Source organism: Clostridium sp. 19966 (assembly GCF_032335695.1).
GTDB lineage: Bacteria > Bacillota > Clostridia > Clostridiales > Clostridiaceae > JACTOJ01.
Genome location: NZ_JACTOJ010000025.1, coordinates 1 through 57,671, shown reverse-complemented (window position 1 = coordinate 57,671; position 57,671 = coordinate 1). Strand labels below are relative to the sequence as shown.

Here is a 57,671-nt window from a genome sequence, read left to right as displayed (position 1 = left end):
ATAGGAGTAGGAGCTTTATATGGACTTACTAACTGGAGAAAAGAGGCATATTTTTCAGGACTTCATGCTAAATATATAGAGGATAATTTTCCTCATATGGAGATTAATATGTCCATACCAAGAATAAGACCCCATGCTGGGAGCTTTACAGATATATATGATGTAAATGATAAAAATCTGGTTCAGATAATGGTGGCATCTAAACTTTTTATGCCAAGAGCTGGAATAAATATGACCACTAGGGAGAGTGCTGAACTTAGAGATAATTTGATACCTATTGGAGTAACCAAACTATCAGCAGGGGTTTCTGTAGAGATTGGTGGTCATACCAAAAAAGATAAAGGGGAAGGACAGTTTGAAATCGCGGATGGAAGAAGTGTAAAAGAAATAAAAAATATGCTTTCTAATAAAGGCTATTGTGCAATTATGAAGGATTGGCAGTGTGTAAAATGATCGGAAAAATATTTGCTATTACCAACAGAAAACTTTTAAAGAATAAAACTTTAGGGCAGATTATAGAAGAAAGTGTAGAGGGTGGAGCAGATGCAATAATTCTGAGAGAAAAGGATTTGCCGTCGGAAGCTTTATATGAGATTGCTCTTAAAGCTAAAATCATTACGGATAATAGAAGCCTATTGATAATCAATGGAAATTACGAAGTGGCTAATAGGGTAAAAGCTGATGGAATACAATTAAGCTATGAAGCTTTTATGAATTTTCAAGAAGCTTTTAATGGTTTAAAAGGAGTATCAATACATTCCTTAAAAGAAGCCGTAGCAGCAGAAAAAAAGGGAGCGGATTACGTTATAGCTGGCCATATATTTAATACTGCCTGCAAGCGGGGATTGGAAGGGAGAGGTATGGAATTCCTAGAAACCATATGCCATGCCTTAACGATACCAGTGATAGCTGTCGGAGGAATAAATTCTTATAATTTAAAAGAGGTATTAAATACAGGTGCACAGGGAGCCGCGTTCATGTCCTCGGTTATGGAAAATGAAAGGCCTTTGGAATATTTGAAAAGTTTGAGATTAGCTATCCTATAATTTTAATATAATACTTACAATTAATTATTTTAGAAGTATAATTAATTGTAAGTATTTTTGTTATGGAGGGAAAAATCAATGAATGAAACTCTGAAAACTATATTAAACAGAAGAAGTACAAGAAAGTACAAGGCTGAGAACATAAACGATGAAGAATTAAACTTAATTTTAGAGGCAGCTAAGTTTGCTCCTACAGGTATGAACAGACAACCTTGGCATTTTACCGCTGTTCAGAATAAGGAATTACTAGAGAAAATAAATGAAGGGGCTAAAGAAGCTATAGGAAAAGCTGATAATAAGGCATTTTCTGTATTCTACAATGCCCCTACTCTTATAATAGCCTCAGGTGATTTGGCAGTTCCTACTTCTAAAGAAGACTGTGTTTTAGCTCTTGAAAATATGTTTTTAGCAGCAGAATCTCTAAATATAGGTTCTTGCTGGATTTATTCCATTCAAGTTTTTCTTAATTCTCCAAAGGGCGAAAGCGTCAGAAAAGAGTTAGGAATTCCAAGCGGCTTCAGTGTATTTGGAACAGGCGCTTTTGGTTATAAAGCGGCAGAAGCTTCCCCAGCTCCAAGAAAAGAAAATACCGTTACTATAATAAAATAAGCTTAGTATAAACAGCAAGAAAAGGATAATACAATGAGCATAAATATAAAGAAACTAACGAATTATACTATAGATATATTTGCCATCATGTGTGAATGGTATAATGATGAGAAAATAAAACCTCTTATAACTCCTAGATTTTCTGAAAAGATGATTATGGATGCAGAGCCTGAGAGTCTCATGGAAGCAATTAAAAAAAATATGGATAAGATAACCTATATAGTGCGCGATGAAGATAAGGCCATTGGAGTATGCAGCATAATTTATAAATTCGGAGGACTCATCAATAAAGGCGAAAAGACCGCATGGATAAGCATCATAATAGGAGAGGGCACTTATCGTGGAAAAGGGATAGGTAGAATCGTTATGAAGCTTATTGAAGAGGAATGCGTAAATTTAGGCTTTAAATTTATTGAGCTTGGAGTATTTGATTTCAATGAGAAAGCTAAAAGGCTATATGAATATTCTGGATATAAGGAAATAGGCAGAAACGAAAAGGTTATTTATTATGATGGAGAATGGTTTGATGATATTCATATGCTTAAGAAAATATGAGGAGTTTTACTTATGTTTAAAGAAATGAGAAAAAGTCAAAGACAGCTGTCCAGTGAGGGCACTATAGAAATATTAAACACTGCAGATTTTGGATTCCTAGCTATAAATGGAGAGGAATATGCTTACGGAGTTCCTATAAATTATGTATATGAGAATGAAAAAATATATTTTCATTGCGCTGCAGAGGGACAAAAGTTAGATATGATAAAAAAGAATAATAAGGTTTCTTTTACTGCTGTAACCAAGCATGATATACTTGCAGATAAATTTAGCACTGACTATAGAAGCGCAATAGTTTTCGGAACTGCAGAGGAAGTGTGTGGAGAGGAAAAAATTGCTGCTCTCATGGCTTTCGTAAAGAAGTTTTCTTCTGATTATATGGAAGAAGGAAGAAAATATGTAGAAAAGGCTGCAGATAAGGCAAAGGTATATGGAATAAGAATTGATCACGTTACAGGCAAAGGAAGAATATAGCTAATTACAAAATAGGACGGTCAAGTACCGTCCTATTTCAGCCTCTCCATAACTATAAATTTGAAACCCTCGTCTATATCTTCATCACACTTTTTAAAACCTAGCTTTGAAAAAAGTCCAAGGGCTGGGAGATTTGCTTCTCCAGTTTCTATATATATTCTATTAAAATTTATAGTATTAAATATGTATTCAACAGCAGCGTTAACCGCTAAGGAAGCGATACCTTTTTCCCAATAACGCTTATCCCATATAGCTATGCCCATTTCACCTTGTTTTTTCGTTTTATCCATGCTGAAGAAATTTACGAAACCTATAAAATTATCTTCTTTATCTGTAATTATAAAATATAGATATTTTCTATCTTCAATATTAGCATTGAACTTTTCATTATCGAAGAGAGAACAATAATACTCACATTCTTTTAACAATTCCATACTGTTTTGCGGTAATGGTCTTGGATCGAATCTGTTTATTTCCTTATCTATTGAGCAAGAAAATAGAGGAACAATATCCTCAGCCTTTAAGGATCTTATAGTAATGTTATTATTTTCAAAGTATATCATATATTTCTCCTTAGCTAATTATTCCTGCCAAATTAGTTTTGCAAGAGGGAAAGGCTCCAACACTCTATCTAATATTCCTTGAACATAGGCTATTAATATACCATAGTTAACTATAGGAACATCAAATTCTTTAGCACTTTCAAGTCTGCTTCTCATGGCAGCAGCATTAAGCATACATCCTCCGCAGTGGACTATGAGAGCGTACTTTCTAACGTCTTCTGTAAAAGTAGCGCCTGAGCTGTATTCAAATTCAATCTGCTTTCCTGTCTTTTGTCTTATCCATCTAGGTATTTTTACAGTAGCAATATCATCAGATTGTCTATGATGAGTGCAGCCTTCTGCTATAAGTACCTTATCTCCGTCCTTAAGCTTATCTATAGCCTTTGCTCCTTTTACAAGCTCCACTAAATCTCCCTTGTATCTTGCAAAAAGTATAGAAAAGGAGGTAAGAGGTATATCCTTAGGGGTATCTGCAGCTACTTTAAGGAAAACCTGAGAATCCGTTATAACCAGACTAGGTTTTTTGCCTAAGTTTTCTAGGGTTTCTTTAAGCTCAAATTCCTTAGTAACTATAGCTATAGCATCACTTTCAAGTATGTCTCTTATGGTTTGCTGCTGAGGAAGAATCAGTCTTCCCTTAGGAGCAGCTTTATCTATAGGAGTAACCAGCACTACAAAGTCACCAGGTTTTATAAGGTCACCTACTATTTTAAATTTATCCTCATCCTCAGGAAGAAGTGCTATGATTTCTTTTTTCAAGGCATCAATACCTGCTTTAGTAGCGGCTGAAGCTTTAGCTACAGGTGACTTAAAAGTATCTTTTAGCCTTTGCAATTCTGCTTCTTCAAGAGCTCTAATATCGCATTTATTCAATACAACTATGCAGGGGATTTTCTTCTCTTTTATTCTGTTAAAGGTAGCTAAATCCTCCTCTGATACTCCTGCTTCACTGTCGATTATCAGAAGAGCTACATCAGTTTTATCCAGCACTTCAAAGGTTTTTTTCACTCTTAGCTCTCCTAGAGCACCTAAATCATCTATTCCAGCGGTATCGATGACCACGCAAGGTCCTATAGGAAGTATTTCTATAGATTTGTAAACGGGGTCTGTTGTGGTTCCTTTTACTTCAGAAACTATGGAAAGCTGTTGGTTTGTTATGGCATTTATTATGCTGGACTTACCAGCATTTCTTTTACCAAACAGGGCAATATGTACTCTAGAGCCCCTTGGTGTTTCATTTAAACTCATTTTATCACTCCTAAACTATTTGCCTGGTATACCGGGTTTGGTTATTTCGTATATATTTAATATTTTATCTACTTCTTCCTTTGATAATATATTCTCTTCCAGCACTATCTGTTTAACAGTCTTATTTTCTTTTAGTACTTTTTTTGCTATATAAGCAGCCTTATCATAACCAATATGATTTGTTAAGGCCGTAGCTAAAACAGTGGAGTTTTCAATATTTTCTATGCAGGCTTCTTTGTTTACTTCTATTCCTTGTATGCATTTTTCTCTAAAAATATTGCAGGTATCAGTAAGCAGCTCCAAGGATTCCAAAAGGCTTTCCGCAATCAGAGGCAGAAAAGCATTAAGCTCCAGCTGCCCTGAAGAGCTGGCAAGAGTTATGGCATAGTCATTGGATATAACTTTCATGGAAACCTGAGCTACCATTTCGCAGATCACAGGATTAACCTTTCCAGGCATTATGCTGGAGCCTGCTTGAACCTCTGGAAGAGATAATTCGCTAAGGCCCCCTCTTGGACCAGAAGCTAGCAGTCTTAGATCATTTGATATTTTCATAAGGTTAACTGCACAAGCTTTTAAAAGACCAGATACTTCAACAAATACATCAGTATTTTGAGTAATATCCATAGGAAATTCAGCTCTAGCAAGACCAAGCCCTGTGAGAGCCTGCAGCTCATCTGTAATCATAAATATATATTTTATTGGAGCATTCATGCCGGTGCCAATAGCAGTGCCGCCTATATTTATCTGCCTAAGTCTTTCTTCCACCTTATAAACTCTCCAGCGATCCCTTGCAATAGCTTGAGCATATGCACCAAAACCTTGCCCTGCTAACATTGGGAGAGCGTCCATAAGCTCTGTTCTGCCTAATTTTATTATATCACTAAACTCATTTTCTTTTCTTTGAAGCTCTTCCTGAAGTTCAGCAAGAGAAGAACTTAGCTTTCTTAGAAGCCTTATGGAAGCTATTCTCACAGCTGTAGGGTACACATCATTGGTGGATTGACACATATTGACGTGATTAAGAGGGTGCACTAAACTGTAATCACCTTTTTTGCCCCCCAGAAGCTCTATAGCTCTGTTAGCTATAACTTCATTCACGTTCATATTAGTAGAGGTACCTGCTCCGCCTTGAAGAGCACTTACAGTAAATTCATCATCAAATTTTCCTTCAATAACCTCTTCACTGGCTTTTATTATAGCTCCTGCAATGTCAGATGAAAGGCTTTTTAAGGTGAGATTGACTTTAGCGGCAGCCTTTTTAATAAGAGCTATTTCATGAACAAGAGCTAAATTTACAGATTTAGCTCCTAAAGCAAAATTGCCCAAAGCTCTTTTAGTATTAATACCATAATATTTATCTTCTTCAATGCTCATTTCTCCTAGAGCATCCTTTTCAATTCTATATTTCAAGGAAAAACCTCCTTAAGCTAATAACAAATTAAAAACCTACAAGTTACTTTACAACATGTAATTTGTACACATCTTTATTATAGCCAAAAAACTTTCCTAGGCATAGGAAAGTTTTTTATTGACGCAATAACTATTAATTTTTAACTATTACTTCTTACTTGAAATTTGTAAATTGGGAATTGAAATTTTATCACAAGTTTTATCTAGTTTCTCCACTCAAGATATTCATCGTAGGTCATAAGCTTATCTACAACGCCATCTTCAGTAATTTCTATTATTCTATTAGCTATTGTATCCACAAACTGATGGTCGTGGGAAGCAAATAGTATTATGCTCTTGTAATCTCTAAGTCCGTTATTTAAAGCAGTTATAGATTCAAGATCAAGATGGTTTGTAGGCTGATCTAAAATAAGTACGTTAGCTGAGCTAAGCATCATTTTTGAAAGCATACATCTAACCTTTTCTCCTCCAGATAAAACCTTAGCCTGCTTTAGAGCTTCTTCACCGGAGAATAACATTCTTCCAAGGAAGCCTCTTAAGTAGCTTTCAGATTTTTCTTCAGAGAACTGTCTAAGCCAATCTACTAGGCTTAAATCTACATCATTGAAGAATTCGCTGTTATCAGCAGGGAAGTAAGCATTAGTGATGGTTATTCCCCATTTATATTCTCCGCTGTCTGGTTCCATTTCTCCAGTAAGAATCTTAAATAAAGTAGTCTTAGCTATATCATTACCAAGAAAAGCAATCTTATCTCCCTTGGATACAGTGAAGCTTACATTATTTAATATTTTTTCCCCATCGATAGTCTTAGTTAAGCCATCCACTCTTAAAATATCATTTCCAACTTCTCTTTCAGGCTTAAAACCAACGAAAGGATATCTTCTGCTGGAAGGCTCTATATCCTCAACATTTATCTTGTCAAGAAGCTTCTTACGAGAAGTAGCCTGCTTGGATTTTGAAGCATTGGCACTGAAACGAGCTATGAATTCCTGAAGCTCTTTTATCTTCTCTTCCTTCTTCTTGTTCTGATCCTTTGCCATAGCAAGGGCTAATTGGCTGGATTCATACCAAAAGTCATAGTTTCCTACATAAAGCTTTATTTTTCCGAAGTCTACATCAGCCATATGAGTACAAACTTTGTTTAAGAAGTGTCTGTCATGGGATACAACTATAACTGTTCCTTCAAAATTTATAAGGAATTCTTCAAGCCAGTTTATAGATTTTATATCAAGACCGTTGGTAGGCTCGTCAAGGATAAGCACTCCTGGTTTTCCAAATAAAGCTTGAGCTAAAAGCACCTTAACCTTTTCAGCTTCAATAAGTTCTGACATGTTTTTTTCATGAAGCTCTGTGCCTATTCCAAGCCCCTGAAGCACTGAAGAAGCTTCAGATTCTGCTTCCCAGCCGTTTAAGTCTGCAAATTCACCTTCAAGCTCAGAAGCTCTTATTCCGTCCTCATCTGTGAAGTCAGGCTTTGCATATATTTCATCTTTTTCTTTCATGATTTCATATAGACGCTCGTTTCCCATGATAACAGTTTCTATAACTCTGTATTCATCATATTGGAAGTGGTCCTGCTTAAGTACGGAAAGTCTCACGCCAGAAGCTATGTTAATCTCTCCGGTGTTTGGTTCAATCTCTCCAGATAATATTTTTAAGAAGGTACTTTTTCCGGCTCCGTTAGCACCTATTACACCATAGCAGTTTCCAGGTGTAAACTTTAAATTTACGTCTTCAAAAAGTTTTCTTGCACCATATCTTAAGCCAACATTGGTTACAGTAATCACTAATAAATCATCCTTTCAATAAAGTTAAGGTACATATACAAATATTATGTCCGTAACATATATAATCTGTGTTAGTATAACATAAATTCCGATAATTTTCATCAACTATTTTGTTAAGATTCCACTAATTATTGCTGCTATTTATTGAATTTTCCTCTGCTTCAAGGTTATAAAAAAAGAAAGCTGGAAACTTTACCAGCTTTCTTTGAGAAATATTAATTCTTTGGAGTTTTACCTATAACTGCCTGAAGCTTTTTCTCTACCACATTACCTTGAGAATCTTCTACTCGAATAGTTATAATATCCCCCTGTTTTACCTTAACTGTATATTCAAAGTTATTGCTGCCCACTGCATCATCTGATTTATTCAATATACAATTTCCGTCAATGAACAGTTTATAGCTTCCAGAGGTATTAGTGAGTTCACCCTTAAGGGTTATTTTGCCGTTTGTGGTATAAACTTTATCATCTTTTATATAGGGTTTAATAAGCTTTATATCCGGCATTATAGAATTATAGAAAACTACATAGGAGTAGTTATATATTTCATTGCCAGAGCTATCTGATAATTCTACTTTTACTTTATTTTCACCTTGCTGAAGCTTCAGCTTATAGGTAAAGCTTGAGTCATCCTTTATAGGAACTACATTATCATTAATTTTTAGAATTTCATCTTTTCTATAAGCAATGCCGTTAATGGTGTAAATATCATTATCTGTATCGGCTTTAGAAATAGTCATTAAGGAAGTTAAATTATTAAAGCTGACACCATAATCAGAATCTTCGCTGCTGTTGATGTAAAGGATCGCAGAAGTTGAATTGCAAGGGTCTGAAGCTTTTAGGAAAAATTCATCACTCAGCTTTGTATCATAGTCAAAGGAACCATCCTTAGCTACAGGTACTTCCTCAGAGTTTATAGTAAAGGAACGAAGGTTATCTTCTTTTACTGTTCCCTTAATATTGATTCCCGTAGCATTTTTAGTTACAGAGGAAACGATAATAACAGGAGCAATTGAGTCGCAGTAAACTGTATAGCTTTCCTTGCTTAATATATTGCCAGTTTTGCCTTCAGCAGTAAAATCTATTACATTTTTACCTTGAGTCAATTGAAGTGTATAGCTAAAGGTTCCAGCTTCATCTGGCTTCAATTTAGCACCATTGATTGTTAAGGCTGCTACATCTTCAGAGGTACTACCAGCTATGGTTAAGTTATTTTGGTTGTACCACATGCCATCTGTTATATTATTTATTGAAAGAGGCTTTACTTTTCCAATTGGTACGATGGAAGTAGCATAAGCACTGTTTCCAGCCCCATCAAAGCATAAGAGCTCTAAGGTGTTTTTAGAGTTATCTATTAAATTTACCTCTGTGCTGTAAATTCCATTTCCTTCACTATTAATTTTTTCTCCTCTAATAGCTTGTCCATTAACAGCTATTTGGGTATTATCGTTATTTATTCCTGAAAGATTGTCTTCTGCCTTCCATTTTAATATATAATTTCCGTCAGCTGCTTTATTTTCAGAAATTATTTGTATAGTAGGCTTGGTTAAATCAAGCTTAAAGGGCATGGTTATTTCTTGAGCCTTTCCGCCAGAAGCTGGTATTACTGAAAGCTTCATATAGTATTTTCCCTCTGGAGCCAGTTTATACTCTCCTGTAGCCTTATCATAAAGCTTTCCATTCCAAGCAGCAGCTTTTAATACAGTACCAAAGCCCCAATGAAGTTCGTTATAAAGTAAGTCTTTCTTAATGGAGCTATCTATGGAAGTGGTTTGTATTACTCTTTTATTTTCATCTAGCACTTCAGTGGTTATTTGCTTTGCATTTCTGAACATATAAAGCCTTGGAAGTATTGCATCTATATATCCATCATCATTAGGAGAAAAGGCTATGTCATCTGGATTTATATTATATTGTTCTCCATAGGCAGTGTAATTGTAGGTGCCTCCAGAGGTAAATCGTCCATTGCTGTCTATATAACCTAGAGTGGTGCCTTCATTTAAAGCATCCTTTACTTCATGGCCTCTTTCCATGCTGTCATAGTAGGAAACATATTTTGACCAAAAGTCTGAAAGCTTAGAGTCCTTGTCCCAAGCAGGCTTATCAAAGGCTGCTATGCTGTCCCAGTCTCCATAAAATGCAATGTAGGGAACGTGCAGAGAAGGTTTTTGGCTATCCTTAGAGTTAAATTGTATAAAGCCTTCTACATAATTTTGCTTTTTAAGGCTATTGGGTAAAGAAATAGTTATCTTAACTTTAACCTCTCCGCCGGCATGGACCGTTATAGTATTTCTGCTAAAGCTCATTTTGGCTCCGTCTATATTTTTTTCGTGAACATCCTGTGTTACAGCATCACTTTCTTCAGTAAGTATTGAAGCATCACCTAGATTATAGGAAGCCTCTGAATTTCCATAATTTTTTAGCTTTAATTCGAAGCTAGTGCTTTTATCTATGTTTTTTAAAGCTATAGCTGCATTTCCATTAAGGTCTGTTATCGCCACAGAATTGTTTATTGCATCCTTTATTTGAAGCATTCCTGAGCCCTGTCTTCTTGGCGAATAGGGAACAGTAGGCTTATATTTGTCCATTTCTACTTTTGCAGTGTTTATTGATGAGGTCTTTATAAATTCTACCAAGTCTCTTCCTTTTAGAGAAGAATTTTTAGCTTTTAAGCCTTCTAATATTAAGGCTTCTCCACCAGAAACATTTGGAGTTGCCATGGAGGTTCCAGACATAATGGTATAGGCGTTATTATTTACAGTGGAATATATAGAACCACCAGGTGCAGTAATTTCAGGCTTGAAGCCAAATTCTGGAGTAGGACCCCAAGAGGAAAACTCAGACATCTCATTTGCAGTGCTGTTTAAGGCTTCCTTTAGTTCTCCCTTAAAAGTGATTTTTAAATTTTTGCCTATTAAATTTTTTAAGGTTTCTGCTGAAGAAGAAGGAATTACGCCGCAAAGCATATCAAAAGGTATGGTATAACCTAATTCTGCTTCGACTGTTTCGTCTCCAGGCTTATAGAATAAAACACCCACAGCACCTGCCGCCTTGGCAGCCTCAGCTTCTTTAACTCCAACATTTCTAACCTCACCATAAGGCTCATATATTTCATCCTCAGGATATTTTATTAAGGCTACTTTCCCGGATAGCTTTGCAGGATCTAGGTTGGATTTACCGTCACCACAGTCTACCACTTCATAACCCTTTTCATCCTTAAGCGTATCCTTAAAGTCCTTCCATAAAAAAGTATAGGGAATTAACGGGTTGCTTTGAGAACCATCATAGGTATATTCTAAAGCTCGCCAAGGTCTGTAACTATTATCATAGGAACCCACGGTTATAGCATCTGGTGAGGTAGCAGGACTTCCTATGGTTCCATTATCTATAGTACCTAATCTATTTCTTATTTTTGTATATTTAGGATTAGGAGGGTTAGCGTTGGAGGACATGCTGCTGTTACCTCCAGCTACCACCACAGCAACTCCATTATCTACAGCCTTTTTAATAGCCTTTTGTTCTGGGTCGTTTTCGTCCGTAAAACCAGCATCACTGCCAAGACTCATGTTTATAACATCTGCACCCATTATTACTGATTCTTCTATAGCAGCTATTATATCGTCACTAAAGGCTAAATTTGTTTGACTGTTATTAGTGAAAACCTTCATAGCAAGAAGCTGTGCTTCTGGAGCTACACCTTGTACAGCATTAAAGGAGTCTATATCCTTTGAATTACCATTTGCCGCAACTATTCCAGCAACATGCATGCCATGCATTTCAGTGCCAGGATTTGTATCTAATATATCTGTATTACAATCTGCAAAATTATAACCATAGGGAACCTTAGCTGTAAAGTATTTTCCAAGATCCTTTACATCTTCTGGCTTGATTTTAGCTTTCTCTGGGTTTGTTAGTTTCATATCCTTATGATTATAGTCTATTCCAGTATCAATTATAGAAACTACCATGCCTTCACCCTTAAAGCCTAGATCTTGCCAAGTGCTGTAGGCTTGAGTAAGTTCTTTTGCAAATTTCATGTCTGGATAATATTTTTTTGCTTCTGTTACTGCTTTTACACCACTTAAGTTCCGTATCTTATCAATGTCGTCTCTTTTTCCATTAATGCTAAAGCCATTAACCAGATAACCATAATTTTTAGTGACTTTATTTCCAGTTATGATTTGAGCAGCTTCAATGATTGATTTTTGTGAAGCCTTAACATCATTAACAGCAGCCTTTCGCTGAGATTTATTATTGTCTGGCTTAATCTTTTCTGAGGCCGGTTGACCATCTAGTTCTACAATCAATCTGATAGTCTCTTTTGAATTTGAAGTCTTTTCTTTGGATAAACCATCTCCTTCGGAGGCGTTGCCCGCATTACGATAAACATCTTTAGTTTTTGCAGCGGTTTCTTTAAAATTTTCATTAGTGCTTTCTACTAGCTTACTTAAGGCTATTTGCTTAAGTTTTTGTTCGCCAAGAGTAGAGGCGCTGACAGCTTTTACGGGAAAGCCATTAAATATAGTAAATAATGTGCAAAGCATCAGCGCCAAGGCTGTAATCTCTTTTCTTAATTTACGCAAGTATATCACCCCTCAATAAAAATAAGTATTTGAGAAATTGTATACTTTAAGGTTTGGCTATGTTTTAAAAGAATGTTGATAAAGGCATTTTTCGTAATGGCATGGTTTCTTTCAGAACCCATGGGATGAACTCTAAGGGCTGCTTTGTTATAATTGACTACCAATTTTAATGCGCCCTCCGTGGCGCTAAAATTGCTTTGCCCGTCCTGGGCAAAATTACGCCAATTATAAGTCGCAATCCCTAAGAGTTCCTAGAACTCAAACGATAATATCAACATTTTAAAACATAGCCTCCCGAACTGAAGGAAGTTTTAAATCAGTGTAAAAATCAACACTGATTTAAAACAGAACCTAAGGTTTAAATAGGATTAATACAAAAATATACAAATTCTTAGGATTAATGTATCATTAATCAGAAGGAATTTAGTCTCAATATTGTCACTAAAATGTAAAAAAGTTGTAAAAAATAAAGACTTATTTCAACCGCATTTTTACTTGGGTGAAATAAGTCTGTACAGCCTTATAAGAAAATTTATGTAAGTCAAAACATAATCTTTAATTAGGCTCTAGCTTCGAAGTAGTGATCTCCGCCATTAGATTTAGTTGCGCTTGATATAGCGTCTGCTGCTTGAGTATGCTGAGCCTTAGTTGCACTGGATATTACGTCAGCTTTTGTTACTTGTTTGCTGCTAATATTGTTTGAGTATGATGAATTAAGAACTGATGATATGTTCATTGGTATTTCCCCCTTTCCAAGTGTAATTTTCTATTAGTCAATTATATAGCTAGAAACTTAAAATTAACTGAGAAAATTGAATAAAATAGTCGAAAACAAGTAAAAGTGCTGCTGAGTATAAAATAATAGAAAATAGACACTACTATATATATTAAATTTAATAATTTCATTTGTAGGGGGAGTGGCTGTGCAGGAGAGAACAAATGTATATGATTCTGTAGATGAAAATCTAATGTTTGCTCAAGCTAAGCTGAAGAATATATCTGGTTTTAGCAAAGGCAAGTTTAAAACCTTTCAAGGGAAAGTAGAAATCGGCATAGCTTTTATAGAAAATATTTGTGATAAAGATCTAGTGAATAGTGAGGTTATTTATCCGCTTATACAGGGCGATTTTGAGGATTATTTCAGCGTATTAGCAGAAAAACTATATACTTCATCTATCAATTCAAAGAAAACAAATCAAATGCAAGATATAATAACAGAATTGCTAAAAGGAAATACAGCAGTTTTTTTTGAAAAAAGCAGCATAGCACTTATAATTCAAAGCAGAAAAATTGAAAAAAGAGCTATAGATAAACCAGAAAATGAAATAACTGTTTATGCTGCTAAGGAAGCCTTTGTAGAGGATATAGATACTAATATAAGCATGATAATCAGAAGACTTCCCATACAGGCACTTCAAACTTCTGAATTTACTGCGGGAAAATTATCCAATACAAATTTAAAGCTTCTATGGATTAAGGATTTAGCTAGCGATGAAGTGATTGGGGAAGTGAAAAAAAGGTTAAATAACGTAGATACGGACATGGTAGATGGTGCAAGCACGCTGATTGAATTTATACAAGATAAACCCAATGGTATATTTCCCACATGCAGGCTTACAGAGCGTCCAGATATGACTGCAAGAGCATTATCTGCAGGATATGCAGCTATAATCTGTGATAATAGTCCTTTTGCTCTCATAGTGCCAATGTCCTTTTGGGATAATTTTAAAACCATGGATGATTATTCGCAGTTTTCTTATGCCAGTTCCATGTTAAGAGTAATAAGAGTTTTAGCATTCTTTATATCCATTACCATATCACCACTTTACTTAGCTTTTGTTACCTATAATCACACTATTGTTCCGCCCTCTCTGGCTTTAAACATTTCTCAGGGAAGAGAGGGGGTACCTTTTCCTTCAATAATAGAATTAATGGCCATGACCATAGTAATTGATATAATCAGGGAAGCGGGGACACGTATGCCAGGTATAGTGGGATATTTCATAGGAACCTTAGGAGCTGTTATAATCGGTCAGGCAGCTGTAGCAGCTGGTTATGTTAGCGTATCCTTAATTATAGTGGTGGCATTTTCAGCTATAGCATCTTTTGCAATTTCCTCAACTACTCTAGTAAACACTTCAAGAATAATAAATTATATTTTAATATTGCTATCAGGTTTGATGGGTATATTTGGATTTTTTAATGGTATAGCTATTTTCCTATGGAGAATGGTAACCTTGGAATCCTTTGGAGTTCCTTATTTATATCCTATTTTACCAGTAGAATTTCAAGGCTGGAAGGATGTGTTTATAAGAGCTCCATTTAAAGCGTTAAAGTACAAATTAAGGCTTATTTCTAATAGAGGTTCAGGCAATGCCGGTGGGGAAAGCAAATGATAAAGTGTTTTTTATAAGAGGGTGAATTCAAGTGCAATATAATAAATTCACAAGAGAGCAGATTGTATTTATTACCTTTGCCAGCGGCTGCGGCAATATGGCTTTTAATTTCATTTGGGCGGTATATTTAACAGGCAGAGGAGCATGGGTGGCATTAGCTATGGGAATTCTAATAACAATCCCATTTAGCATGATGATTTTCAGCTTAAGTAAAAAGTACCCTGAAAATAATATATTTGATATCATAAGGATCAATTTTGGAACAATGGTATATACGATTGTTGTGACAATAAATGCGGCAATAAATATTATTTTAGCAGTAACTATCTTGAATTTTTTGACAGGGACGGTTAAAGTGTATTTTTTGCAGACGACACCAGTGTGGGTGATTATGCTGTTTGTTCTTGTTACAGCTTTATTATTTACAAATAATAAAATACTGCTTTTTGGAAGGACTATAGAGTTTCTTACCATATGGTATATAATAAATTATTTTGCAGGCTTTTCACTTGGTTTTGTAAAGGAATTTCAAATGAAAAATATTGTGCCCGTTTTTGATACTTCCATATTAAGATTCGGAGAAGCAGTATACTTCTCATTAGCTTCGGCCTCAGAAATACTGCTAACGGTTATAGTCATTATAGGTCATATGCCGCAAAAGGATGAAAACAGAAAAAGCGTGATAAAAGGGAGTGGGCTTTGGGCCTTTATATTAGCTTTAGCAGTGTTTATTATGCAAGGGATATCTGGTTATGAATTACTTTTGCGCACCTCATCTGTAGGAGTAGAAATATCTAGAGCTATTTATTTTGGGGATTTTTTCAGAGGGTTAGAATTATTTATATTGGCTACCTATCAGCTTATAACTACTTTAAGAATAGCGCTATATCTATATTCTGCTTGTATACCAATAAAAAAATTAATGAGAGAAAAATTCTATTTCGCAATATTGATCTTTATATCCATAATAATAATGATGCTTTCTATAAAGCTGAACTCCTACAACAAAGCCTTTTTTATGTCCATATTTATAGATTATTACGTTCTTTTACCCTTTATAATATTTGTTTTAATATTAGGTTTTTTGGGCTCCCACATTATGAAAAAGGGGTTTGGAAGTGATAATAAATGAAAAAAATATTGTGCATTATGCTTTTGATTTCTTTTGCTGTTTCTTTAACGGGCTGCTGGGATTACACAGAATATGAGGAAATGACCCAAATCTATTCCTTAGGAATTGATTTAAATAGAAAATCCAATGAAATTACTCTTACCTTGCAATACATACCAATTGTAAAATCTTCTGGAGAAAAATCTATGGATATAAATAGAGGAACAGTTTATTCAGCTTCTGGATTAACAATAGTGGATGCATTAAATAAGCTTCAGCAGGTTAGTCCTAATAAATTGTTTTTTGGATATCTTCAGGTTATATTAATCAGTGAAGATGCCGCGCAATGTATGATGAAAGATATAATTGAGCATATAGAACGTACTCCAAGTATTCGTAATTCTGTTGGAATAATAATCGTTTCTGGAAGTGCAGAGGGAACTATTGCTACCCGTGATCCTAATTCAGTGATATCCTCAGGTAAAAAAATCAGAATGCTTCTGAATTCTGCTAAAAATAATGGAAATACTTATTCTGTTACACTTCATGATTTTTTACAGATGATGACTAACGAAGGCATTGAAGCAGTAGCACCTGGAATAATAACCACGCCGCCTATTAGAGATTCTGGATCTGCTTTAGGAGGAGCTCAAAAGGATATAAGATTTGCTGTGGAAAAACAAGGAAATATAATGACAAATGGAGTAGCTGCATTTAAAAAGGATAAATTTGTTGGCTGGCTTAATGATAGGGAAACATTAGGGTTAAATTGGATATTGGGCAATACAATCAATGTCTACGAAGCTTCCAATACGGATGAAGCTGCTGCAAATGATGATATGAGTAAATTGCCGCTTAATGCAGATGTTAATAAAATGCTGTATTTTTATATAACTAATTCATCGAGTAAAATTAAGATAACAATCGAAGATAATAAACCAGCGGTATATTTAAAGGTGAAGGTTGAAGCTGCTTTAAGAAAATATTATAGTGATGCAGGAAATGAATATATAGATTCGTCTATAACTGACTCCATAGAAGAAAAACTTAAAAGAAACATATATGCAGATATTGCTGCAGCAATAAAAAGAGGGAAGATGGAATTAGGGGTGGATATCTTTCAGTTCGGTTTTAATTTCTACAGACAGCACCCCAGAGAGTGGCACAAGAATTATGAAGAATCTTGGGATAAAATATTCAAAAATACCCCTGTTAATGTAAATGTGGAAGTAAAAGTGATTAATACTGGATCAAATATAAAAAAATTTTTTATAAAATAAGAAAAGTTTTAAATAAGCAGAAGTTCACTTATTTAAAACTTATAGCTTGAAATTAATTAGCTGCTTTTTTAAAATTTAAAGCTGTAACAGCTACTATAAAAAAGAACAGGGTAAATAATATAAGCATGATAGAGGGCATTATTACAGAGTTTAAACTTGCTCCTCTGGATATTAAATCTTTCATTCCAACTAGAGCCCAGGTCTGAGGCACAAAGCTAGATATTTTTATCATAATGTCTGGCATTATATCTCTTGGCCACATGCAGCCTGCAAGTAAGGAAGTTGGCATAACTATTATAGTTGATAAGGTTGAAAGCTGACTTTTATTTTTTACAAAGGAAGTAAGAGAAATACCAAAGGCTACTACAGCCAATATGAAGGCTGAGAATAAAATTATAAGTGCAATTACAGAATTACCCCAGCTTACATTAAAGAAATTCTTGCTTATAATTATTAGAAGCCCTACTTGAATCCATCCTAATATAAAGTTTCCTAATATGAAGCCTCCAATTATATTATATTTTTTAGTTGGAGTAGATAGAATCCTTGACCAGGTCCCTATATCCTTTTCCTCCATCAGTGAGTTTGCGCCTCTAGTCACGAAGAACATTATAAACATTATGAGAAGTCCAATAGCTGTAATGGATAAAGCTTCAGAATTATCTTTAGTAGAGGTTACTTTGCTGCTTACATAGCCAGCACTGGAGGCTTTTATGCTGTCGAAGTAGGAGGCTTCTATTGAAGTCTTAGTGTCTGATGATTTTCCATCTGTTAACTTACCTGCTGATTTAAGAGCGTTTACTGCTGAGTTTGAGGCGGCGGAGCCCATCCTTATTTGCAGTAAATAATTTTTTACTATGGTATTTAATACTGTGGTATTGCCGTCCTCTTGAAGCTTTAGGGTTTCAACAGAAGGATTTTTTTCAACAGCTATATCTTCTGAAAAATTCTTTGGAATAACTATAGCGAAGGCACTTTTTCCTTCTTTTACAGAAGTTTTTGCATCATCATAATTTTTAATATATATATTAAAGGTACCGTCCTCCTTAAGAAGCTCTATCAATTTATTTGAGTAATTGCCATTATCATTATTTACGATACTCAAAGGATAGCGCACATCTTTACTGTCATTTGAGGCAAACCCTTGAGTAAAGATTAAAACGAATATTAAAGGAGCCACCAGCATCATTGCCATAGCACTTTTATCTTTGAGAGTTAGTTTTATTTTTAATAGGGCTATATCTAAAATCTTTTTCATGCTTAAAAACCTCCTAATTAAGCTTCAATTTTATTGTTCCGAAAGCAAGAAGCACAATGCCTATAGCGGTGAGCACCAACACTGAGTTCATAGAAGAGGCGGCAGTTCCTCCCTGCATTACATCTATATATCCTCTTAGAGCCCAATTGTTAGGGGCTATTTTAGATATTTTCTGCATGGTATCCGGCATAGTATATATAGGAAACATGCTTCCGCCTATGAAAGAAATAATCATCACAAAAGGAGAAGAAAAGGCCTCTACGGCTCTATTAGTTTTAAACAAGGTAGCTATGGTCATGGCGATACCGCAGGAAGCAATAAGCATGGCTGCAGATATTAATGCTATAGCAATTATTGAGTTACCCCAATTTACATTAAAAACAAATTTGGTAAACAATATGATAACTAGGACTTCAAAAACGCCTATCATAAATAGTCCTAGTATCTTGCCGGTTATTATGGTAGAACGCTTAGCGGTGCTTCCCATAAGCCTTAGGAGGGTTTTCTGTTCACGCTCTTCTATTATTGAAGAAGTACCCATCATGGCAACAAAAAGAATATACATGACTAGCATAGCTGCAGAATAATACTGCATAGCCGAAAGCGAATCGCTGCTTACAGAGCTTTCCTTAAAGTTAGAATCGGCACTATCTAAGCTTTTTAACAGCGTTGGTATAAGCATCGAACTATCCATACCTTGGGTCTTAAAAACGGGATAAGCTGCTTTTACGCCGCTGGTTATAGAAGAAGCCGCCTTAGTGTAGCTTGCTACGAGGCTTTCTACTATTTTTCCATCTAAGTCATCTCCTGGATCCTTGTATATCTCAAGATTTTCCTTCTTTCCAGTGTTTAATCCTTCAGAATAACCCTTAGGAATTTTTATCAGTACAGGAATTTCACCTTTTTTTACTTTACCTAATGCAGTATCGTAGGATATATTTTTTAGATTTATTATCTTTTTAATATCATTAGAATTCAGGAAGTCCTTAAATTGCTTAGCATAGCTTCCGCCATCCTCATCTACTAATGCTACATCGAAGGCTTTTATGCCGGCGCTGTCCTTATTAAACATTGACGATAATGCCATGCCTAATACGAAGATGAGTGTTAAGGGCATAATTACAAGCAACAAAATAGTACGTTTATCCTTTAGTGTGACTTTTAAATCTTTAAGAGCTATATCAATAATTTTCATGCTATCACCCCTAATCTCTTAATTCTCTTCCAGTGAGATTTAAAAAAACGCTCTCTAAGTTTGGTTCCCGAATCTTCATAGACAACACCTTAATTCCCGCTTTAGCTATTTCTGAAAGCACAGGAGTTATTATGGCTTGACTCTCAGTAGAATAAATATTAACAGTATTTTCTTTTACAGATACATTTTTTACCTTCTCAATTTTTTTAATATTTTCAGGCAGAGCAGGCATTACTGAGGAGAGCTCCAGCTGAATATTATCCATATCTATGACGCTTTTCTTTAAGGAATCTTTATCTCCCAGAGCCAGCAATTTTCCGTGATCAATTATGCCTATTCTGGAGCATAGATACTCCACTTCTTCCATATAGTGACTTGTATATATGATGGTCATGCCTTCTTTATTTAAGTTTTTCACGCTTTCTAATATGTGGTTTCTTGATTGAGGATCTATTCCAACTGTTGGTTCATCCATTATGAGAAGCTCTGGTCTATGAAGCAATGCGGCAGCTATATTTATTCTTCTTTTCATGCCGCCTGAGTAACTTTCTATCTTGTCATTCTTTCTGTCTTCAAGACCTACTATATTTAACACCTCAGAAACTCTTTTTTTCAGTTCGCTTACTCTGATATTGTACATTTTCCCCCAAAACTCTAAGTTTTCCTTAGCAGTTAGTGTAGGATATAAAGCTATTTCTTGAGGTACCAGACCTAGAAGCTTTTTAGCGCTAGAAGGATTTTTAATTGCGTCTATATCATTTAAATAAATGGAACCACTGGTGGGTTTCAAAAGACCGCAGATCATGGATATAGTAGTGGATTTGCCAGCGCCGTTAGGACCTAAAAGTCCAAAGACTTCACCTTTCTCTATTTCAAGACTTATGTCTGAAACTACTGCTTTTTCATTATATTTTTTTATCAAATTATTTAATTTTAAAATACTCATTTTATACCCCCTTGTATAATGTAGAAGTTTTATTGTTTCTTTCTATGATTTAATTTTATATTATTGCTGTATAAGTGAGATGTATCAAAGGTCATGAATAAATAAAAAGAAGCTATGACTTTCGTCATAACTTCCATAAAAGAATATATAAAAAAGAGGGGTCAAAGATTGCTAAAGTTTAAGCTCTTGCTTTTCTTTTTCTTGCTATTATTAATACAGCTCCACCTGCAGATATTAATAATATTCCTAGTGCTATCATAACATTCTGATCTAAGAAGCTTCCTGTCTGAGGCATATTGGAAGCTGAAGTTATGAAGTAATCGCTGCAGTGGTCAGTAGTGAAGGTGAAATATCCTGAAGCATCCACAGTGGTAGTGGTTAAAGTTTCATAAGTATTTTTATCACTGTAGTATCTGCATACACTTACAGCTTTATTAGCCCAGTCACTTCCAGCAAGTATCTTTACTGTGGCCTTGCCAGGAAGTTGTCCACTATATGTGAAGGAGAAAGGAAATAATGAAGTATCCTTTCCGGTAATTGCTTTTACTTTAGCTGATTCCTTAGCTTTTAGGGAATCAGAAACAGTAGCTAGTGAAAAATCTATGTCTGAAGTTACTGTAGAAGTTATGTCTTTTCCATTAAAAGTCCAAGTTATGTTATTGCCATTTATAGTTAAAGTTTTGTCTTGTCCTTTTATTGAATTAAACACATCTTTGCTTACTACAGGGTTGCTCTTTATGTCAACAGTCACATTATTATCCTGAGGCGCAGGATTTGGTGCTGGATTAGGAGCTGGAGTTGGATTTGGTGCAGATACCTTCTTTATAGTATAAGAATCTGTTACGGACATATCATCTGTTCTGTATGTTGTAATAGTAAAGCTGTCAGCTGTCATAGAAACCAATGAAAAAGTGGGTTCGTGTAATTGCTGCTTTACTGCTTCATAATAGTTATTATCCTTAGATCTTAGCTCGTAGTATTTACTTCCACTGGCAGAGTTTGTAGTTACATAAAGGGTTCCAGTTGGGTTTATTACGCTGCCATCCTTATCTACAGTTTGATTTAATTGAGCCTGACCGCCCTTCATCTGATAAGTTCTTGTGTATTCGTGATCATGACCGTCCAATACTACATCTATTCCAAGAGAGTCAAATATCTGAGGAAGAGAATTTCTTCTGTCAATTATGTCCTGGTCAGTTTCATGATTTGCAGAGCTGTACACCGAATGATGAAGCACTGCTATTTTCCATTTTGCATTTGGGTTGGCTTTTATTGCTTGTTCCATAAAAGTCTTATGACCATCTTCATTTGTATCATTGCTATCTAGCATTAGAAAAAGAGTATCTCCATAAGTAAAATAGGCATCTCCGCCAGTAGTTGCTTCCCCAGAAGCTGTTCCGTACTGTGTGGACATATTTGGTGAGTTAAAATGGTAGATATGCCCTGAACCATAAGTTTCGTGGTTACCAGCAATAGTTGCTACTGGAAGGCTTCTTAACTGATCTGGAGCAAGATATCCAGTATATTCCACTTCGTTTTCACCATTAGTTACTTCTTTTCCATTGTTAACCTGATCTCCTACAGAAAGTAAGAAATTAGTGCCTGGAAATTTTCCGGTCGCTTTTTTTAAGGTATCTGACCAGCCGGCTGAATCCTTGTTTATATCTCCGCTGGCGCCGATTTGAGGATCTCCTGCTACAAAGAAACTGAAGCTGGAGGATTGATGTGTAGTGTAATTGTAAATCGGGCTCCAGTTTGTTCCGTCTCCCACACGATATACATATTCAGTAGAATCTTTAAAACCATTTGCAGTTACCTTATTGTAAGAAAAACCGTCTTTAGCATTTCCCTTTGTTCCCATGAAGACTTTAGCTTTGCCTTCTGGAAATACTCCGTTAACATAGTCTGATTTCAAAGCGAATTGTGCAATACTCGCAGTAGAGGCATTATTGGAATACCAATTTAAGTACAGCTCTGAAGAGTTAGCTCCAGGACTAAGCACTATGTTTGTGATAGTTGTGGTAGTATTAGTGCTGTCTGCCAATACTTTAACTCCGCTCCTTCCGGGAAGCTGAGTCAATGAAAGAGTTACAGTCATAAGCAAGGTGATTGCAGCTATTTTTTTGCTGTGTTTCATATACATACCCCTTTACAAAATATATTTGTTACAAAGGTATTATAAATCTTTACTTACAATATTATGTAAAGGTGATGTAATTTTGCGGTGAACAATATTTAACAATTTTTCCTAATATAAAGGCATATTTTAACGAAAAATTAACCTGATGAAGATATAATTTGTATATTAGGTAATAAGTAAGAGTGCTTACCTTGTATAAATAAATTTTAGAATTAGGAGTAATAGTATGAATTTGAAAAATAAAAATATTGATAATATACTACTTGGAATATTAATCATGGTATGCTTTGCAGCATTTTTATATATATTTAATGCTAATGTACCTTCCAGAATAAATGTTAAGCAAAAAAATTCTTCTGTAAAATATGAGAAAGCAGAGGTATTAAGTATAGAAAAACAGTCCTTAAGTCCATATCCTGATGTAAAAGGTATGTATTTAGGTTCACAGGATTTAAAAATAAAAATTCTTACTGGTGAACACAAAAATGAAGTAAAGACTGTAGAAAATTATCTATCAGATACTCACAATGTTTATTTAACTCAAGGAATAAAATTTGTTGCAGAGATAGATAGCACTAACGGAAATTATGGAGTTATAGTTTATAGCTACAATAGAGCTCCGGTACAATATGTTTTCATAATTATTTTCTTTGCAGCTTTATGCATAGTCGGAGGGAAGAAAGGACTTAAATCCGTGTTAGGATTACTGTTTACCTTCGTATGCATAATATTTCTTTACATACCTATGTTGTATAGGGGCTATTCGCCAGTGGTAGCTTCTATGATAATCGTACTCCTGGTTACCGTAGTGAGCTTAACTCTTTTAAATGGTATTAAGGCAAAAACTATATCGGCTATATTAGGTACAGTGATAGGTACATTTTTGGCTGGGATAATAGCTTTTATAGTTGGTCAGCTTACTCATGTTTCTGGACTTAACACTAAAGATGGAGAAACTCTAAGTATGATTTCTACACAATCTGGCATGCAGGTTTATTGGCTGCTGTTTGCAGGAGTCCTTATCGCAGCCTTGGGAGCTGCAATGGATCTTAGTATGTCCATAGCATCCTCCATTCAAGAGATACATCAGTCTAACCCAGATAAAGGATCAAAAGAACTTTTTATTTCAGGAATGAATGTGGGAAAAGATATGATGGGCACCATGGCAAATACGCTTATACTTGCCTTTACTGGTGCATCTATAAATATGCTTATAATAATTTATTACTATAACGTATCCTATTATCAGCTGATTAATATGGACATGGTTAATGTGGAAATAATTCAAGGGATAACTGGAAGCTTGGCAGTTATTTTAACGGTGCCTATAGTTTCATTTATATCTGCAAAATTTATGTTTTTAAAAGTATTTTCAGAGAAAACAAAAAACACTGCAGCTTAAAATATACCTTTTTCCTTGGCATAAAGGGCAAGCTGAGTTCTGTCTCTTAAGTATAGCTTGCTTAGAATGCTGGTTATATGATTTTTAACAGTGCCTTCAGATAAGAACAACTCTCCAGCTATTTGTTTATTGTTTTTTCCAGAAGCAATGAGTTTTAAGATATCTTTTTCTCTTTCAGTAAGCGAGTTTAGATCCTCTGAAGGTTCTTGGATTTTAACTGGTTGAGAGGATAGATTGCTGACAATTCTGATAGCTACTTCAGGATGAATAAGTACGCTTCCTTTCATAACCATTCTTATGGATGAGGCAAGCTCTTCGGATTTAACATCTTTTAATAAATAGCCTTTAGCTCCAAACTTAAGCGCTTCGAATATATATTTATCGTCATTAAAGGTGGTAAGTATGATTATTTTTGTATTAGGATAAGTTTCACATATTTTCTTCGTTCCCATTACTCCATCACATTCAGGCATTCTTATATCCATGAGTACCACATCTGGATTAAGCTCTGAGATCATTTGGAAAGCTTCATTGCCGTTTTCTGCAACTCCTACCACTGATATATCTTCTTCCATATTTAAAATCAATTTTAGGCCATCTCTTATGATTGCTTGATCATCTGCTATTAAAACCTTAATATTATTCATTTCACACCTCCACAGGGATTTCAATATGTATTATAAAACCATTAACATTTTTAAAAGCTATTGTGCCTCCAAGCATATTTATTCTTTCTTCCATGCTTTTAAGCCCAACCCCTTTTATTAGGCTGCAGCAGCCTTTCCCATTGTCAGCTATTGAAAGATATACCTTCTTATTTTTAAAAACTAGGTCAATAGCTATATCCGTCACATCTCCATGTTTTGCACTATTGGTGAGGGCTTCCTGAATAGCCCTATATAGAGTCACTTCAACAGTGGGGGAGAGCTTGTATCTACTTTCCGATACATTAAATTTAACTAATATACGAGTATTTTTTTCAAAATTTTTTATAAGCTCTTTCATGGAATTTATTCCTGAAGTCTCATCTGAAGAGGAGGGCATAATCTTTTTTACAGACTTTCTTACTTCAGCTAGAGTGTCCCTGGCTAGGTCAGAAGCTTTGCTTAGCTCTGCTTTAGTTTTTGATATATCCTTTTCTAAAAGTTTTGAGCAAATATCCATTTCCATTATTAGACCAGTGAGCCTATGTCCTATATTGTCATGTATCTCACCTGCTAGCCTGTTTCTTTCATTCAGTATTGAAATCTCTTCAACTTTTGAAGCGTAATCAGAAAGCTTTTTATTGGCAGCCTCAAGTTCTTCCTTTGATAATCTAAGCTCTTCATTTAAGGACTGAAGCGTATATTTTAGCTCTTTTTCTCTTTTAAGAATATAAGCACATACTGCAAAAAAGGATATGGAAACCACGTCCATGATATAATTTTGTAAGGCTTCTTTTATAGAAGAGCTATGCTCTAAAGTAAAGCAGGAAGGAAACATGCTTAAATATACGCATACAGATAAGATAATTCCAGGTTTAGTTTCCAGAAATAAAAATATATCTACGATAGTTACATAAGCACATACAAAAATAAAAGAATCAAAAATCCAGCTCAATATTGCTATTAGAATAGCTTCAATAATAACAGAGGTTATAAACCATTTGATTTTAGGGATTGTGTATAATATTCTTACGGAGGAGATTAATAAAATAATTAGGAATAAAAAACAAAATAAGACTTGTCTATATAGATTATTATCCATTCTCATAATAGATAAAATAAATATAGCGGCATAGGTAGCATATCTGCAAATCGTAAGGGTGTGTAAATCTGAAAATTTATTTTCCAATATTAATTCCTCACTCTCGAAATATCGTTATAATATTAATTATAGCATATAAGCATTGAGGTGTATAAATATGAGCACAAATAGACTTATAATAATACTTAGATATATTTCCATTTTTCTTTTAATATCTTGCAATATATTCTTAAAGGAAGCTGTTTTAGAAGATACCTTCATAGTACTTATTTTTATATATGTGATAAATAATCAAATAAGATTTTTTAACTTAAAAAATAAGAAATGCATAGCTGTATCTATAATTTTAGAACTGATACTTTCTACAATAGCTTTTAAGAATTATGGAGGAATTATCTTGCCATATTTTTTTGTAGCAGTTATTGATACAACCTATCTTTTAGAGGGCAGCTTAAGCTATCTGCTAAATGGAGTAGCTATAATTTCCGAGATATATCTTATTTTAGATAAAAGCCTCTCGGAAATAATCTCCAGCGTGTCTGCTTTGATTATTGCTTCAGTGTTTCTGTACTACATCAAAAATGAGTATAAGGATAAACTTAAGGCTCAGAAGTTTTATGATAAGCTTAGAATATCAGAAGATAAATTAAAAAAAGCCAATAGAGAGCTTGAGATGTATGCGCGGTCTATAGAGGAGCTTACTACTCTCAGGGAAAGGAACAGAATATCTAGAGAACTTCATGACAGCATAGGCCATAATTTATCTGCTATGATAATACAATTAGGTGCCATAGAGCAAATTACAAGGCAGGATGGGGAGACCGCGGCTAAGATGGCAGCGAAATTAAGTGAATATGCGAGAAACAGCCTCCAAGAGGTAAGAGCCGCAGTACGGGAAATGAAGCCAAGAGAATTTGAAATATATGAAGGCATACTAGCAGTGGAAGATATGATAAGAAATTTTGAAAAGCTTACAGGTATAGATGTGAGATTAGGCTTTTCAAAGGAAAAGTGGACACTTAATTCTGATCAATCTTTTGTAATCTACCGAGTAGTTCAGGAGTTTTTATCCAACTCCTTAAGACATGGAAGGGCCTCCAGAGTAAATATATTTATGGATTTTGGTGAAGAAGATTTAACATTGACCCTTGAAGACAATGGAGTTGGCACAGATAGTGTAGAAAAGGGAGTAGGCCTCAAAAGCATATGGGAAAGAGTTGGTGAACTTGGAGGAACCGCAGAATATAATAGTAAAAAAGGACAAGGCTTTCTAATAAAAATCAAAATAAAATCAAAAATTTTGTTTTAATATAGGTATTTTTTAAAAAGCATAAAAATTAGGCTATGTTTTAAAAGAATGTTGATAAAGGCGTTTTTCGTAAAGAAACTCTAAGGGCCGCTTTGTTATAATTGGCTACCCATTCAAATTCGCCATCCATGGCGCTTGAATGGCTTTGCTCGTCCGTGAGCAAAATTACGCCAATTATAAGTCGCAATCCCTAACAGTTCCTAGAACTCAAACGATAATATCAACATTTTAAAACATAGCCTTCCCAACGGAATGAAGTTTTAAATAAGTGTAAAAATCAACACTTATTTAAAACAGAACCAAAAATTAAAATACATGTCAGGCTGATGAGGGGGAAGTTATGAAAAAAATTAAAATAGCCTTGGTGGATGATGAAAGATTAATAACAGAAGGGCTTAAAATAATACTTTCAAGCTATGAGGATTTGGAAGTGGTGGGAACTGGTGAAAACGGAAAGGAAGCTTTAAAGCTGTGCAGGACTAAGGCTATAGATGTGGTATTAATGGATATAAGAATGCCTCAGTGGGATGGGGTACTTGGGACAAAACTCATAAAAGAAGAATTTAAAAACATTAAGATACTCATACTTACTACCTTCAATGATGTGGAATATATACATGAAGCTTTAAAATATGGTGCTTGTGGATATATATTAAAGGACAGCTCCTATGATTTAATACATGAAAGCATAAAAGCGGCAATGGAAGGAACTGTGGTGGTGCATCAACAAGTGGCTAATAAGATATTAGAGAATACTCCTGAAAAGATATATGATGATGATGAAATCTGCAATAAATACGATATGTCCCATAAAGAGCTGTCTATAATAAGAGAGATAGCTAATGGACTTAGCAATAAGGAGATTGCAGAGAAGCTATTTTTAACAGAGGGAACCATAAAAAATAATATAAGCACTATACTTTCAAAGCTTAGCTTGAGAGACAGAACTCAGCTGGCCATATTTGCCTTTAAGAATGGGATAAGTGACTAAAGTAATTTAAGTAGTTACTTAGGGCAATTTAAAAACCTTCTTGAACTCTATATAATTTATTTATAGGGAGCAAGGAGGTTTTTTTATGAGTATGATTGAAGTGAAAAACGTAACTAAAAGATTCAAGGATAAATTAGTGCTGGATAATGTTTCTTTTAATGTAGAAGAAGGAGAGATGTTTGGACTTATAGGTCCCAATGGTGCAGGTAAATCTACTTTGATAAATATTATGACTGGAGTAATGGACGGCGGTGGGGAAATACTCATCGGCGGTCATTCCATAAGGAAAGAAGCTGTAGAAGCTAAAAGACTCATAGGAGTAGTTCCTCAAGAAGTGGCTGTAATGAGCACAGTTTCTGCCTATGATAATCTAGAGTTTTTTGGAGCTCTATATGGTTTAAAGGGAAAAATACTTAAGGAAAGAATAGATGAAGTGCTTGAAATAACAGGGCTTACGGAAAAAAGAAAAGAAATGGTTAAGAAATTTTCGGGAGGTATGAAGCGAAGGCTTAATATAGCGGCGGCCATAATGCATCATCCCAAAATACTTATAATGGATGAACCTACTGTAGGTATAGATCCTCAATCGAGAAATCACATTTTTGAATTTACGAAGAAAATAAATAAAGAGAGAAAAACTACAGTGATATATACCTCTCACTACATGGAAGAGGTTGAACACCTTTGCGAAAATATCTTCATTATTGATCTAGGTAAAGAGATAGCTTATGGAAGCAAAAAAAAGATAAAATCCATGGTAGCTGGGGAGAATAAAGCAATCATTTCTTTGGACAAGATTTCGGAAAACATTATAAATAATATAAGAGTACTAGAAGGAGTGAAGGATTGCCAAGCAGAAGGCAACGATTTAAAGCTTGTCATACGAGAAAAAGATTTTAAGCTAATGGAAGCCTTAAAGCTAATAGAAGCTTCAAAGGCAGATTTAAAATCCATAAATTTTGAGGATGTATCTTTAGAAGAAGTATTTTTAAAGCTTACAGGAAAAAAATTAAGGGATTAGGAGGTAAAGCATTGAAAATTTTAGTATATGTGAAGCTTATTTTTAAGTCAACGGTAAAAAATATGGCAGCTTTGCTCTTTGTATATATAATGTTTCCTGTGGTACTTAGCCTTATAGTAGGTTACGCCCAGAAGTATACTATGAATCCTAGCCTAGAGATTAATAGGCTCAAGGTTTATGTAGCAGATCAAGATGATACAGATTATTCAAAAGCTATGAAAAATGTGTTTAGCGACAATGAAGTTAAAAAGCTGCTGGATATTAAGGACAATGAAAAGGAGGCGGGATATACAGTTACAATACCTAAAGGTTATGAAATAAACGTGTTAGGTGAAAAGGAGGCTAAAGTAAATATAAAGGTGAACTCCTCTGGAAATGATAATAATGTAAGCATAATTTCTCAAATACTTGAGAGCTACAATAAAAGTTTATCTCATCAGCTTTTAATATGGAGAAATATAGATAAAGAAGCTATTTCACAGGAGGACAAGAAGCAGCTTTTATCAAAGGTGCAAGCAGATATCAATGAGAATAATGCAAAAGAATTGATAGAAAATAATATTGTGAAAAATAAAAAAAGTCTAAATTCCTATGAATATTATTCCACATCATTTTTAGCCTTCATGTTTGTTATGATGGCAGGAAATGTGGTTATTGCCAGCTTTATGGAGAAAGAAAATGGTATGGAGAAGAGAATGATGTCGGCACCTATAACCAGATTTGAATATTTTAATTACAATATGGTGATGAATTTCATATTTTCTTTTATATTTTATTTAATATACATTTTAGTGTTTCGCTTTTTAAGGTTGTCTTTTGATTGTTCATTACTGCTTTTAGTTATTGCTGTATTTGTTCAAAGCATGCTTACAGTAGCTTTATCTGCTATTTTATGGAGCTTCACAAGCAAGAAATTTTCTACAGCTTTTATTAGTGCAATCACTATTGCGCAAATGCTCATAGGAGGTATGTTTATACCGCCTGAAAAGATAAATATTCAAGTATTTAAAGCTTTAAATGAATTTTCACCAGGAATATTGCTGACTAAAAGCTACAACAATCTTATTATATATAACAGTTTTCAATCAATAGCTCCTTATATAGGCATTATGATAATATTGTCCATAATAATGTATGGAGTGAGCCTTATAGGCGTAAAAGTAAGATGGGGGAGGGGTTAAGATGTTATCTGCATTAACTTTTGTAAATTATAAAAGATTTATGAAAAAAGGTACAAATATATTTTCTCTTTTAATAATTCCTTTGCTTACTGTAATAGGTATAAATTATATGTTTTCTGGAGACAGATACGTGGATTCAAGCTCAGTAGCTTTCAATGTAGAGGATAAAGGACAAATGGGAAGTGAGATGCTAAAAGAATTAGGGGTATCAAAAAACATTTTTATAAATGATGAAAAATCGGCAGACAAATTACTTGAGCAGAATGATGTAGCTGCTGTATACTGCATACCTGAAGACTTCAGTGAAAAAATAAAAAGCGGAGAAAAGCCTACAATTGAAAGCTTTAAGAGAGAAAAATCAGGGGCATCATCCTTGGAAGTACAAATAGATAAAAAGGTAAATGAAAAATTAGAGACTCAAATTTTGATCAATAAGGGCTTGATAAAAAATGCTAATGAGCTTAATAAGAAGCTTATAAATATAAATGTGGACTATAAAAAGTCTCCCCTAGGGAATACACTTTTTTTAACAGTGTATATGGTGATATACTGCATTATATTATCTTCCACTAATATAGCAACGGAAATGTTAGCACTTAGAAATGATAAGGTGCTCCTAAGAACATTAACCACAGCTAACAGAGGGTATGAGATAATAGGAAGTTTCTATTTAGCAATCTTTTTAGCTCAGATATCTATGAGCATATTTGTAATAGCAGCAAGTAAATTTATTTTAGGTTTTCAGCTGGTAAGCCTTCACATAATTTTTGCCAATATAATACTGTCTAGTTTATTTTCTTTGAGTGCTGCTCTTATGGCGACAAGAGTATTTAATAATGCAGCAGTGGTGTCCAATATATTAACTTTATATAGTGCTGTAAGCATAATACTAAGCACTTTTGCCCAGGCATCCAATAGTAATGTATCAATAATAGTAAAAAGTATAGCAAAGCTTACACCGCATTATTGGGCTATAGATAGCATCACAAGCTCGAAACTGTTTCCCAACAGCATTATAATGCTTCTTATGACTGTGGCGATGTTCACAGCTGGAAGCATAAAGGCGAGAAGTTTTTTAGGAAAGGTTGACAATTAAAAATTGTACCGATACATTTTGAGAAAGGCTACTCTGAGTTTATAATTTAAATATGTTCATGCATGAAATTAAAAATTATAAATTTGGAGGTTTCATTATGGAGAGATATGATTTAAACAAAAACTTAGCTCAAATGCTAAAGGGCGGAGTTATAATGGATGTTACAAATGCAAAGGAAGCTGAAATAGCTGAAAAAGCAGGAGCATGTGCAGTTATGGCTCTTGAGAGAGTTCCATCAGATATTAGAAAGCAAGGCGGAGTTGCAAGGATGTCTGATCCTAAGATGATAAAGGAAATAAAAGCGGCTGTATCCATACCTGTTATGGCAAAGGCAAGAATAGGACACTTTGTCGAAGCGCAGATTCTTCAGAGTCTTGGCGTTGATTTTATAGATGAGAGTGAAGTTTTAACTCCAGCAGATGAGGCTTATCATATAAATAAGAACGATTTTAAGGTTCCATTTGTATGCGGAGCTACAAATTTAGGAGAAGCGCTGAGGAGAATCGGAGAAGGAGCATCCATGATAAGAACCAAGGGAGAGGCTGGTACCGGAAATGTAGTAGAAGCAGTAAGACATATGAGAAAGGTGACAGATGAAATAAGAAAAATTAAGAATGCTCCTGAAGAGGAACTTATGACTATTGCAAAAGAATTAGCAGCACCTTTTGATTTAGTTAAGTATATCTGGAATGAGGGTAAGCTTCCTGTAGTTAATTTCGCGGCAGGCGGAATTGCAACTCCAGCAGATGCAGCACTCATGATGCAGCTTGGATCAGAAGGAGTGTTTGTGGGGTCAGGCATATTTAAATCAAGCAATCCAGAGAAGAGAGCAAAAGCTATAGTACTTGCAACAACCTATTATGATGATGCAGATAAATTAGCAGAAGTATCAGCTGATTTAGGAGAGCCTATGTTCGGATTAGACATAAAGGATATAAGCAATAAATATGCTGAAAGAGGCTGGTAATATGAAGATTGGAGTACTTGCCTTTCAAGGCGGGGTAATAGAGCATCTAAAGCATTTGAAGGCTTTAGGAGTTGAACCAATAGAAGTAAAAAAAGCTGCTGATTTAGAAGGACTTCAGGGAATAATTTTGCCAGGAGGAGAAAGCACTACTATTGGTAAGCTTCTTAGGGATACCCATTTATTTGAGCCACTGCATAAAAAAATAAATTCTGGACTGGCTGTATGGGGAACTTGTGCAGGCATGATATTGCTTGCTAAAAACATACAAAATGACACTAGAACTCATTTAGCTGTTATGGACATTGAAGTGAGGAGAAATGCTTTTGGCAGTCAGATAGACAGCTTTAGGGTTCAGGAATCAGTAGAAGGCATATCCTCTGATACCATTCCTCTAGTATTTATAAGGGCTCCTTATATTGTGAAGGTTGGTAGAGATGTTCAAATTCTTCATGAATTTAATGGCAATATAGTGGCGGCTAGAGAAAAAAATATGTTAGTTACTTCTTTTCATCCTGAACTTACAGATAATTTAGAGTTTCATAGGTATTTTATTTCTATGTGCAGTTAAACAAAATTATAAAATAGGCTATGCTGTAAAAAAGCTTAACGGGCATTTTATAGTGTAGCCTTTATATATTAGTAAGCTTTTAAATAAACTTGTAGGATATTTTAGTTTTACAGGGTATAATAATTGAAGTAAGCTATTTTATAAATTTTCATAGCTATGGTAAAAGTCAAAATAAGTGAGGAAATAATAATGTCAAATACAGAATTTAAAGACTTTAAGATAAACAAAAATATAATAGATGCAATAGACAAATTAGGGTATAAGCAGCCATCAGAGGTTCAAAGCAAGGTCATACCTCTTGTGCTTCAGGATAAAGATCTCATCGTAAAGTCTCAAACAGGCAGCGGAAAGACAGCGGCTTTTGGAATTCCCTTGTGTGAGAAAGTAGATATTGAAGATAATTTAGTGCAGGTATTAGTGCTTTCTCCAACTAGAGAATTATGTGTTCAAATAAAGGAAGATATATCTAACATAGGCAGAATAAAAAGAGTGAGATGTGCTGCTCTATTTGGAAAGCAGCCTTTCGAAGTGCAGAAAAGAGAACTCCGTCAAAGAGTTCACATAGTAGCTGGAACCCCTGGAAGAACCTTCGACCATATTGAGAGAGGAACCTTGAATCTTGAAGGTATAAAATATCTTGTGCTGGATGAAGCGGACGAAATGCTTAACATGGGTTTCATTGATCAAGTGGAAGCTATAATCAAAAAAATTCCTAAAGATAGAGTGACTCTTCTATTCTCTGCTACAGTTCCAGAAGAAATAGAAAAAATATGTGTTAAATATATGAAAAAGCCTGAAAAGGTTGAGATTAATCCAACTGAGATGACCACTCAAAAGATAGAGCATATATTATATAAAATAGAAGAAAAGCAGAAGGATATACTTTTAAATAAAATTTTAATAACAGAGAATCCAGACAGCTGCATAATATTTTGCAGAACTAAAGAAAATGTGGATATGCTTGTAGCAAAATTGAAGGAGAAGAAGTATCCATGTGAGGCTCTTCACGGTGGACTTCTTCAAAATGAAAGGTTGGAGGGTATAAGAAACTTCAAAAGAGGGGAATTTAGATATCTCATAGCAACAGATGTAGCAGCCAGGGGAATTGATGTAGAAAATGTAACTCATATAATAAATTATGATATACCACTGGAAAAAGAAAGCTATGTACATAGAATAGGAAGAACAGGAAGAGCTGGCAAAGAAGGAAAAGCTATAACGTTTATAACTCCTTACGAGGATAAGTTTTTGGCTTCCATAGAAGAATATGTAGGTTTCAAGCTAAAAAAGAAAGAGGAACCTTCTAATGAAGAGGTTAAACTTGCCAGAAAAGAGTTTAATGATAAAATCAAAACCCAGCCTCAGCTAAAAGCGGATAAGGGAAGTGTGCTTTCTAAAGATATCACTAAAATATATTTGGGTGCAGGAAAAAAGAAGAAGCTTAGAGCAGGAGATATAGTGGGAGCTATAACTAATATTGAGGGAGTAAGCCCAGAAGACATTGGAATAATAGATATACTAGATTATATATCCTATGTGGATATACTTAACGGAAAAGGGACTAAAGTGCTTAAGGCTTTACAAAATAAGCCTATAAAAGGAAAAGTAATAAAAGTAGAAAGGGCTGAAAGCAAGAAATAAACTGTATTTTGGTGAAGATTATATAATGCTTTCTATATAAACTCAAAATAATCATATATTATATTTGGAAAACAATGCTATAATATAGAAGAGTTAAGAATTAGATTATAATTTAAATGGAGAGATATATTATGGCTGTAAAAATATTAACAGATAGCACAAGTTACATTGATAAAAAATTAGTTAGCGAACTAGATATAAGAGTAATTTCCCTGAATGTAAAGTTTCAAGATGAAAGCTTTAGGGAAGTAGATATTGATAACAAGGAATTTTATAAAAAAATGGCTATAAAGGGTATACCTATGTCATCTCAACCTGCTATTGGAGAATTTTATGACCAAATGAAGCAGGTTGTGGAAAATGGGGATAGCTTATTGGGAGTTTTTATATCTTCTGATATGAGCGGAACATACTCCACAGCACACATCGCTAAGGATATGATATTAGAGAACTATAAGGATGCACAAATAGAAATAGTGGATTCAGGCACAAACAGCATGCAGCTTGGATATCATGCTATAGTAGGGGCCAGAGCTTCCAAGGAAGGGAAAAACCTAGAAGAGGTTAAAGCTTTGGTACAATCTATGAGCAAGAGAAGCAGATTTATGTTTATACCAGATAATCTAGAGTATTTAAAAAAGGGAGGAAGAATAGGAGGAGCTAGTGCACTTATTGGAAGTTTTCTTAATATAATTCCAATACTTACAGTGGAAAATGGAAAAACTGCAGTGCTTGGAAAGATAAGAACAAAGAAAAAAGCTATAGCTGCCATGCTTGAAAAAATGCTTCAAGATATTGAAGTTGGAGGATTTATGGAAGCTACTGTTCATCATATTAATTGCTATGATGAAGCTCTCGAATTGGCAAAATCCATAGAGGAAAAATTAAAGGTCAAAGTTTCTATAGGAGATATTGGACCTGTCATAGGAGTTCATGTGGGACCTGGAGCTATAGGAATAGCTTATTACACAAAAAGGGATATAAGGTAAAAACATACTTGTTGATGCGGCTTGTTCATATTTGCACAAACCGTGCAAATTCAGCACATTAAACGTTTAAATATGCATTTATAAACATATTGCAACTTAATAATAAGTATGCTATAATCAAAATTAAGGATGGAAGTTTTCATCTGAAGATTTGAACATGATTAACAACATTCCCTCTTTTTAGGAACGTAATGTAAATCAGTTTTTAAATCTTGAATCAAGTAAAAAGGAGGAATGTTGAAATGGCAGATAGAACTTTAGTTTGCAAGGATTGCGGAAAAGAATTTGTTTTCACTGAAGGCGAGCAGGCTTTCTACAAGGAAAAGGGATTTGAAAATGATCCAGTAAGATGTCCAGAATGTAGAAAAGCTAGAAAGCAACAGAACAACAGAGGTTTCAGAAGATAATTAACTTTTGACAATTCACCCTATGAACTTAGTTCATAGGGTTCTGTTTTTTTGTAGAATATTTTTTAGTAAGTACTAAAAATCAACACTGATTTAAAATAGAATTTTATATAAACATTCTTTTAAGGCATGTCCCTCATAGTGAAGTAACAAATTGTCAAAAACACTTGGAAAAATTTCAAAATATAAAAAATATTACCTCAAAAAGTAGAAAAATTTGATTATTTGAAAAAAATGAAAACAATATAGGTAAATAAATTGTTTTACATTTATAAAATGTTATCCTTATTATAAGATACAAATAGCGCCGGTGCTAAGAGTACAATATTAAAAACAGGAGGTAATATTATGAAAAAAAGGTTTCTAAGTGTAGCTTTAGCATTAAGCCTTGCTGGAATATTCTCAATTCCTGCAAGTGCTAATGCGAATAATGGACAACCTCTACTTGATGAGAAGGCAAAAGTGATAGAAAAGTTTAACAGTCTCAGCCAGGGAAAACTAAATATTAACCTTCATAATAACAAGGGACTTCAATTTTCTGTATCAGGAAAGCTATCAGATAAAATATCTGTAACTCCTGAAAGTGTGACAAATTATTTGGAGCAAAATAAATCATTGTTTGGTCTTAAAAATAGCGGAAATTTTACAGTTAAAAAGGTTGAAAAGGATGAACTAGGTCATACTAATTTTAGAGTAACTCAAACCATAAAAGGAATTCCTGTTTATGGACAAGATCTTATAGTTCATGTAGACAAAGACGGAATAGTAAAAAGCATAAGCGGTACAGTTATAAATGACATTACAGACATATCCTATATAAAAAGCGGAAAAATAACGGACAAGCAGGCTATAGATATAGCTAAATCTCAATTTAGTTTTTCAAAGCTAAAAAATAATCCTACAGTAGAGAAGACAGTGTTAATAAAAGATGGAAAAGCTTATGAGGCATACAAAGTTAATGTATATTATACTGAGCCAGAAATAGGAAATTGGGATGTGTTTGTAGAAGCAAGCTCTGGAGATGTTTTGGACAAGCTAAGCAAAATAAGATATGACGGAGCAGTTTCAGGAACAGGCGTTGCTGTAGATGGCAGTACTAAGACAATCAATTTATATCAGCAGGGCAGCTCTTACGAATTAATAGACAAGACTAAGGCTATGACAGGGGATATAGAAACCTATACTGCTAATAATAGCGACAACACCCCAGGAACCTTAGTTACAACAAACACTACTAAATTAACTACAGAAGCACAAAAAGCAGAAGTAAGCGCTCATTACAACGCTGGAGTAGTATATGATTTTTATAAGAATATATTCGGAAGAAACAGCATAGATGGAAATGGGATGAGTATATTATCTACCGCTCATTATGATAGTAGCTATAATAATGCTTACTGGGACGGTACCCAAATGGTTTATGGAGATGGCGACGGAAGTGAATTCACCTATTTGAGCGGAGACTTGGGAGTTGTTGGACATGAGCTTACTCATGGAGTAACTCAGTATACAGCAGATCTTACTTACAGTAATCAGTCAGGAGCTTTAAATGAATCTATGTCAGATGTTTTTGGTGTATTGGTAAAAACCTATGACAAGTATGATGTAAAAGATGGCGGAACTTGGACCTTCAGTTCTTCCGATTGGGTTATAGGTGAAGCTGTGTATACACCTAGTGTATCTGGAGATGCATTAAGAAGCCTTGCAAATCCAACATTGTATGATCAGCCAGATAATATGAGCAATTATGTAAGCACCTCTTCTGACAATGGGGGAGTTCATACAAATAGCGGCATAACCAATAAAGCTGCTTACCTGGTGGCTCAGGCAATAGGAAATACGGAAACTGCAAAGATATACTATAGGGCTCTTACAACATATCTTACAGCCAGCTCTGATTTCGTAGCAGCTAGAAATGCATTAGTAAATGCAGCTACTGATTTATATGGTGCATCAAGCACAGAGGTTTCAGCAATAAATTCTGCCTTTACTTCAGTTGGTGTTGGAGGCAGTACAGGAAGCGGAGATCTTTATGAACCCAATGACGCTACAGCTCAAGCTTATGCAATAACTTCTGGAACAACTTATAGTTCCTATATCTACACTTCATCTGATGTAGATTATTATAAATTAACCTCCACTAAAGGAAAAGCTATAAGCATAAGCTTAACAAATCTACCGAAGGATTATGATCTATATCTTTATAATAGCAGCGGAACTCAGGTAGCAAAATCCATAAACGGAGGAACCACCTCTGAGAGCATAAGTTATACTCCAAGCGCCTCTTCCACATATTATATAAAAGTAATAGGCTATAACGGATATTACAGTACATCGGTAAAATATAGTCTAAAAGCAACCTTCTAAAAATAGTAAAAAAGCTGTTGCCGGGCTAACTGATTAGCTAGTTTGGCAGCAGCTTTTGTTTTTGCTAATAACTTCAGCTGATTACTTGATATCACTATAACTAATTATCTAGATAGATAGTTCTTATTGTTCCATCATCGTTATAGGTAAGCTCTGTATACTTTACGCAGCGTTTGTTATCTTCTCCTTTAGATAAAGAACTGTCATGATAGAATAGATACCACTTATCTTTAAATTGGACTATGGAATGATGAGTAGTCCAACCTATTACAGGATTAAGTATTCTTCCCTTAAAAGTAAAAGGTCCCTTAGGATTCTTACTCATGGCATATACTATATAATGAGTAGTACCTGTAGAGTAGGAAAGATAATAATAACCATTGTATTTATGCATCCATGGTCCCTCAAAGTATCTTTTGTCCTCATCTCCGGCAAGTATAGGGTTACCATACTCATCCACAATTGATATTTCTTGCGGGGCTTCTTTAAGAGAAAGCATGTCGTCGCTTAATTCGGCTACTCTTGGCCCAATGGAAGGCGCTGCCTTATCTGGTCCTTCAGCATCTGGATTAAAGCTGCCTGTTCTCCATTTTTCTAATTGTCCTCCCCAAAGGCCGCCAAAGTAAATATAAGCTCTTTCATCATCATCCACTAATACGGCAGGATCGATGCTGAAGCTGCCTTTTATGTAATTTTTCTGAGGGATGAAAGGCCCCTCTGGTTTTGAACTTGTGGCTACACCTATCCTGAATATATCATCCTCATCTCTTGCAGGGAAAAATAAATAATAAGTATTATTTTTATAAGCTGCATCTGGAGCCCACATCTGGCTGCTTGCCCAAGGAACATCTTTAAGATGAAGAGCTTCTCCATTATCTATGCAGGGTGAATTGAAATCCTGAAGTGATAGAATGTGATAATCTGTCATGCCGTATTGGTCTCCATTGTCATTTGATTCTACGGTTTCGTCAAGATCATGGGAAGGATATATGTAAATTTTATCTTGGAATACATGGGCTGAAGGATCCGCGGTATAAATATGAGTTACTAAGGGCTCGTTAGGTTGTACAGTTCTTTGCATAATGATGCCTCCTACTAGCTAAATTTATTTGTTAGAAACCTTTGATAATTATAAGTTAACCTTTACAAAATTATTCTATCATGCCTATTAAACTGAAAATAGTTATAAGGTTTTATATCCATACCCTACAAATTTAACTTTTGAAAGATAATATAATTTGAATAAAAAAATAATAGAGGTGTTTAAATACATTGATTATAATGATAATATAGATTAATGCAGTAAGATTATTTTGAAAGGTTGTTATTTATGGGAAAGATATTAGTTTTAGCAGAAAAACCCTCCGTAGGAAGGGATATTGCTAGGGTTCTTAATTGTAGTAGAAATGGAAATGGTTATATAGAAGGAAATAAATATATAGTTACTTGGGCTCTTGGCCATCTGGTTACCTTAGCGGATCCAGAAGCTTACGATGATAAATATAAAAGCTGGAGGCTTGAAGATTTACCAATGCTTCCTAAGCAAATGAAGTTAATAACTATAAAGCAGACAGGAAAACAATTCAATACGGTTAAAGAACAGATGAATAGAAAAGATGTTGAGGAAATAGTTATCGCAACTGATGCAGGCCGCGAAGGAGAACTTGTGGCAAGATGGATAATAGATAGAGCGCATATAAAAAAGCCTCTAAAGAGACTCTGGATTTCTTCTGTTACGGATAAAGCTATAAGAGAAGGCTTTAGCAAGCTTAAGGATGGAAGAGAATATGAAAATTTATATGCTTCTGCGGTGGCTAGAGCAGAGGCGGATTGGCTGGTGTTAAGTACCTATTTTTAAGGAAAACTACATAATAATAACGATAAATGCCTATAATTCAGTGGATTATAGGTTTTATTTATTTGAATAGATTTAATAAAACATGATATCATAAAGAGAGAGTAAAAGGATATTGAGAAAGTGGTGATAAGTGTGATTATAGAAATAGAGGAGTACAAAAGAAGAAGTAGCAACTTAAGATTTACTCATAGGTCTGTGTTGATTGGAGAAGCGGGTAATAAAGACTACAGGGTTATATTAATGCTAAAGAATATCGGCACGGGTATAGTGGTGGCACATCCATTAACAGAGTTTTTTAGCTCGTTTAATAATTTAGAACACAGCTCTATAGTTAAAAAGGCAAATACTGTTGTTCCATTCTTAAATTATATCTTTTTTGATAATTATAAAATCTATAAACTTAAGAATATATCTGAATTGGAATTCGAGCATGGGGTGGATTTTTTAAATTATTTAGGAAAAGAGGAAATCAAAGGGAAGAAGCTTGACAAATTAACGATATTAGCTGCTGAATCGATACTTAAACAATTTTACTATTTCTTAGCAGAAAAAAATATACTCAATTATATTAGTTTAGAACAATTTACAATTAGTAAATACGAAAATGATAGTACAGGGAAAAAGGAATACATAAAATCTCCATTTAAAAATGTTAGATATCCAAGAAGAAAGAGAACAAATTCGCTTAAAAGTATTCCTAAGGAGCTAATACTAGCCTTTATTGATCTCGCTATTTTAGAAGTTCCAGATATAGCATTAGGCATATATTTTCAGATATTCGGCGGATTAAGAATTTCAGAAGTTATAAATATTTCAAGCTATGGAATTGAATTAATTGGTACAAATGGAACAGGTGGCATGATAATTAATTTGAAAAGAAGATTCTTTAGAGAAGATATACTTAATAATAGTGGCAAAGGCGGAGTAAAAAAAGAGAGATATCAACCAATAATTCCTATATTGGATTTATTGCCACATTTATATTCAATACATATGAAGAAAATTAATAAAAATAAAAATGAAGAGGCACTTTTCCTAAATAGGGATGGCAAGCCAATGACTGAAAAAAGTTATAGAAATAGATTTGATAGACTTAAAAAGAAATTTATCAATTGTCTAGAAAGTAATAATAATCCTCAATTAAAAATTTACTCTCTTACAATAAGAACCAAAAAGTGGTCATCTCATATAGGAAGGGGAACATTCTCTAAGTTAGTAGCAGACTATACTAAGAATCCAACTGAATTAGCAATTCTCAGAGGGGATAGTTCTTATGAGGCCGTGTTTACATATTTACAAGGTAGCTTCGGAGTTAAAGAATCTTTAAACAAGGTAATGAGTGAATTTTATGACAACTTAATTAATTTAGATTTCAAGAGTCAGAAAAATGAATTTTAATAATTTAGAAGCCTATTATAAAGTTGATACGGTTGCAACTTTATTTAAGGTTAGCATACAAACAGTAATAGATAAAATTAGAAATAGAGCTGATTATGCAGGTAAATGGATTACTTTTGATGGAAGTTACTATATAGACAAGTTCTATATAGACAAAATTATAAACGATAGAATTATTTCTATGAATATTAAAGATACATCGTTAGCTATACATCGTTCTATAGATGCAACGCGAGACATACTTAATTCAGGACGATTAGATTTTTTTATAGATAAATGGAATGGAACATATAGAGTGTACAAAGTTGATATTGATAAGTTTGTTGACTATAAGGAAAGTTGTTTTACAGCTGAAGAACTTGGACATTATTTTAGAATAGGAGCTAATAATATAAGGAAGAAGATACTATATAATTATTGTAACATAAACGATTTTTTGGTACGACCGCATCCGAACAAGATATATATTAGAAAGGTGTTCCTAGAATATTTAAAAGAAGTAGAGAATAGTTCGTTTTTTTTGGAGAAAGTAGCTTATGAACTGAAAATTAAACAAAAGGATTTACTAAGTCTATGTTTAAATTATTACGAAAGTAAAATCTTTAAGGACTTCGTGACTGGAAAGTACAGAATTATGAAAGAGTGTGTTGCAGAATTAAAGGAGAGAGCTAATAAAAATGAAACAATAGATAAAAATGTATATGTGAAACTTAACATGTTATTGAGAGAGTGGGCAATGAATAAAGAAGAATTTATCAATTTTGCTTTAGAAGAATGCAATATTGATATTTATAGTAGTATGAAAGACATAAAAACTAATAAGCTCATTCCCATAGATGTAACAAATCAGATAACATATAAATTAGATGATTATTATTCTAAGAAAAGCAAATTAGAATTTATGAATGATAAACATGAAATGGTGAAACAAAATGATAAATTTGATACAAATCTATTTATTTCTCCTGAAGAATTGGCAAGTGAATTTGGAATTTCTACTATAGTTATCATGAGAAGAATTAGAAAAAATTATTGCCAAGCTAAAGAATATATAAAAATAAATGAAAGAAAGTTTTTTATAAATAAAAGTTTTTTGTATTACTTGAAAGAAATAGTAGCAAATTCTATTTTATTTGATAAAGCAGCGAAGCAATTGAACATTTCTTGGCAAAGTTTAGAACAAAGATGTATGCAATTAAGCAGTGAATCTATTTTTAAGGATTTCCTGACTGGTAGGTTCAGAATTAAAAATGAATATTTTGCAATCATAAAAGGAGAAAATTTAAAAGAAAGAAAGCCTAAAATAATTAATAAGAATAAAAAAAATATTGTAAAAGATAAAAATTTAAATACTGAAATCCGGGAACAGGAAAAAAGATATATATCTTTGAAAAAAATATCTAATCAATTTGGCATTTCTACTGATATTATTAGGGAAAGAATTAAACGAAATTATTGTGGTGTTCAGGAATATATAAACTCTAACAAAAACAAGAGACTAATAAGAAAAGAATTCTTTATTGATTTAAAAGAAATAGAAGCTAATTCTATTCTAATACATGAAGCAGCAAAACAATTAAAAATTTCTCAATGTAAATTAGAAGAAAAATGTATGCAATTAAGTAGGAAATCTATCTTTAAAGATTTTATGACAGGAAGATTTAGGATTAGAAATGAGTATTTTGAAGTTATAAAAGAAACAATCCTAGTAGATAAGAAATTAGCAAAAAAGATTCTAGCAGATAAGAAATTAACAAAAAAGATTTCTAGTCAAGAACGTTACTTGAAAGAAAATGGCTATGATATTAATGAACTAGCAGTTATATTCGGAATTTCAGCAACTGTTGTTAGAGAAAGGATTCGAGAAAATTGCGGTAGTGTAAGAAAATTTGTCATTAGTGGGAAAAGAGAAAAAATATATGTAAACAAAAACTTTGTAGACTATACAGAAGAAATTAATAATAATTCAATATTAGTAAAAGATCTTTCAGAACGATTAAATATTAATGAAATAAATTTGATTGGCATACTTTCCAGAGAAAAAAATGATATATTGGTTGCAGATTTTGCTACAAAGAAGCTTTTAATAAAAAATGAATATTTGCAGGAAGTAAATACTCTCATAAATACAGAAAATGAAAAACATGGTCAATATTTAGGTATTGAAATCGCGGCAAATATTCTTGGGACTTCAGTGACTATTATAAAAAAAATTATTAATGAGGGATTAAATTGTATTCATTATGAAATAGATGGTAAGTTATATGTAAGTAAAGAATTTATATATGAAAAGCTTAATTTAATTAATAATACGGTAAGTTCTGAGGAAGCAGCGTCTATAATAGGGGTGCCTAGACATATAGTATTAGAGGCCTGCAGATATGAATGTATTAAATTAATTAAAAATCCAATATGTTGTTTTAAATATAGAATTGAAAAGGACAAGATAGATGCTATTAGTAAATCTATAAGAATAGGACTTTATAGAAAGAGAGTTTTATTAGATAAACTATGCAAACTTGCTAAAAACGAATTTGATCTATTTGATAAAATTAAAAATGGTATTTTATTAAAGCAGGAATTAAAAGAAACTATAGATTTGTATTGCGCATTTGCATATGAAAGAATAGGGGATAGTGAAGCTAGGGAAAAGTCCAAATATATTATTGCGAAAAAATGTGGCAATTTACTTGAGTTTTTAAATAGAATGTTGTATAAAAATATTTACGTTTATTCTAATGAAGAGATAGATGAGCTTTTGGATAAAGTTGAGAATTCAGCACATATTAAGGTATTTAACGCGTTTTTAGCATATTGTAAGGGAAATATAGAATGTAAATTTAATAGTGACTATAGTTGTAGTGAAATTTCTTTAAAAGCAGATAGCTTGAATACTGAAGATATATATAGTCTTGAGGAATGGCGCAAATATACATTATATTTAACGGATATAGACGTTCATATAATAAAAGCATTTAATAGTCCAAAATATGCATGTACATGGTTATTATGTATATTACATCTGATTTTACCATGGAGATTAAATGATATAGTAAGCAAATTGCCTAATATTGAGATTGAACAAATTGGTATAGAGAATTTTAGATGGTTTGAGAATGGAAATGAATTTACATTATCTATGGGACAAAAAATATTAAATCAATTAGAGTTTAAAATATCAGGTATAAATACTAATAAGAATGATGAAGAATTACGAGTATTTACTAGTATCAATTTAATTGTTCCTATATCTGTAGCATATGTAATTGCTGAAATTCACAGGAGAGAAAATAAAGATTTACAAGTATTATCTAAACTGATGGATGAAAGATATAAGAATGAAGTTGGTACATGGGTTAGAAAAGCTATAAAAAATTTTTGCTTGGAAGTTGGACTAGATAATTTTTTAAACAGAAGAGCGAATAGCAGTCTTTTAACATATACTTATGAGTGCGCAAATACTATGGAGGGAATGAAGGGAATTTCATATATATTAGAAGGAGCAGCTAGATCACATAAGAATGATAAGAAAATATTACTACCTACATCTACACAAATATATCTGAAACCGATTTTACATAATGAAGATGCTAAAAGTATAGCTTATAATCTTGTACAACGAGGATTTTTTGGCTGGATGCCATATATGTTATTACGAATAGCTTATGATGATAGTTATGAGGATATGAAGGTGTTTGATATGACTGATGCCATTGTAAGGCTAAAAAGTAATTATAGTTTAATTGGACTTGAGAGTATAGCGGAGCATATAAGTAGTGAATTATATATGAAAACTCAAACTAAGATATTTCACGAGTTAATTTCTTTAGATAAAGCGGAATTAAAAGAACGAGTGAAATCACTGCTGACGTATGAAAGTGCATCAAAGTCAAAGTATGGAGGATGCATAAAAGGAAAAATATGCAAACATGCTAAGAGAAGCTCATGTACTTGTTGCGATTACTTTGCGAAAAATATTTACTTCTTAACATCACTTAATCAGGAAATTAAAGCTACAATGGAAGTAATAGCTAACACAAACGAGAATAAGTATTATGAATTGATAAAAAATACAACTGTTTTAGTTAAACTATTTTCAGTTGTAACAGAAGCAAAACTATTTTATCAAGAATATGATAGCAAGATAGCGGATACATTCATAGATACAGAATTTATAAATAAAAAATTAGGGGAAATTAAAGGCAAACTTAGAGTTGTAAAGTAGGTGAACGAAGTGCAGGGATTAAAGATTAAGAAGTTTAGAAAAGTAAACAACATAAACTATAATTTAGGGTATACGCAAATATTAAAATTTACTGAAAAAAATGTCAATAAATATATAAATAGATTTGATGAATTAAAAAAAAGAAAAATAGTTTTAAGCGGAGGCTTTTGGGATATTCACTGGATCTTACGTGGAAGAGAGAGAAAGGCACATTTAATTTTTAATCATGAGTTTAATAAAAAACTAACGTTAGCAATTAAAATATTTCTGATAATAAAACTTGATGAAGAGAAAGTAAATCCACGTACGTTAATAAGATGCCTAAACGGTATTAAATTTGTTGTGAAAAATACAAATTGCTTAGATTTAAACTCAATCCATTGCTTTCAAGAAGCATTAAAATCTCATAAGGATAGTTATATAATAAATGATATTATTAATGCAGGAAATGATTTTTTGTGTTTTTACGATTATATAAAATTTAAGCCTTTCAGAGAAAAAATAAGAGCATATAACTATAGAAAATATGACAGTAGGAGAATTCCGGAATTTATAAGTGCAATTTTATTTGATACAATTTTAAATGAATTTATGAGCAGTTTAAATATGGAGTGTAAAACCGAAAGAGAAAAATATTTGCCCGTTTTGCTTTGGTGGAGAATTTCCAGTACCATTCCAATGAGGCCAATAGAATTCTCAGAGTTAGAAACAAATGCGGCAAAGATTATTAATGGAAGATATATATTAAGTATCTTAAATGGTAAGGATGATGTGAACGAATCTGGAGAGAAAGAACGTACATATAGGCATATTGATATAACTAAAGATTTATATGATTTAATTCAGGAATATATATCTGAAATAGATCCAGATAGAAAAGAAAAGTATCTTTTTAATTATAACATTTATGCTAAGCACACTAAGTCATTTAGGTCTTTTGATAGATTCTTAGATGCTCATAAAGATAATTATGCTGGTACCGAAAGATTCTATGCGCTATTAGAAAGATTTTATGCCGATGTTGTTGAAAAGGAATATGGATATAAAACAATTTCTGTAGAAAACAATGAGGGAAAACAAAATAGTGAAGATACTATAGAGAGAATAAGACCAGGGGATACGAGGCATTTTGCTATATGTAATTTATATCTGCAGGGTGTTAATCCATTAACTATAGCTAGGTTAGCTGGGCACGATAATATATATACACAATTAACTTATGCAAATCATATGAAAACATTTATAAAATCAAAAGTTAAACTAATTGCAGATGAAATTCGCAGAAGACGGTTGCTTGGTGAAGGTTTATATAGTAACAAAAGGCTAAAGGAGCTATACAATAAAAGCTTGTTCTTCAGTGTTGAAGAGCAAAGCAGCGCACGTCCGGTTGAAGATGGGTATTGTATTGATAAAGAATATCCTGATAACTGTATTTTAGGAATGTGCAAAAATGAATGCGATTATTTTAGATTGGCGCTAAGCAAGGAAAATGATCTAATATACTTAACTGCTGAATCAAATAATTATTTAAATGATATTGATAAACAGGTAAATATACTTAAAGAAATAATTAAAACAAGTAATTTAAATAAAAGTAAGATAGAAAAAAATAGATGCTTTGATATTAGAGATCAAGAACGTATGGGAATATGCGCTAAAAAAATACAACAAGTAATTGCAAATAAAGCGATTGTAGATTCTTATATTATGAAAACAAACGAGGTGAGTTGTATTGAGTAAAAATTTAGGCGGTAGACCCAAGAAAAAATCTGATAAAGAATTATTGAGCATTTTGGAAAATTATATTGGTAACCATACTGGAGAAAAAATTATTTTATCAGAGCTTGCAAGAGAAACTGGAGTTAAGAGACATATATGGGATTACTCTAAAAAGGTAAGAGATATAATTGAAAAGATAAATAATCCTATAATTGTGGTAAATGAAGTTACTGATGAACTTAATACGATACCATCAGTGGAAAGTATACGAGAACAATTAAGTACGAATCCCAAAAAGGTTTTAGAAGCATATGCAAGCTGTATAAGGATTATTAACAATTTAACTGAACAAGCTAAATTGAGCTATGAATTGCAAAAGAAAATTGAGATATTGGAGAAACAAATCAGTGATTTTAAAAATGAAAATAAAAGGTTGCTGAACCAAGTAACAAATCAGGAACAGGCTATGCTTGAATTGTGTATTAGTAGCGAATCATTAAAGCAAAGAGAAGAAAAAAATCTGAAAAATAATATAATAACTATTGATGCTAATAACATTGAAAGAGCAATTGCAGTTACAGACGAAGATATAAAAGCTCAATTTCCGTGGCTAAATGATTGAAGATTATAGTTAAACACTTATATGGACTTGTAATTATGATTGATAAATCTGTATAATAAATAATTGTATAATATAAGTATGGTGATTGTATACTTACTTTATTTAATATGGTAGATGAAAGGATTTTAGTTTATGGATAAAATATTAGTTTTAGCAGAAAAACCATCTGTCGGGAAGGATATTGCGAGGGTATTAAAGTGTAATATAAAATGTAATGGCTACATGGAGGGAAATAAATATATTGTTACATGGGCTTTAGGACATCTAGTAACACTGGCAGATCCTGAAGTTTATGATGAGAAGTATAAGGTTTGGAAGTTAGAAGATTTGCCTATGCTACCAGTGCATTTAAAACTTGTTGTAATAAAACAGAGTTCAAAACAGTTCAATACGGTAAAAGAGCAGTTGAATAGAAAAGATGTAAAAGAAATAGTAATAGCGACTGATGCAGGGCGTGAAGGCGAACTTGTAGCAAGATGGATATTGGAGAAGGCAAGAATAAATAAACCAATAAAAAGACTTTGGATATCTTCACAAACAGATAAGGCTATAAATGAAGGCTTTGCTAATCTTAAGATTGGATCCCAATATGATAATTTGTTTAGAGCAGCCCAATGTAGGGCGGAAGCAGATTGGGTTGTTGGCTTAAATGTTTCCAGGGCACTTACATGTAAATACAACGCTCAATTAACTGCTGGACGCGTGCAGTCATCGGCCTTGGCTATGATAATTCATCGTGAAGAAGAAATTAATAATTTTAAACCAAAGGACTATTTTGTAATTAATGCCAAGGCGAGAGGTTTTATTTTAAAATGGAGAGATAAAAATAATAACAGTAATATTTTTGAGGAAGATAAGGCAAACAAAGTTGTAACTGCGACTAAAGGAAGAGAGGCAAAAATAATTGATGTTTCTGAAAACTTTAAAAAACAATATTCTCCAGCATTATATGATTTAACTGAACTACAAAGAGATGCAAATAGAATTTTTGGATATTCAGCAAAACAAACACTCTCAATTATGCAAAGACTTTATGAAAACTACAAGATATTAACATATCCAAGAACTGATTCAAGATATATTTCTACTGATATAGTGGCTACATTACCAGAACGCTTGAAAGCCATTTCATTTGGATCGTATAGAATATTTGCAAGCGAAATACTTAAAAGTAAAATTAATGTTCACAAAGGTTTTGTTGATAATAGTAAGATAAGCGATCATCATGCAATAATTCCAACTGAGGAAAGGGTAAATTTCTCAATATTAAGTAGTGAAGAAAAGAACATCTATGACTTGGTCGTAAAAAGATTTCTATCTGTAATGTTACCACCATATGAATATATTCAAACTAGCATAATTGCTGACATAAATGGAGAAAGCTTTGTAGCGAAAGGCAGTGTAATAAAATCAAAAGGTTGGAAGGCAGTTTATGATAAAATGATTGGATTAAATGAAGATGATGAGAATAATGAAAGTCAAGTATTACCAACTGTTAAAAGGGATGACAAAATAAGTATATCTGCCGTAGAGATACAGAAATTAAAAACAAAGCCCCCAATTAGATTTACAGAGGGTACCCTGCTATCAGCTATGGAAAGTCCTCAAAAATATATAAAACTTGATAAAGAATATGCTAAAACCCTTGGAGAAACAGGAGGCATAGGAACGGTAGCTACAAGAGCCGATATAATAGAGAAGCTATTTAATATGTTTTATATTGAGAAGAAAGGTAAAGAAATTATTCCAACATCTAAGGGAAAACAGATAATAGAACTTGTTCCAGAAGAATTAAAATCACCTTTACTTACAGCACAATGGGAACAAGAATTGGAGCTTATAAGTAAAGGAAAAAGACAACCTAATGAATTTACAGATAAAATGCGAGAATATGCGGAGAAATTGGTAAAAGATATTAAGTATAGTGAAGACAAGTTTAGACATGATAATATTACTGGCAATAAATGCCCTAATTGTGGGAAATATATGTTAGAGGTTAAAGGTAAATATGGAGTGATGAATGTATGTCAGGACAGAAATTGCGGACATAGGGAAAATGTAAGTAAATTTACTAATGCTAGGTGCCCTGAATGTAAGAAAAAATTAGAGCTTAGGGGAGATGGTGAAGGTCGAATTTACATTTGTAAAAGTTGTGGATTTAGAGAGAAAGCCTCATCATTTAATAAGAGATTTAAAGAAAATGAAGGAAAAATAAATAAAAGAGATGTAACAAAATATATTAATAAAATTAACGAAGAAAATAAAAAATCAATAAATTCAGCCTTAGCAGATGCATTATCAAAACTAAATTTAGACTAAATACAATAAAAGAAGTCTTCTAAAATTGTTATTATACATGAAATAACAGTTATTTGATATTGTAAAAAATCAAGGATCAAAAATAAATAGAAATGGTTTAACTAGGCTATAGTCAAAAAGGATTATAGCCTTTTTGTTGTATTCTAAAGTTTAAATTGATATGTATTGAAAAAAGCATATTGTGATTGTAAAATAGTAATATGTTTACATATATGTTTTAAAATATGTACTTTATCTTAAATTAAAAGGATGTGAAAATAGGTATGTATATATCAAAATTAATTATAGAAGGGTATAAAAATTGTAAAAATGAATCCGAAATACAGTTACATAAAGGATTAAATATATTAGTTGGTGAGAATGCTTCCGGAAAAACAACAATAATAAATGCTTTGAGAATGATTTTAAAAGAAAATGAATTTTCTCAAATGAATATTAATGAAGATGATTTTTATAAGTCATTTAATGAAGATGAGTATTCTCAAGACATCAAAATAAATATAAGCTTTGAAGAATTAAGCTCTGATGAAGAAGTAACATTTTTAACTTGGTGTGATGCTGATTTTAAGGCAAAATTGTGTTTGGAGGTTGATAGTAATTCAAATAGGAAGGGATATTTTAGGAAGAATATATGGGGAGGAGATTCTAAATCCAGTGCTTTTGAAGAGGAAACTTTTGATAGTATAGATTGTATTTACTTACCACCATTAAGAGATGCCGAGGAAAAGCTAAGTAATGGTAAAAAATCGAGATTAGCTAAATTATTAAGGCACCAATATAAAACTAAAGATGATGAGAAAGTTTTGGTAGAAAAGGTTTCAGAATTTAATAATAGTATAACATCTAATCAAGGTAATAACTACAAAGAAATATCAAAAGCAAAAGAAGATATTAATTATAATATAAAAAGTTCTATGGGTGAAATCTTTGGACAGAGTATTAATTTACAATTTGCAGATGTTTCATTTAATAAAATACTTGAAAATATTAAAATGGTATTTTTTCCTGAAATAAATGCAACAGATATAAAAAAATTTAGAGATATAGCAATTAATAGCTTAGGATATAATAATTTATTATACATAGCTACTGTATTTGCGGAATTGCAAATTAGTGGTAAGGTAAAGGATATATTTACAGTGCTGCTCATAGAAGAGCCAGAAGCACATCTTCATCCTCAATTGCAAATAAAATTAATAAAATATCTCGAATCGTTGGCAAATAAAAAAACTAATACTCAAATTATCATTACTACTCACTCGCCAATATTAGCATCATCAGTAAGTATCGATAACTTGATACATATATGTGAGCGAAATGAATCGATAAAAGCAACTCCATTGTGTAAACTAGAACTAGGCGATAGCAAAAACTATATAAACAGATGGCTTGACGTAACAAAGTCTACGTTGCTATTTTCAAAAGGTATTATATTGGTTGAAGGAATAAGCGAGAGTATGCTTGTTCCAGAATTAGCGAAAATATGTTTATGTAAGTATAATAAAGTAAATACAAATAATAAATTACCAAGTTCCTTAGAGGAAGCAGGAGTATCAGTTATAAATATAAATGGAATTAATTTTAAGCACTTTATTAAATTATTCTGTAGTATAGATGGGAGTTATAGTAATATAAAAGTTCCAATAAGATGTTCAGGAATAACTGATAATGATCCAGAAAAAGAAGAATTAGATGCAGTAGATAAAAATGGAGATATAATAAAGGTTAAAATCGATACTTATCCTAAATTAAATGAGACTATTAAAGGTAAAAATAGTGCTCTAGAATTAATATCTAAAATAAATATAAGTAAATATGTTAGATTATATCACTCCCCCTTAAAAACATTTGAATATGATTTAGCGATGGAGGGGAATACCCAAATTATGGCGAAGGCTTTAAAGGATGTGTGGTACTCAAAAAACGGCGAAGTCAAAAATAAATGTGATGAAATAATTGCTGATACTGATAATATAAAATTACAAGAGTATTCAAAGTTTATACATCAAAAAGCAAGTGATAAGAAACTTGGTAAGGGTATGTTTGCTCAGGAGTTGGCGGGAAAGGTAAAAACTCAATATGATCAAATGACATCTCAAGTGTATTTGGACTCCAAAGCTAAAAAAGAGACTTATGAGGAAATTATAAAAATATTTAATGTGCCTAAGTATATATATAATTCTGTTATCTGGGCTTGTGGTGGTGATGTAGGTGAATAAATATGAAATAGAGAATGAAGTGGGAAAAATTTTATGCAATAAAAATAGTCATTTGACATGTGATGAATGTTTTTTAAAAAATAATGATACATATGAAATATGCAGATATGCAAAACATTGCAGAATATCAGAGAAAACACAAAAACAGCTTCAATATATTTCAGCTTCTATAAATGAAAATACATTTTTAGAAGCTTGTCCTGGAAGTGGAAAAACAGAGGTGGTTGGCATGAAAGCTGCCTATGAAATAAAAAGATGGGATAATAGTTCAAAAAGAGGAATTGCTATTCTAACTTTCACTAATGATGCTACTGATGTGATAAAGGAAAGGATTAATCAATTTAGCAAAAAAGCAACTTTTTATCCGCATTTTATAGGGACCTTAAGTAGTTTTATCTATCAATATATTGCTCAACCGTTTGGTTATAGTGAAATTAATTATACAGGCAAAAATGGAGATCATTCTTTAAGATTAATTGATTCAGATTTAAGTATATTCAGTAACCCATGGCTACAAAAATATAAATGTTCAATACCATATATAAGCAAGAGTGGGAGAAGATCTGATATATACGCTCATCAAATATTATTTGATTGGAGCAAAAAGAATTTTTATATAAAGATAGATCAGACTTGTTTATCAATAGGCGAATATTACGAAAGTGAGCAAATGCAGAATCATATTATAGAAAATAGAAAAAAATATAATAACAGCAGGTATTACTCTAATAGTTATTTTTATAATGAATTTCGCAAGTGTAAAGATAATTTTCTTAAAGATGGATTTGTAACATATGAAGATATGAACTCTATTGCATATCAAGTATTGGACAAAGAAAAAATAGCGCAAAAGATATCTACAAGATTTCCGTTGGTTATAGTTGATGAATGCCAAGATTTATCATGGGTGGAAATTGAAATTCTGAACAAGTTAAGGCAAAAGGGAACTATATTACATTTCGTTGGGGATATAAATCAATCTATTTTTGAATTTAAGGAAGTGGCATTAGATTCTCAATATACATCTCATTATCTTGAAACTTTTAAACATTTTGAACTCACTGATAATTTTAGGAGCTGTCAACCTATCGTGGATTTATCTAACAAATTAATTAATTCGGATAATAAAGTACGAGGAATTGAAGAAAATAAGTTTTTAGAAAATAGTATATTATATCTAGAATATAATACAGTGGAAAAAGTGATTAATGAGTATTTAAAAATACTTAGTCGTTTCGGAATATCACAGGACAAGTGTTGCATAATAGTAAAGCAGAATTCATTGAAAAATCAAATATTAGGAAATAAAGATAATGATAAAGAACACTTATTAATATCTGCTATTCAGCTATGGGAAAAAGGTGGCCCAAGTTTTAAGAAAAAATCGTTAGAATACGCGGGAAAACAGATTTCAAAGTGGTTTGAAGGAGGAAATAGCAAAAGTAATTATTATTGTCCTAAAGATATAATTTCATCATTTGCTTGGAGAATTTTTTTAAGAGATATTTTGCTTGATTGTATTATTAATACTAAACTTACAAATTATAATAGAAAATATGGTAAGTGGTATGAAGATGCTAGAAAAGAATTACCGAGCATTATAAAGAAGAACTATTTGAAAATCCAAGAGTATGATAAGATAGAAAGAGATTTTGATAAGATTTTTTCTTCAAGGTGGTATATAGGAAAAAATATACGAGATGATATTTTTATATTTAGTAAAGAATCTAAAATAGACAATTTAGTAAAGATATCAACTGTTCATGGTGCTAAAGGTTGTACCTATGATAGTACTCTAGTTGTATCTAGTAAAACAATTAATAGTGAATCCGGACATTGGAAAAAGCATTGGATAGAAGGAACAGATGAAGATAGGAGAATAGGATATGTAGCAAGCACTAGAGCTAAGTTTTTAATGATTTGGGCTGTTCCACAGCTTAGCAAAGAGGAACGAAAATTAATAGAAAGTTATGGATTTAAAGACGGTAAAAATATAGTTTAATATTTCTTATTAAAATGTGAAAGGATTTGCATTAAGAGTTTGATTTATAAAATAAACGTAAAGATTTAGGGCAATGAAGTAAAAATAAAAAGTTGATAAATTTGGACTTAATAGTCATATTATAAAAACTAAATATAGAATGATACAATATAACCAGTTGTTTTAAGATTTATCTTTTTAATTTTAAATATTTTTCTTAAATAAATCTTCTATACTAACATTTAAGGCATTAGCTATGGCTTTGATTTCATAGTCAAGCAGATTTCTAGTTTGAGATTCAATTCTTGAAATCATGGGTCTATCTATCTCAATGCCTTGAATATTAAGTCTTGCCGTTAGTTGCTCTTGAGTGATTTTTTTATTTATTCGTAGATATTTTATTCTTTGCCCAATGATATTCTTTTGCTTCAATCTTACCATCCTCAAAATTAAGAAATTATGTATTAATTTTATATGAAAGAAAATACTATAATGTGTGAAAATCACACATTATAGTATTTTTTAAAAATTTTTTTAAGGATGGAGATATGTATGCAGAGATTTAAGCCACAAGTAAAAGATATATCCTTATATAAAGAAATAGCCCAAAATATTGTAAATCCATTAGAGATATTACGAGAAGGAATTAGCAATTCTCATGATGCCGAGGCAAAAAATATATCTATAATATTAGACAGAAATTCCTCAGGAAACTTTGTAGTTGAAATACAAGATGATGGCAAAGGAATGGAATTAGATAATATACATAGATTCTTTAATATGGGCGATTCAGATAAAGCTTTAATAGGAATAGGGGAGAAAGGATTAGGAACAAAAACCTATTTTAAGAGTAAAAGAATAACCATATATACGCAAACAGAAGATAATGAAGCATATAAGGCTGTTATGGAAACACCTTGGGAGGCATTATGTAATAATATACTTCCAGAATATAGTGTGGAAAGATATGAATCTAAAAGTGGAAATAAAGGAACTACAATTTTAATAGAGGATTATGTAATCGATAACCCAGAAAAGTATTTTAATTTTGAGATTGTAAAAGATTATGTTCTTTGGTTTACCGCAGCAGGTAGTTTCAAAACTTATTTTGCAAATTATATGGAATTACATAAATATATAAGTAATATGCAGATAGCACCTAGGATTTTAATTCAAGATAGAATAAGTAACATTAAAGAAGAAATAGCAGGAGTCCATCAATTTTCAGAACCTCAAGAAGATCCTAGAAAAGATTTTAGCGAACCAATTTATAAAAGGACAGTAAATTATTGTAGGCATTTTGGACCATTTCACAAACCAACAAATATTGATGGAGAATTTGTGTCTTTTGAAATTTATGGTACTATATCAGGGGTTAATCGTAGAAGGAGTATTGCAAAATTGCGACAAGGAGAGACTCTAAAGTCAAGGTTCGGAATATATTTAGCGAAAGATTTTATACCATTTACAAAGAAAAATGATTTGATTTCAGATCCTAATGTTCATCACTTTCATTTATTAGTTAATTCCCAAGCTTTTGAGTTAACAGCAGATAGAAATAATTTATCAAATATTAATGATAAAAAGGTTAAATGGGTTTTGGAAGAAGCTAAAAAGGTAATTAATGAATGCATTATACCTCTAGCAAATGAAGGGTATTTTAAAATGAGAAAGGCAGAGGAAGCTTTATATGAGATAGGCGAAAAGCAAAGAAAAATTATTCAGAGAGTAGAATCTTTTAATGAACTGGCAAATCTTAATATTGATTCAATTCCAATAATTAAAAGACCAGATAATGAATCACAGGTGGCTCTGTTATTTACTGCATTAATGTCAAATAAAGATACTAAAAAGCTAGTTAAAGGTATTAGTAAAATTGGGCATTATTCGCACCAATCTTCTACTGATATGATATGCATAGATAATAATAACAATAGGGTATTGGCTGAAATAGAATATATATTGAGCAATTTGTTTAAGCATGATCACCCATTTGATACATTTGATTATGTAATTTGTTGGAGGGTTGATCTACTTGTGAATGAGAAGAGAACATTAGCAGATGGAAATACTTTATGCTTAATAAGAGAAAATGATGAATGGATGTTAAAGTATGGCGCAAGAAAAATAATTCCTGTAATAGAGTTAAAAAGTATAATAGATGCATATAATAATCATAGTAATAAAGCTACTTCTACAAATATGTAAAGATAAATATCAAAAGATATTTATCTTTACATATTTACAAAGAAAATTTAATTATAACTTTGTACTATAATTAAATTTATCGCTATTAATAAATTTGTGGTAGATCTTCATATTTTTATCATATAATTTGGACCAATTTTACAAAGTAAAATTAAGTGGCATTATAGGAGGAAAAACTAATTGAGAAAAAGGCACATTACAATCATGTTCTTAGTTGTTTTTCTTTTGTTGTCCAAATTTATTTTAATGCTGCACCAATATCTACGCAACAGGTCGAACTAGAATAAAACAAGGATTTATTAAAGGATGCACAAAATAAAAGAAAAAAACTATGTACATTAATGAAAATTCTAGCTATCTTAAGATTATATTGGAATCTAAAAATCAAGAAAAACAAATTCAGATAAAAATAGATAAATCTCAACAACTAGTAAACTCAACACTTTTTGAAATAAATAAAATTAAAGGCACATAGCCTGAACATGTTCTGTTGAGAGGACCAGTAATTTCTTATGATAGCGATATAATAGCATATGCGAGCCTGTGAAAAAAAGTCTGTAAAAGCAGCTTTCTATGATAAAATATAAATATCATAGGAGGCTGTTTTATTATGGGAAAAAGAAGAGAAACACTGAGTGAAGGAAAGAAGAACATTATTGCTGCGTTGCTAGATGAGTATGACATTCAGTCCGCTGAAGATATTCAGGATGCATTAAAGGATCTGCTAGGAGGCACAATACAATCTATGCTAGAAGCTGAAATGGACGATCATCTAGGATATGCACCTTATGAGCGTAGCGCTGGTACAAATGCAAGAAATGGCAAGAAAAACA

At 32.7% G+C, this 57,671-nt stretch carries 43 protein-coding genes and 1 pseudogene (1 of these 44 running past the window's edge); 30 read left to right on the top strand and 14 right to left on the bottom strand.

Annotation, left to right across the window (positions count from 1 at the left end):
- The 5 genes from thiH to IAI10_RS19990 form a co-directional block, all read left to right on the top strand.
- Positions 1-453: the final stretch of a 2-iminoacetate synthase ThiH gene (gene thiH / locus IAI10_RS20010; protein WP_315675078.1), read on the top strand. It extends 654 nt beyond the left edge of the window; 453 of the gene's 1,107 nt are visible here — the last part of the coding sequence; its start codon lies beyond the left edge, outside the window; the stop codon is at positions 451-453.
- Positions 450-1,046 (top strand): thiamine phosphate synthase, encoded by a 597-nt coding sequence (locus IAI10_RS20005; RefSeq protein WP_315675083.1) that lies wholly within the window; start codon positions 450-452, stop codon positions 1,044-1,046. Before thiH ends, IAI10_RS20005 begins: the two co-directional genes overlap by 4 nt.
- Positions 1,047-1,124: 78 nt before the next feature.
- Positions 1,125-1,655 (top strand): nitroreductase, encoded by a 531-nt coding sequence (locus IAI10_RS20000; protein ID WP_315675077.1) that lies wholly within the window; start codon positions 1,125-1,127, stop codon positions 1,653-1,655.
- 33 nt (positions 1,656-1,688) lie between these two features.
- Positions 1,689-2,210, top strand: coding sequence for a GNAT family N-acetyltransferase (locus IAI10_RS19995; RefSeq protein ID WP_315675076.1), 522 nt, complete (start codon positions 1,689-1,691; stop codon positions 2,208-2,210).
- Positions 2,211-2,222: 12 nt separating this feature from the next.
- The gene (locus IAI10_RS19990; protein WP_315675075.1) at positions 2,223-2,684 is read left to right on the top strand and encodes a pyridoxamine 5'-phosphate oxidase family protein; all 462 of its coding nucleotides are present in this window, start codon (positions 2,223-2,225) and stop codon (positions 2,682-2,684) included.
- A 32-nt stretch (positions 2,685-2,716) separates the two neighbouring features.
- Here IAI10_RS19990 and IAI10_RS19985 read toward each other — a convergent pair whose 3' ends face one another.
- The 6 genes from IAI10_RS19985 to IAI10_RS19960 form a co-directional block, all read right to left on the bottom strand.
- Positions 2,717-3,247 (bottom strand): GNAT family N-acetyltransferase, encoded by a 531-nt coding sequence (locus IAI10_RS19985; RefSeq protein WP_315675074.1) that lies wholly within the window; start codon positions 3,245-3,247, stop codon positions 2,717-2,719.
- 18 nt (positions 3,248-3,265) lie between these two features.
- Entirely contained in the window at positions 3,266-4,495 is a 1,230-nt protein-coding gene (hydF, locus tag IAI10_RS19980; protein WP_315675073.1) for a [FeFe] hydrogenase H-cluster maturation GTPase HydF, read from the bottom strand.
- A gap of 15 nt (positions 4,496-4,510) precedes the next feature.
- On the bottom strand, positions 4,511-5,908 hold the full coding sequence (locus IAI10_RS19975) for an aspartate ammonia-lyase (RefSeq protein WP_315675072.1): 1,398 nt from the start codon (positions 5,906-5,908) through the stop codon (positions 4,511-4,513).
- A gap of 203 nt (positions 5,909-6,111) precedes the next feature.
- The gene (locus IAI10_RS19970; protein WP_315675071.1) at positions 6,112-7,695 is read right to left on the bottom strand and encodes an ATP-binding cassette domain-containing protein; all 1,584 of its coding nucleotides are present in this window, start codon (positions 7,693-7,695) and stop codon (positions 6,112-6,114) included.
- Between the two features lie 215 nt (positions 7,696-7,910).
- Positions 7,911-12,278: a S8 family serine peptidase gene (locus tag IAI10_RS19965; protein ID WP_315675070.1), complete on the bottom strand. Its 4,368-nt coding sequence runs from the start codon at positions 12,276-12,278 to the stop codon at positions 7,911-7,913.
- Positions 12,279-12,837: 559 nt separating this feature from the next.
- The gene (locus IAI10_RS19960; protein WP_315675069.1) at positions 12,838-13,014 is read right to left on the bottom strand and encodes a hypothetical protein; all 177 of its coding nucleotides are present in this window, start codon (positions 13,012-13,014) and stop codon (positions 12,838-12,840) included.
- Positions 13,015-13,201: 187 nt separating this feature from the next.
- Between IAI10_RS19960 and IAI10_RS19955 the strand changes: the two genes are divergently transcribed.
- Genes IAI10_RS19955 through IAI10_RS19945 form a run of 3 tightly spaced genes read left to right on the top strand, consistent with a single transcriptional unit; the run spans position 13,202 to position 17,065 of the window.
- A complete protein-coding gene (locus IAI10_RS19955) occupies positions 13,202-14,674 on the top strand; it encodes a spore germination protein (protein WP_315675068.1) in 1,473 nt (490 codons plus the stop codon).
- Between the two features lie 31 nt (positions 14,675-14,705).
- Positions 14,706-15,806: a GerAB/ArcD/ProY family transporter gene (locus IAI10_RS19950; RefSeq protein WP_315675067.1), complete on the top strand. Its 1,101-nt coding sequence runs from the start codon at positions 14,706-14,708 to the stop codon at positions 15,804-15,806.
- Positions 15,803-17,065: a Ger(x)C family spore germination protein gene (locus tag IAI10_RS19945; RefSeq protein ID WP_315675066.1), complete on the top strand. Its 1,263-nt coding sequence runs from the start codon at positions 15,803-15,805 to the stop codon at positions 17,063-17,065. Before IAI10_RS19950 ends, IAI10_RS19945 begins: the two co-directional genes overlap by 4 nt.
- A gap of 52 nt (positions 17,066-17,117) precedes the next feature.
- Here IAI10_RS19945 and IAI10_RS19940 read toward each other — a convergent pair whose 3' ends face one another.
- The 4 genes from IAI10_RS19940 to IAI10_RS19925 form a co-directional block, all read right to left on the bottom strand.
- Positions 17,118-18,323: an ABC transporter permease gene (locus IAI10_RS19940; protein ID WP_315675065.1), complete on the bottom strand. Its 1,206-nt coding sequence runs from the start codon at positions 18,321-18,323 to the stop codon at positions 17,118-17,120.
- Between the two features lie 13 nt (positions 18,324-18,336).
- Positions 18,337-19,518: an ABC transporter permease gene (locus tag IAI10_RS19935; RefSeq protein WP_315675064.1), complete on the bottom strand. Its 1,182-nt coding sequence runs from the start codon at positions 19,516-19,518 to the stop codon at positions 18,337-18,339.
- Positions 19,519-19,528: 10 nt separating this feature from the next.
- Entirely contained in the window at positions 19,529-20,464 is a 936-nt protein-coding gene (locus IAI10_RS19930) for an ABC transporter ATP-binding protein (protein ID WP_315675063.1), read from the bottom strand.
- A 178-nt stretch (positions 20,465-20,642) separates the two neighbouring features.
- Positions 20,643-22,601, bottom strand: a complete 1,959-nt coding sequence (locus IAI10_RS19925; protein ID WP_315675062.1) for a metallophosphoesterase family protein — start codon at positions 22,599-22,601, stop codon at positions 20,643-20,645.
- Positions 22,602-22,830: 229 nt separating this feature from the next.
- Here IAI10_RS19925 and IAI10_RS19920 point away from each other — a divergent pair, with 229 nt between their 5' ends.
- Positions 22,831-24,006: a YibE/F family protein gene (locus IAI10_RS19920; RefSeq protein WP_315675061.1), complete on the top strand. Its 1,176-nt coding sequence runs from the start codon at positions 22,831-22,833 to the stop codon at positions 24,004-24,006.
- On the opposite strand, the gene IAI10_RS19915 is transcribed toward IAI10_RS19920, so the two are convergent.
- Together IAI10_RS19915 and IAI10_RS19910 are read right to left on the bottom strand one after the other, a co-directional pair.
- On the bottom strand, positions 24,003-24,653 hold the full coding sequence (locus IAI10_RS19915; RefSeq protein WP_315675060.1) for a response regulator transcription factor: 651 nt from the start codon (positions 24,651-24,653) through the stop codon (positions 24,003-24,005). The two genes, IAI10_RS19920 and IAI10_RS19915, sit on opposite strands and share 4 nt — an antisense overlap.
- A gap of 1 nt (position 24,654) precedes the next feature.
- A complete protein-coding gene (locus tag IAI10_RS19910; protein ID WP_315675059.1) occupies positions 24,655-25,839 on the bottom strand; it encodes a sensor histidine kinase in 1,185 nt (394 codons plus the stop codon).
- Positions 25,840-25,909: 70 nt separating this feature from the next.
- Between IAI10_RS19910 and IAI10_RS19905 the strand changes: the two genes are divergently transcribed.
- The 11 genes from IAI10_RS19905 (at position 25,910) to IAI10_RS19855 (ending at position 38,289) form a co-directional block, all read left to right on the top strand.
- Positions 25,910-27,061 carry a sensor histidine kinase gene (locus IAI10_RS19905; RefSeq protein ID WP_315675058.1) on the top strand — a complete coding sequence of 384 codons (1,152 nt, stop codon included), beginning with the start codon at positions 25,910-25,912 and terminating at the stop codon, positions 27,059-27,061.
- A 340-nt stretch (positions 27,062-27,401) separates the two neighbouring features.
- Entirely contained in the window at positions 27,402-28,052 is a 651-nt protein-coding gene (locus IAI10_RS19900; protein ID WP_315675057.1) for a response regulator transcription factor, read from the top strand.
- Positions 28,053-28,137: 85 nt separating this feature from the next.
- Positions 28,138-29,073 (top strand): ABC transporter ATP-binding protein, encoded by a 936-nt coding sequence (locus tag IAI10_RS19895; protein ID WP_315675056.1) that lies wholly within the window; start codon positions 28,138-28,140, stop codon positions 29,071-29,073.
- An 11-nt stretch (positions 29,074-29,084) separates the two neighbouring features.
- A complete protein-coding gene (locus IAI10_RS19890) occupies positions 29,085-30,254 on the top strand; it encodes an ABC transporter permease (RefSeq protein ID WP_315675055.1) in 1,170 nt (389 codons plus the stop codon).
- A 1-nt stretch (position 30,255) separates the two neighbouring features.
- Complete coding sequence (locus IAI10_RS19885; RefSeq protein ID WP_315675054.1) at positions 30,256-31,350, top strand: ABC transporter permease; 1,095 nt, start codon at positions 30,256-30,258, stop codon at positions 31,348-31,350.
- A gap of 97 nt (positions 31,351-31,447) precedes the next feature.
- Positions 31,448-32,317, top strand: coding sequence for a pyridoxal 5'-phosphate synthase lyase subunit PdxS (gene pdxS, locus IAI10_RS19880; protein ID WP_315675053.1), 870 nt, complete (start codon positions 31,448-31,450; stop codon positions 32,315-32,317).
- Position 32,318: 1 nt separating this feature from the next.
- Entirely contained in the window at positions 32,319-32,885 is a 567-nt protein-coding gene (gene pdxT, locus IAI10_RS19875) for a pyridoxal 5'-phosphate synthase glutaminase subunit PdxT (protein ID WP_315675052.1), read from the top strand.
- A gap of 189 nt (positions 32,886-33,074) precedes the next feature.
- Positions 33,075-34,526 carry a DEAD/DEAH box helicase gene (locus IAI10_RS19870; protein WP_315675051.1) on the top strand — a complete coding sequence of 484 codons (1,452 nt, stop codon included), beginning with the start codon at positions 33,075-33,077 and terminating at the stop codon, positions 34,524-34,526.
- 131 nt (positions 34,527-34,657) lie between these two features.
- Positions 34,658-35,515 (top strand): DegV family protein, encoded by an 858-nt coding sequence (locus IAI10_RS19865; RefSeq protein WP_315675050.1) that lies wholly within the window; start codon positions 34,658-34,660, stop codon positions 35,513-35,515.
- A 242-nt stretch (positions 35,516-35,757) separates the two neighbouring features.
- Positions 35,758-35,922 (top strand): zinc-ribbon domain-containing protein, encoded by a 165-nt coding sequence (locus IAI10_RS19860; RefSeq protein WP_315675049.1) that lies wholly within the window; start codon positions 35,758-35,760, stop codon positions 35,920-35,922.
- Positions 35,923-36,270: 348 nt separating this feature from the next.
- Positions 36,271-38,289, top strand: coding sequence for a M4 family metallopeptidase (locus IAI10_RS19855; RefSeq protein WP_315675048.1), 2,019 nt, complete (start codon positions 36,271-36,273; stop codon positions 38,287-38,289).
- A gap of 100 nt (positions 38,290-38,389) precedes the next feature.
- Here the strand turns inward: IAI10_RS19855 and IAI10_RS19850 are convergent, their stop codons facing one another.
- Positions 38,390-39,370: a glycoside hydrolase family 43 protein gene (locus tag IAI10_RS19850; RefSeq protein ID WP_315675047.1), complete on the bottom strand. Its 981-nt coding sequence runs from the start codon at positions 39,368-39,370 to the stop codon at positions 38,390-38,392.
- Between the two features lie 249 nt (positions 39,371-39,619).
- Between IAI10_RS19850 and IAI10_RS19845 the strand changes: the two are divergent.
- The 8 genes and pseudogenes from IAI10_RS19845 to IAI10_RS19810 all read left to right on the top strand — a co-directional run.
- Positions 39,620-40,129: pseudogene (locus IAI10_RS19845) on the top strand (toprim domain-containing protein); the annotation flags it as partial.
- 150 nt (positions 40,130-40,279) lie between these two features.
- Positions 40,280-41,545 carry a hypothetical protein gene (locus tag IAI10_RS19840; RefSeq protein WP_315675046.1) on the top strand — a complete coding sequence of 422 codons (1,266 nt, stop codon included), beginning with the start codon at positions 40,280-40,282 and terminating at the stop codon, positions 41,543-41,545.
- On the top strand, positions 41,535-45,770 hold the full coding sequence (locus IAI10_RS19835; RefSeq protein ID WP_315675045.1) for a hypothetical protein: 4,236 nt from the start codon (positions 41,535-41,537) through the stop codon (positions 45,768-45,770). The genes IAI10_RS19840 and IAI10_RS19835 overlap by 11 nt, the downstream gene beginning before the upstream one ends.
- Before the next feature lie 9 nt (positions 45,771-45,779).
- Positions 45,780-47,510: a site-specific integrase gene (locus IAI10_RS19830; RefSeq protein WP_315675044.1), complete on the top strand. Its 1,731-nt coding sequence runs from the start codon at positions 45,780-45,782 to the stop codon at positions 47,508-47,510.
- Positions 47,503-48,111: a hypothetical protein gene (locus tag IAI10_RS19825; RefSeq protein ID WP_315675043.1), complete on the top strand. Its 609-nt coding sequence runs from the start codon at positions 47,503-47,505 to the stop codon at positions 48,109-48,111. The genes IAI10_RS19830 and IAI10_RS19825 overlap by 8 nt, the downstream gene beginning before the upstream one ends.
- Before the next feature lie 132 nt (positions 48,112-48,243).
- Positions 48,244-50,430: a DNA topoisomerase III gene (locus IAI10_RS19820; RefSeq protein WP_315675042.1), complete on the top strand. Its 2,187-nt coding sequence runs from the start codon at positions 48,244-48,246 to the stop codon at positions 50,428-50,430.
- Positions 50,431-50,693: 263 nt separating this feature from the next.
- Complete coding sequence (locus IAI10_RS19815) at positions 50,694-52,649, top strand: AAA family ATPase (RefSeq protein ID WP_315675041.1); 1,956 nt, start codon at positions 50,694-50,696, stop codon at positions 52,647-52,649.
- Positions 52,642-54,651: an ATP-dependent helicase gene (locus IAI10_RS19810; RefSeq protein WP_315675040.1), complete on the top strand. Its 2,010-nt coding sequence runs from the start codon at positions 52,642-52,644 to the stop codon at positions 54,649-54,651. The genes IAI10_RS19815 and IAI10_RS19810 overlap by 8 nt, the downstream gene beginning before the upstream one ends.
- A gap of 183 nt (positions 54,652-54,834) precedes the next feature.
- Here IAI10_RS19810 and IAI10_RS19805 read toward each other — a convergent pair whose 3' ends face one another.
- Positions 54,835-55,071 (bottom strand): helix-turn-helix transcriptional regulator, encoded by a 237-nt coding sequence (locus IAI10_RS19805; RefSeq protein WP_315675039.1) that lies wholly within the window; start codon positions 55,069-55,071, stop codon positions 54,835-54,837.
- Between the two features lie 111 nt (positions 55,072-55,182).
- Here IAI10_RS19805 and IAI10_RS19800 point away from each other — a divergent pair, with 111 nt between their 5' ends.
- Together IAI10_RS19800 and IAI10_RS19795 are read left to right on the top strand one after the other, a co-directional pair.
- Entirely contained in the window at positions 55,183-56,838 is a 1,656-nt protein-coding gene (locus tag IAI10_RS19800; protein ID WP_315675038.1) for an ATP-binding protein, read from the top strand.
- Positions 56,839-57,448: 610 nt separating this feature from the next.
- Positions 57,449-57,671, top strand: a 223-nt coding sequence (locus IAI10_RS19795; protein ID WP_315675037.1) for a transposase, incomplete at its 3' end; no start/stop codon positions are given.

Bases quoted from the DNA above. Each gene is read 5' to 3' on its own strand.
- IAI10_RS20005 (WP_315675083.1), top strand. From the start codon at position 450: ATGATCGGAAAAATATTTGCTATTACCAACAGAAAACTTTTAAAGAAT.
- IAI10_RS20000 (WP_315675077.1), top strand. From the start codon at position 1,125: ATGAATGAAACTCTGAAAACTATATTAAACAGAAGAAGTACAAGAAAG.
- IAI10_RS19995 (WP_315675076.1), top strand. From the start codon at position 1,689: ATGAGCATAAATATAAAGAAACTAACGAATTATACTATAGATATATTT.
- IAI10_RS19990 (WP_315675075.1), top strand. From the start codon at position 2,223: ATGTTTAAAGAAATGAGAAAAAGTCAAAGACAGCTGTCCAGTGAGGGC.
- IAI10_RS19985 (WP_315675074.1), bottom strand. From the start codon at position 3,247: ATGATATACTTTGAAAATAATAACATTACTATAAGATCCTTAAAGGCT.
- hydF (WP_315675073.1), bottom strand. From the start codon at position 4,495: ATGAGTTTAAATGAAACACCAAGGGGCTCTAGAGTACATATTGCCCTG.
- IAI10_RS19960 (WP_315675069.1), bottom strand. From the start codon at position 13,014: ATGAACATATCATCAGTTCTTAATTCATCATACTCAAACAATATTAGC.
- IAI10_RS19945 (WP_315675066.1), top strand. From the start codon at position 15,803: ATGAAAAAAATATTGTGCATTATGCTTTTGATTTCTTTTGCTGTTTCT.
- IAI10_RS19940 (WP_315675065.1), bottom strand. From the start codon at position 18,323: ATGAAAAAGATTTTAGATATAGCCCTATTAAAAATAAAACTAACTCTC.
- IAI10_RS19935 (WP_315675064.1), bottom strand. From the start codon at position 19,518: ATGAAAATTATTGATATAGCTCTTAAAGATTTAAAAGTCACACTAAAG.
- IAI10_RS19930 (WP_315675063.1), bottom strand. From the start codon at position 20,464: ATGAGTATTTTAAAATTAAATAATTTGATAAAAAAATATAATGAAAAA.
- IAI10_RS19925 (WP_315675062.1), bottom strand. From the start codon at position 22,601: ATGAAACACAGCAAAAAAATAGCTGCAATCACCTTGCTTATGACTGTA.
- IAI10_RS19920 (WP_315675061.1), top strand. From the start codon at position 22,831: ATGAATTTGAAAAATAAAAATATTGATAATATACTACTTGGAATATTA.
- IAI10_RS19915 (WP_315675060.1), bottom strand. From the start codon at position 24,653: ATGAATAATATTAAGGTTTTAATAGCAGATGATCAAGCAATCATAAGA.
- IAI10_RS19905 (WP_315675058.1), top strand. From the start codon at position 25,910: ATGAGCACAAATAGACTTATAATAATACTTAGATATATTTCCATTTTT.
- IAI10_RS19900 (WP_315675057.1), top strand. From the start codon at position 27,402: ATGAAAAAAATTAAAATAGCCTTGGTGGATGATGAAAGATTAATAACA.
- IAI10_RS19895 (WP_315675056.1), top strand. From the start codon at position 28,138: ATGAGTATGATTGAAGTGAAAAACGTAACTAAAAGATTCAAGGATAAA.
- IAI10_RS19885 (WP_315675054.1), top strand. From the start codon at position 30,256: ATGTTATCTGCATTAACTTTTGTAAATTATAAAAGATTTATGAAAAAA.
- pdxS (WP_315675053.1), top strand. From the start codon at position 31,448: ATGGAGAGATATGATTTAAACAAAAACTTAGCTCAAATGCTAAAGGGC.
- pdxT (WP_315675052.1), top strand. From the start codon at position 32,319: ATGAAGATTGGAGTACTTGCCTTTCAAGGCGGGGTAATAGAGCATCTA.
- IAI10_RS19870 (WP_315675051.1), top strand. From the start codon at position 33,075: ATGTCAAATACAGAATTTAAAGACTTTAAGATAAACAAAAATATAATA.
- IAI10_RS19865 (WP_315675050.1), top strand. From the start codon at position 34,658: ATGGCTGTAAAAATATTAACAGATAGCACAAGTTACATTGATAAAAAA.
- IAI10_RS19860 (WP_315675049.1), top strand. From the start codon at position 35,758: ATGGCAGATAGAACTTTAGTTTGCAAGGATTGCGGAAAAGAATTTGTT.
- IAI10_RS19855 (WP_315675048.1), top strand. From the start codon at position 36,271: ATGAAAAAAAGGTTTCTAAGTGTAGCTTTAGCATTAAGCCTTGCTGGA.
- IAI10_RS19850 (WP_315675047.1), bottom strand. From the start codon at position 39,370: ATGCAAAGAACTGTACAACCTAACGAGCCCTTAGTAACTCATATTTAT.
- IAI10_RS19835 (WP_315675045.1), top strand. From the start codon at position 41,535: ATGAATTTTAATAATTTAGAAGCCTATTATAAAGTTGATACGGTTGCA.
- IAI10_RS19820 (WP_315675042.1), top strand. From the start codon at position 48,244: ATGGATAAAATATTAGTTTTAGCAGAAAAACCATCTGTCGGGAAGGAT.
- IAI10_RS19815 (WP_315675041.1), top strand. From the start codon at position 50,694: ATGTATATATCAAAATTAATTATAGAAGGGTATAAAAATTGTAAAAAT.
- IAI10_RS19805 (WP_315675039.1), bottom strand. From the start codon at position 55,071: ATGGTAAGATTGAAGCAAAAGAATATCATTGGGCAAAGAATAAAATAT.
- IAI10_RS19800 (WP_315675038.1), top strand. From the start codon at position 55,183: ATGCAGAGATTTAAGCCACAAGTAAAAGATATATCCTTATATAAAGAA.